The organism is Candidatus Hydrogenedentota bacterium, assembly GCA_016791475.1.
Lineage (GTDB): Bacteria > Hydrogenedentota > Hydrogenedentia > Hydrogenedentales > JAEUWI01 > JAEUWI01.
Map to the genome: position 1 here is coordinate 1 of JAEUWI010000019.1, position 57,671 is coordinate 57,671.

42 protein-coding genes and 1 tRNA gene (1 of these 43 running past the window's edge) are annotated in these 57,671 nt (G+C 61.5%); 27 read left to right on the top strand and 16 right to left on the bottom strand.

The features are described from left to right. Positions 1-179: 179 nt before the first annotated feature. Both JNK74_11865 and JNK74_11870 read left to right on the top strand, forming a co-directional pair. Positions 180-740, top strand: coding sequence for a hypothetical protein (locus JNK74_11865; protein MBL7646874.1), 561 nt, complete (start codon positions 180-182; stop codon positions 738-740). A 186-nt stretch (positions 741-926) separates the two neighbouring features. Continuing rightward, positions 927-1,943, top strand: coding sequence for a hypothetical protein (locus JNK74_11870; protein ID MBL7646875.1), 1,017 nt, complete (start codon positions 927-929; stop codon positions 1,941-1,943). A gap of 154 nt (positions 1,944-2,097) precedes the next feature. On the opposite strand, the gene JNK74_11875 is transcribed toward JNK74_11870, so the two are convergent. From JNK74_11875 to JNK74_11915, 9 genes are all read right to left on the bottom strand, one after another. Continuing rightward, a complete protein-coding gene (locus JNK74_11875; protein MBL7646876.1) occupies positions 2,098-2,403 on the bottom strand; it encodes a hypothetical protein in 306 nt (101 codons plus the stop codon). 121 nt (positions 2,404-2,524) lie between these two features. Beyond that, positions 2,525-4,381, bottom strand: a complete 1,857-nt coding sequence (locus JNK74_11880; protein ID MBL7646877.1) for a PQQ-binding-like beta-propeller repeat protein — start codon at positions 4,379-4,381, stop codon at positions 2,525-2,527. Between the two features lie 209 nt (positions 4,382-4,590). Continuing rightward, positions 4,591-4,674 (bottom strand) — tRNA-Ser (locus tag JNK74_11885). 118 nt (positions 4,675-4,792) lie between these two features. Next, positions 4,793-13,585, bottom strand: coding sequence for a tetratricopeptide repeat protein (locus JNK74_11890; protein MBL7646878.1), 8,793 nt, complete (start codon positions 13,583-13,585; stop codon positions 4,793-4,795). 260 nt (positions 13,586-13,845) lie between these two features. Further along, the gene (locus tag JNK74_11895) at positions 13,846-16,425 is read right to left on the bottom strand and encodes a VWA domain-containing protein (GenBank protein MBL7646879.1); all 2,580 of its coding nucleotides are present in this window, start codon (positions 16,423-16,425) and stop codon (positions 13,846-13,848) included. 3 nt (positions 16,426-16,428) lie between these two features. Further along, positions 16,429-18,321 carry a BatA and WFA domain-containing protein gene (locus JNK74_11900; protein MBL7646880.1) on the bottom strand — a complete coding sequence of 631 codons (1,893 nt, stop codon included), beginning with the start codon at positions 18,319-18,321 and terminating at the stop codon, positions 16,429-16,431. Next, the gene (locus tag JNK74_11905; protein MBL7646881.1) at positions 18,318-19,238 is read right to left on the bottom strand and encodes a DUF58 domain-containing protein; all 921 of its coding nucleotides are present in this window, start codon (positions 19,236-19,238) and stop codon (positions 18,318-18,320) included. Before JNK74_11905 ends, JNK74_11900 begins: the two co-directional genes overlap by 4 nt. A 184-nt stretch (positions 19,239-19,422) precedes the next feature. Continuing rightward, a complete protein-coding gene (locus JNK74_11910; protein MBL7646882.1) occupies positions 19,423-20,424 on the bottom strand; it encodes a MoxR family ATPase in 1,002 nt (333 codons plus the stop codon). A gap of 251 nt (positions 20,425-20,675) precedes the next feature. Beyond that, the gene (locus JNK74_11915) at positions 20,676-22,148 is read right to left on the bottom strand and encodes a hypothetical protein (GenBank protein ID MBL7646883.1); all 1,473 of its coding nucleotides are present in this window, start codon (positions 22,146-22,148) and stop codon (positions 20,676-20,678) included. A gap of 402 nt (positions 22,149-22,550) precedes the next feature. Between JNK74_11915 and JNK74_11920 the strand changes: the two genes are divergently transcribed. The 16 genes from JNK74_11920 (at position 22,551) to JNK74_11995 (ending at position 39,505) form a co-directional block, all read left to right on the top strand. After that, on the top strand, positions 22,551-23,045 hold the full coding sequence (locus JNK74_11920; GenBank protein ID MBL7646884.1) for a hypothetical protein: 495 nt from the start codon (positions 22,551-22,553) through the stop codon (positions 23,043-23,045). Positions 23,046-23,079: 34 nt separating this feature from the next. After that, complete coding sequence (gene mtgA, locus JNK74_11925; protein ID MBL7646885.1) at positions 23,080-24,015, top strand: monofunctional biosynthetic peptidoglycan transglycosylase; 936 nt, start codon at positions 23,080-23,082, stop codon at positions 24,013-24,015. Further along, positions 24,012-25,973 (top strand): hypothetical protein, encoded by a 1,962-nt coding sequence (locus JNK74_11930; protein MBL7646886.1) that lies wholly within the window; start codon positions 24,012-24,014, stop codon positions 25,971-25,973. The genes mtgA and JNK74_11930 overlap by 4 nt, the downstream gene beginning before the upstream one ends. A 136-nt stretch (positions 25,974-26,109) precedes the next feature. Beyond that, positions 26,110-26,868 (top strand): Gfo/Idh/MocA family oxidoreductase, encoded by a 759-nt coding sequence (locus JNK74_11935; protein MBL7646887.1) that lies wholly within the window; start codon positions 26,110-26,112, stop codon positions 26,866-26,868. After that, on the top strand, positions 26,820-27,383 hold the full coding sequence (locus JNK74_11940) for a hypothetical protein (protein MBL7646888.1): 564 nt from the start codon (positions 26,820-26,822) through the stop codon (positions 27,381-27,383). The genes JNK74_11935 and JNK74_11940 overlap by 49 nt, the downstream gene beginning before the upstream one ends. A gap of 304 nt (positions 27,384-27,687) precedes the next feature. Further along, on the top strand, positions 27,688-28,533 hold the full coding sequence (gene rpsB, locus JNK74_11945) for a 30S ribosomal protein S2 (protein ID MBL7646889.1): 846 nt from the start codon (positions 27,688-27,690) through the stop codon (positions 28,531-28,533). A 45-nt stretch (positions 28,534-28,578) separates the two neighbouring features. After that, positions 28,579-29,238, top strand: a complete 660-nt coding sequence (gene tsf, locus JNK74_11950) for a translation elongation factor Ts (GenBank protein MBL7646890.1) — start codon at positions 28,579-28,581, stop codon at positions 29,236-29,238. Positions 29,239-29,247: 9 nt separating this feature from the next. Further along, complete coding sequence (locus tag JNK74_11955) at positions 29,248-29,970, top strand: UMP kinase (protein ID MBL7646891.1); 723 nt, start codon at positions 29,248-29,250, stop codon at positions 29,968-29,970. Positions 29,971-29,972: 2 nt separating this feature from the next. Further along, a complete protein-coding gene (gene frr / locus JNK74_11960; protein MBL7646892.1) occupies positions 29,973-30,530 on the top strand; it encodes a ribosome recycling factor in 558 nt (185 codons plus the stop codon). Positions 30,531-30,681: 151 nt separating this feature from the next. Next, on the top strand, positions 30,682-31,419 hold the full coding sequence (locus JNK74_11965; GenBank protein MBL7646893.1) for an isoprenyl transferase: 738 nt from the start codon (positions 30,682-30,684) through the stop codon (positions 31,417-31,419). After that, on the top strand, positions 31,419-32,243 hold the full coding sequence (locus JNK74_11970; protein ID MBL7646894.1) for a phosphatidate cytidylyltransferase: 825 nt from the start codon (positions 31,419-31,421) through the stop codon (positions 32,241-32,243). Before JNK74_11965 ends, JNK74_11970 begins: the two co-directional genes overlap by 1 nt. Before the next feature lie 22 nt (positions 32,244-32,265). Next, positions 32,266-33,381: a peptide chain release factor 2 gene (gene prfB, locus JNK74_11975; protein MBL7646895.1), complete on the top strand. Its 1,116-nt coding sequence runs from the start codon at positions 32,266-32,268 to the stop codon at positions 33,379-33,381. 362 nt (positions 33,382-33,743) lie between these two features. Further along, complete coding sequence (lysS, locus tag JNK74_11980) at positions 33,744-35,288, top strand: lysine--tRNA ligase (GenBank protein MBL7646896.1); 1,545 nt, start codon at positions 33,744-33,746, stop codon at positions 35,286-35,288. Positions 35,289-35,442: 154 nt separating this feature from the next. After that, positions 35,443-36,702, top strand: a complete 1,260-nt coding sequence (locus JNK74_11985) for a lipoprotein-releasing ABC transporter permease subunit (GenBank protein ID MBL7646897.1) — start codon at positions 35,443-35,445, stop codon at positions 36,700-36,702. Then, positions 36,695-37,378 (top strand): ABC transporter ATP-binding protein, encoded by a 684-nt coding sequence (locus tag JNK74_11990; protein MBL7646898.1) that lies wholly within the window; start codon positions 36,695-36,697, stop codon positions 37,376-37,378. The genes JNK74_11985 and JNK74_11990 overlap by 8 nt, the downstream gene beginning before the upstream one ends. A 378-nt stretch (positions 37,379-37,756) precedes the next feature. Continuing rightward, positions 37,757-39,505 (top strand): gamma-glutamyltransferase family protein, encoded by a 1,749-nt coding sequence (locus tag JNK74_11995; GenBank protein ID MBL7646899.1) that lies wholly within the window; start codon positions 37,757-37,759, stop codon positions 39,503-39,505. Between the two features lie 10 nt (positions 39,506-39,515). On the opposite strand, the gene JNK74_12000 is transcribed toward JNK74_11995, so the two are convergent. From JNK74_12000 to ubiE, 4 genes are all read right to left on the bottom strand, one after another. Next, the gene (locus JNK74_12000) at positions 39,516-40,349 is read right to left on the bottom strand and encodes a DUF2334 domain-containing protein (protein MBL7646900.1); all 834 of its coding nucleotides are present in this window, start codon (positions 40,347-40,349) and stop codon (positions 39,516-39,518) included. Next, positions 40,346-41,542, bottom strand: a complete 1,197-nt coding sequence (locus JNK74_12005; GenBank protein ID MBL7646901.1) for a glycosyltransferase family 4 protein — start codon at positions 41,540-41,542, stop codon at positions 40,346-40,348. The genes JNK74_12000 and JNK74_12005 overlap by 4 nt, the downstream gene beginning before the upstream one ends. A 317-nt stretch (positions 41,543-41,859) precedes the next feature. Then, entirely contained in the window at positions 41,860-42,555 is a 696-nt protein-coding gene (locus JNK74_12010) for a methyltransferase domain-containing protein (GenBank protein MBL7646902.1), read from the bottom strand. A 142-nt stretch (positions 42,556-42,697) separates the two neighbouring features. After that, positions 42,698-43,429: a bifunctional demethylmenaquinone methyltransferase/2-methoxy-6-polyprenyl-1,4-benzoquinol methylase UbiE gene (gene ubiE, locus JNK74_12015; protein ID MBL7646903.1), complete on the bottom strand. Its 732-nt coding sequence runs from the start codon at positions 43,427-43,429 to the stop codon at positions 42,698-42,700. A gap of 341 nt (positions 43,430-43,770) precedes the next feature. On the opposite strand from ubiE, the gene fliQ reads away from it, so the two are divergent. Genes fliQ through JNK74_12045 form a run of 6 tightly spaced genes read left to right on the top strand, consistent with a single transcriptional unit; the run spans position 43,771 to position 50,269 of the window. Further along, positions 43,771-44,043 (top strand): flagellar biosynthesis protein FliQ, encoded by a 273-nt coding sequence (fliQ, locus tag JNK74_12020; protein MBL7646904.1) that lies wholly within the window; start codon positions 43,771-43,773, stop codon positions 44,041-44,043. A 59-nt stretch (positions 44,044-44,102) separates the two neighbouring features. After that, positions 44,103-44,870: a flagellar biosynthetic protein FliR gene (gene fliR / locus JNK74_12025; protein MBL7646905.1), complete on the top strand. Its 768-nt coding sequence runs from the start codon at positions 44,103-44,105 to the stop codon at positions 44,868-44,870. Between the two features lie 9 nt (positions 44,871-44,879). Further along, a complete protein-coding gene (gene flhB / locus JNK74_12030) occupies positions 44,880-45,992 on the top strand; it encodes a flagellar biosynthesis protein FlhB (protein MBL7646906.1) in 1,113 nt (370 codons plus the stop codon). A 30-nt stretch (positions 45,993-46,022) separates the two neighbouring features. Further along, a complete protein-coding gene (gene flhA / locus JNK74_12035; GenBank protein ID MBL7646907.1) occupies positions 46,023-48,071 on the top strand; it encodes a flagellar biosynthesis protein FlhA in 2,049 nt (682 codons plus the stop codon). Between the two features lies 1 nt (position 48,072). Further along, complete coding sequence (gene flhF / locus JNK74_12040) at positions 48,073-49,413, top strand: flagellar biosynthesis protein FlhF (protein MBL7646908.1); 1,341 nt, start codon at positions 48,073-48,075, stop codon at positions 49,411-49,413. Further along, complete coding sequence (locus JNK74_12045; protein ID MBL7646909.1) at positions 49,406-50,269, top strand: MinD/ParA family protein; 864 nt, start codon at positions 49,406-49,408, stop codon at positions 50,267-50,269. Before flhF ends, JNK74_12045 begins: the two co-directional genes overlap by 8 nt. 35 nt (positions 50,270-50,304) lie before the next feature. On the opposite strand, the gene JNK74_12050 is transcribed toward JNK74_12045, so the two are convergent. From JNK74_12050 to JNK74_12060, 3 genes are all read right to left on the bottom strand, one after another. Continuing rightward, entirely contained in the window at positions 50,305-51,231 is a 927-nt protein-coding gene (locus JNK74_12050) for an alpha/beta hydrolase (GenBank protein ID MBL7646910.1), read from the bottom strand. Between the two features lie 137 nt (positions 51,232-51,368). After that, positions 51,369-53,315, bottom strand: a complete 1,947-nt coding sequence (locus JNK74_12055; protein ID MBL7646911.1) for a family 20 glycosylhydrolase — start codon at positions 53,313-53,315, stop codon at positions 51,369-51,371. Positions 53,316-53,405: 90 nt separating this feature from the next. Then, positions 53,406-54,851, bottom strand: a complete 1,446-nt coding sequence (locus tag JNK74_12060; GenBank protein MBL7646912.1) for a sulfatase — start codon at positions 54,849-54,851, stop codon at positions 53,406-53,408. A 200-nt stretch (positions 54,852-55,051) separates the two neighbouring features. Here JNK74_12060 and JNK74_12065 point away from each other — a divergent pair, with 200 nt between their 5' ends. The 3 genes from JNK74_12065 to JNK74_12075 all read left to right on the top strand — a co-directional run. Continuing rightward, positions 55,052-56,140, top strand: coding sequence for an esterase family protein (locus tag JNK74_12065; GenBank protein ID MBL7646913.1), 1,089 nt, complete (start codon positions 55,052-55,054; stop codon positions 56,138-56,140). Positions 56,141-56,305: 165 nt separating this feature from the next. Further along, the gene (locus JNK74_12070) at positions 56,306-57,001 is read left to right on the top strand and encodes a class I SAM-dependent methyltransferase (GenBank protein MBL7646914.1); all 696 of its coding nucleotides are present in this window, start codon (positions 56,306-56,308) and stop codon (positions 56,999-57,001) included. A 448-nt stretch (positions 57,002-57,449) separates the two neighbouring features. Beyond that, positions 57,450-57,671: the 5' portion of a hypothetical protein gene (locus tag JNK74_12075; GenBank protein ID MBL7646915.1), read on the top strand. The gene runs 156 nt beyond the window's last position; the window shows 222 of its 378 coding nt (coding positions 1-222); the start codon lies at positions 57,450-57,452; its stop codon lies off the right edge, out of view.

The window sequence follows — 57,671 nt, forward strand, 5'->3', positions numbered from 1 at the left end:
TCCTACATTCGGCAAGCCATGACCACAGTGACAAACAGGGAAACGAGACCCTGTTGCACTTAGTTTATGAATCCAAGGGCGTCATCCTTCCTTGACTTCGCTACGGGTGCTTTGTTCCAATTACCGGACTGGGCATGTTTTGATTTGTTCCCTTTTTCACCGAATTCTGGAGGTCTCGAGTGTCAGCTCCTTCACCCGCGCGCGATTTCTGGCGCTGGCCCGCGTTGCTGCTTTGGTGCCTCTTCTTCTTCCTGGGACTCTGGCCGGAGTTGACCTATAACCTGCTGCGAGAGGCCGGGTATGTCTTCAGCCAGAATGCGGTCATCAATTCCTTTCACTTTATTTCCTGGTGCCTGACAGGATTTCTCGCCCATTTTGTCTACCACCGATGTGTGGAGGCGGGGCTGCCGCCGCTGGAAGCGATTGGCAAAGCCTTTCAGATTGGTTTGCTGGCCTTCGTGGCGTTTATCAACCTGCCGATCGAGGAAATTGTCCACATCCGAGACGCCATCGACCGGGCGCTCGTGCTGGGGGCGATCGGCCTCAAAGTATTGGTGTGGTTTTACTTATACGTACTTATTGCCCGGTACTACTGGGCCCGAAATCCCTTGATCATTTCCGATTCCATGCCCTGGCTCGCGTTGCGTCCGGCGGAATCGCCCCGTGCAACGCCGAAGGCGGCCAGCGCCTCGGTTCCGGAAAGCGAGCAAGGGACACCGGTAGAGAATTCGGTGGAATGACGCCGTATATGCCCCGGACTTCGGATCGGGTGTCAACGGATGGCGCTGGACTTCGTTAAGTCAGGAGAGCCTTGGGACACTCAGACGGCCTGGGGCCTTCCCTCGGCGAGCATGGCGACCTGTGAAGGGTTGCAACCTCATGGAGAGCTGGATCTGAACCGACCGACCGCAAAAAGTGATCGCGCGATGATGCCGCGCCGCGCCCGTCTCATGCTGGCCGCTTCCGCCCTGGTCCTTTCCTCGCTACCCTCCCCGGCGGGGACCCTGAGCATCGGACGGCCCGTCGTCCAGAATAACCAGTATACGTTTCCCGTGAACCTCCAGGGCAATGCCGAAGGGGTCGCCGCGCTGGATTTCCGCCTGGCTTATGACCCGGCCGTATTCAGCCCGGTCTCCGCGCAGATCGGCGCCTCCGGAGCGACCGCCCAGAAGCAGGTGAGTTCCAATGTCGCCGAGCCGGGCGAATTCATCGTGGTGATGATGGGCTTTAACCAGAACGTTGTGGAACCGGGCACGGTGGTGCAGGTTGTGCTGGAGAAGATCGGCGAACCGGCCAACGGCCAGTCCGAGTTGCAGATTAACGAGCCCACCATGGCGACCTATGAGGGTGTGGAGATCGATTCAAACGGTCAGGCCCGCGTGGTGAAGTTTGGCGAGGAGAACCAGGCCGAGGAAGTGGCGGAGGAGTCCCCCGCCGAGGAGCCAAACAACGACGCGGAGCGACCGGAAAGTCCGACGGAAGCGGAGGCGGATCCCGGCGCGCGACCGGCGGGTAGCTTCAAGTTCATCGTAGCCGAGCCCACCGAGAACAAAGATAAGGCCGCGACCAGCAAAGCAGCCGCCGGTAGCTCTGCGGGAGGCCTCGCGGTGGCGTCGGAGTCGCCCACGGGAAGCCGTGGCGGTGAATCCACGGCGACGACGGAACTTCCGCCGGGCAACGGGCCGAAACCGTCCACGGAGACGGGAGAAGAATCCATGGTGCTGGCGGGGAAGACTGCTTCCCTGAGCAGCCGCCGCAGCGCCGCGGAGGACGAAGCATCGGCGGCATTGATTCCTTCCACCGATGGGGTTCCGGCGCCCGCGGCCACCCCGCTGGAAGAGGAAAGTGGAAACCGAGGTGTACTATTTGTTACACTGCTCGCGGCGGTCATCGCACTGCCGGTCGCAGCATTCCTGGGGTTGAAGGCGCTGCGCAAGGATTAAACTCACTCGTTGGTGAAGACGATCTCTGCCGCGTCTGGCCCTGCCAGGCGCGGCACCTCACCGGAGATGTCGGATGCCCCCTCCGGCATCTCCTCTGAACTTGTAAGCCCCGCACGCGGTCACGCGTGCGGGGCTTTTATTTACGATGAGGTCTTCAAACGATGGGGCCGGAAAATTTTCCGTCGGCCACGCCATCTTCCCAGTCGATCATGCTGGACATGGACTCGATATCTTCGCGGGAAAACACACCCTTTTCCATCAAGAGCCGGAGTGTGGCGACCAGGTAGAGCTTGAGTTCCGCGTTTTCCGCGACAACCTGTTCCAGTCGCTCTTCGCTTGCGATGCGTTTCTTATCGGACCAGCGGGCGGCCTTCTTCAAGCGTTCGATTTCCTGCTCGCTGTCTTCGATATCCAGACGGTTACCGATGTCACCCAACAGAATTGTTCTGATCCAGCCCATGGCGTTCTCCTTGACCGTTCCAGTTTCGCCGGGCAGACGCGACCTTACCTGGCCGCGCGCCGGGCAATGACGATACCGCGGGCGGGCCTGATTTATTCACGAATCTGGATGGCCGGGCCCCTCAGTGGGCACCCTCTTTGGGTTTTTCTTCCGCAGGGGGCGCGGGTGGCAGTTCGTAGCACACGGCCTCGCGATCGTTGCGCACGAAGAGCTTGTTACGGGAGACCACGGGATGATTCCAAGTCTTGCTGTCAAGGGCTTTCAGTCGACCCTTTACTTCGATGGAGGAGGGGTAGGCGGCAACGAGTTGCACTTCGCCCTCTTCCGTCAGGAGGAGCAGCATATCCAGGGCATTGAGCAGAAGAATCTGGCCACCCAGGCGATCTCCGGTCCAGCGCATGAAGCCGTTTGCGGCATCGACGCACGCAAAGCGGTTACCGTCGAAGCCGTAGAGATAGCCATCATGAAAGACGTAGTCATTGAAATAGGGACGGAACTTCTCGCTGGTCCAGAGGATTTTGGGTACGAAGGTCTCCCCTTCCTTAACGACTTTGAGGAGCCGCGCCCCCTTGCCCTGGCCGGTGCCGGCTATCAGGGTGTAAAAATCGACCACATAGGGCTGGGCGACGCGGGGGTTGCTCTTGATATCCCATACGTCTTCCCAGAGCACCTGGCCGGTGGCGGGCTCAAAGGCCTCGATACCGTAGTTGCTGATCTGGAGAATCTGAGGGGCAATGGCCACTTCGGCAAAGTGGGGCGAACTGTAGCCGTTGGTGCCTTTGCCCGCGGCCCAGGCGAGTTCGCCGTTCTCGGTCTTGTAGGCGAGGAGGCTCTTGCCATCGCCCGCGCCCGCATAGGCGTAGACCAGCCCCCCCACGACGAGGGGCGAGCTGGAGAAGCCCCACTGGGGCACGCCCATGGACGCGTCTTCTCTCAAATCGCGCTTCCACACGGTCGCGCCGGTGGCCGCGTCGATACATTGAAGGATTCCCGTGGCGCCCTGGGTATAGAGCTTGCCCTTGTCGTAGGCCGGTGTGGCCCGGGGGCCGGAGCCCATGACGTCATCGAAGCGCTCGGGAACAACATTGCTCCACACCTCGGCGCCGGTGGCCACTTCGTAACACACGACCGCCTCTTCCGTGCCCCGCTGCTCCTGGGTAAACAGGTAGTCGCCAATCACGGTGAAGGAGGACCAGCCAAGGCCGACGGGGCGCCGCCACAACTCACGGGGCGGATTCGCGGCCCAGTCTACGCCGAAGCGGGCGACCATGTTGCGATTGTCGCGGCGGGCGCCTCTGAAGGCGGGCCAATCCTCGGGCTCGGGATTCAAGGCGACGGCGGCGGTCTTTCCAGTGACCGCCGTGGTGGCGCTCAACTCCGGCGGCCCGGCCCAGCGCCAGGCGATGAGGGGCGCCATGTTGCCATCGACGCCCGCGACTCGGGTGAAGCAGAAGAAAATCGAGCACAGGGCCATGGCCATTAACAGGAGACGGCGGCGCTCGGACCAGGCGAAGCGAACCGTGGCCACGAGCGTCAGCACGAGCAGCGTGGTCATGGAGGGAAGCACATAGACCAGCAGGAAGGGTGCAAAGGGACGGCTGACAAGGACGGGCAGCAAGGTCGCCGCACCAACGATTGCGAGACCCGTGAGGCGCTGACGCCAGGGTACCGACATGGACAGGCCCCACCACGCCGCGAGCGCCAGGGTACCCAGGATGGGAATGATACCGATACCCACATAGGTTCGGAAGGGCGTGGTGCTCGTATTGGCAACGTAGAGCGTGAAAAGCAGTTGGATGAGAATCACCGCGAAGGGAATGGTGATATTCAGCCGCGGCTCGACCGCCTCGACGGGTTCGACGGGTTCGGACAGTGCGGCGGACGCTTCCTCGGCGGGGATCGCCTCAGGCGGCGGGGCCGGGTCCGTGGTCGCGGACTCTTCGGGGCTCATTTCCTTTTCTGATGGTTCATCAGCCATTTCGCATATATCTCCGAAGGGTTGGTGTCCCGACAGCATAGCAGATGGGAAATATTTGGGAATAGTGAATCGTGAATGGGAAACGAAGCACGAAAGCTTCCCAAATGATGGTGTCCTCAATTCACTATTCTCAATTCACCATTCTAAATTCCTTAAACAAAACGCCCCGCTGCCAAAGGGGGTAGCAACGGGGCGATTTGCAAAGCTCATGGCGGAGGAGACAGGACTCGAACCTGCAAGCCCGAAGGCGGCGGTTTTCAAGACCGCTGCATTACCAATTATGCTACTCCTCCGCTGAAACAGGATTCGCTGGGCGGTATTGTACGCGATGCGGGGCGGCTGGGTAAAATTGCGGTTTGGGGGAAGCTGACCGATCAGACCGATCGGTCTGATCGGTCTGAGTCGCGCGCTTCACCCCGCCGCCGCAATGGCAGGAGCCTCCGCCGCCGGTGCTTCCGCCGGTGCGGCGGGAATCGCGAGAGGCGGGCGCGGCTCCAGGGCGCCGAGGCAGAAGAGCCAGCGTTTGTTGGCGTTGGTGCTCTTGATGATGACGTGGTTGACACCCGGCTTGAGATCGACCCGGAAACGTTCGAGGCCGGGGCGGACCGCGCTTCGGGAATTGGCCTGCTGGACGAGGACGCCGTTGACCCAGACTTGCGCGTTGCCGATATTGGAGGCGAAGCCGAGGTCGGTGGGCCCGCCCTCCGGGGATTCGATGGCCTTGTAGGCCATGGCGCCGGATTCCTCGAACTGATCGTCCTCCGGGAAGAGCACGGGCCCGAGATTTACAAGACCGAGGGACTGCTTTGGCTCGATAGTGACCCAGCCTGTGAGGTCCAGCGGCGCTCCTTCGGGCGTGAGGGCGGCCTTGGTGTTTTCTTCTTTGAAGTAGGCCTCCGAACGGTCCACCTTCACGCGGGGGGAGACTTGCCAACCCTCATAGAGGCGGCTCCATTGCAGCGCCTCGCCCTTTTGCAGGGGCGTGAGCGGCGCGGCGGTGGCCCAGGCCGCCAGGTCGATGGGCGCACCGGCGGCCTCGGCCAGTTGGGCGACTTCGCCCATCCAATCCGACACGAGCAAGTTGCCGGGCCGCGCGGCGATGGCTTCGTCCACGGCGGCTTGCATCGCGGGGATGTGATCCGCCGCCACCGTCTTCCCGATGGATTCCATGAGCCCTTCGCGGTCCCCGTAGGCCGGGCTGATGGCACGGTAGCGCGCAAAGGCTTCCACGGGACGTCCCGCTTCGGCGTCGATCACGCAGATCTCGGCCAGTGCGCGATCACGATTGCTCGTGCCAAAGCCACCATCGGCGATTCGGTTGAGCATGACAATCTCGGCGTCTTTGTTGCCCGCGTCCTGGCAGAGTTTGGCGAAGTGACGCCATTGCCACTCTTCGAGCGTGGCGGTTTCGGCGAAGGCGAGCAGCACCGATAAATCCGCGGCATCACCCCCGTGGTAGGCCGCGAGCTTCTCGAAGAAAGTCACGTTGTCGCCTTCGGGCATGCGCTCGCGCAGGGCGGTCATGGCGAGGGTGAGGGCTTCGGGTCCGCCGGATTTCGCGATGAAGGCCATGAGCGCGGGATTGCCGCGCATCAAGGAGGGGTTCTGCTGGAGGAGGGCATGTACCTGGGCGGCGGCATCGTCGAGTGCGTCGGCCTCGGCCAGGGCCTGTAGAATGGTGATCCGCTGATGGTCCTCCAACGATTCGAGGGTGAGAGCGCGCTGCCATAAGGCGCTCGCGGTCGCCTTGTCTTCCATGCCTTGGAAGAAGGCGGCGAGGTCCATGAGGTCGCCGACATCGGTCAGGGGCAGGGCCAACACGTTGTCGCGCAAGGCATCGCTACGCTGCGCCACGGGCACGCTGCGGTAACCCGCCGCGATGGCGCGGATCAACATGGGATCGTCGAGCGGCGGTGCTTCCAGGAGGGGAAGGAGTTGGCCCTCGGCGGCCAGGATGGAACCGTAGCCGGCGGCCACCTGCCCCGCCATGGTGGGCGGTACGGCGGTGAGGGCACGATCAAAGAGCGCGCGCGCGCCGGCGGTGTCGCCGTCCTTCAGCAGGATACGGCCGAGCTGTCCGTAGGCGCCCAGTTCGGCGGGGAAAGCCTGGATTCGTGCTTCGAGTATTTCGCGCGCAACGGGGCGGAAGAGCTCCCGATCCGCCTGTGCGTAGATCTCGCGGAAGGCGCGCTGGTTCTTGTTTTCGCGCCAGAGTGCGAGGGCTTTTTCCGTGTCGCCGGTTTCGAGATAGGCGTTCATGAGCGCTACGCCGTTGCCATTGCGAAATTCGGCGTGGCGCATGCCTTTTTCCATGTAGGGAATCGCTTCCGCAAACTTCGACGCGCCGATGAGCGCCATGCCGATCTGGCCCGCGATCTCGGGAGACTTGTTCCACGCGGCCAGGGCCTCGATGGTGCCGAGGGCTTCGGCATCGCGATCGGCGGCGAGATAGGTGCGCGCGATGTTCGTGGTGTCCGTCGCCTCTATGCTCAGCTCGTGGGCACCGGGCAGCGCGGCGCGGATCGCGAGGGCGTCGTCGTAACGCTTCATGCTTTCGAGCACCCCCGCCTTCCGGGTGAGGTGATCGCGGCGTCCGGGCTGAAGCGCCAGCAGGACATCGGTCACTTCCAGGGCGGAGAGGCGATCACCCATCTGCGTGTAGGTATCCGAGAGCGGCGCGAACAGGGCGACGAAGGGTGGTGTTTCCGCCAGGGCGCGATCACGAATGGCATCGGCGAAGGCGCGGCCATGGCCCACTCTCTGGAAGCCGCCCACGAACTCGCGAAGTTGGTATTCGCGATCCCAGCGATCACCGTGGCGGACGAATTTCCAGAGGAGCGCCACGACGTCCTCTACGGTTCCGTATTGCAGCACGGCATTGCGGATTCCGTCGTTGTGAAAAATCTGGTTGCTCACGAAACCCGAGTCCACCTGGGACTTCGCGAACAGGTAGGCCTCTTCCAGGTAGCCCGCTTCGGTGAGGAAACTGAGACAGGCGTTGAAACGCTTGTCGTCGGGGGCCGCCTCGAAGGCCGCTTTGAGACGTTCCGCGCAGGCGCGCGCCTTGCCGAGCGTCGCCTCGTGCCGGGCGAGTCGATCATCCATCTGTTCAACTTCTTTCGCGTCCAACGTCGCGGCGCACTGATCGCGGAGGGCCCGGGCGCGATTGACGTGGCCCTGGGCCAGATAGAATTCGAAGGCCACGAGGGCGTTGTCGCTGTTCATTTTGGCGGCGAGTAGATCGTCGAAGAGTTTGAAGGCTTCCGGCTCGCGGTTGTTCAAAACGAGGGTATTGGCGAAGCGCCGACGCGTGGCGGCATCGTGTTCGTTGAGGGCGAGGAGCTTCTCGCACCAGGGCAGGGCCTCGGCGGGCTTGTTGTTGCGCTCGTGGAGGTCGATGATGCTGTTGAGCAGGAACTTGTTCTCCGGCTCCCGTTCGAGGAGGGGCGTCAGCATCTGGAGGGCCTGGGCGTAGGAGGTTTTTTCATCGCGGACGATGTTGTCCACGAGGCCTTCGGCGGGTCCTTTGATTTCCTGGGCCAGCATTTCCTGGACGAGTTCCTCCAGACCGTTACCCTCCATGTACATGTTCATCGCGATGCCGTCCATCTCGCGGGTCTTCTTGCGGTTTTTCAGGTAGAAGTCTTCCGCTTCTTCGTAGAGGCCGAATTCGTAGAGGCCGCGCATTACGTTTTCGAGTCCCCACTGACCCTGCTGATCCGCGTATTTCCGATAGGCCTCCATGGCCCTGGTCCGGTCGCCCGCGGAGAGATACACTTGAGCAAGGCGCTGCTGATCCCAGAAATTGGTCATCATGCCGTCTTTCTCGAGTTGCTCGACGACGGTGAGGGCGTTGTCCTGATACTCGCCCATGTTGATGAGGATGTTGACGGCATTGCCGTCCTGTCGGGCCTTCATCACTTCGAGCAGCAGGGGCTGGGCATCAACGAAGCGGTGCTCGGCCATGGCGATGTGGGCATCGACCGACTTGGCGATGAGATCGTCGGGCTTGTCGATACGGGTCAGCTCGTTCTTGGCTTTGAGTTCGTCGAGTCGCCCCGCAGCCTTGTATTGGCCCACCATCTGGGCGAGGGTGTGCTGATCGATGTAGCCCTGGGTACGCATGACGGGCGAGTCGAACCACTTGGCGAAGACTTCGAGGGCCTCGTCATCCCGGCCCATTTCGCGAAGGATACCGGCGAGCTCGGTGCGGTAATAGCTCTGGCCGGGTTGCATGTCGATGATTTTCAGATAGAGCTCGCGCGCCTTATCGAATTCGCCGTCATTGCGAAACTGCCAGGCGAGATTCTGGAGCTGGTCGGGCGTGCGGGCCTGCTTGACCATGTCCTCTTCGATCTTCGCGAGGTCTTCACCCTTGCCCATGCGTTGGTAGAGGTTGCGAATCTGCCAGCCCATGCCGCTGTAGAGGCCGGGGCGGCTCTTGATGAAGGATTCGTACTGGGCGATGGCCTCCTGATATTTGCCCGCCTGTTCGTAAAGCTGGGCCAGGGCCGTGGCTGCCTTCACGAAGTGGGGCCGCTTCTCGATGAGGCTTTTGTAAAGCTCGATGGCCTTGTCCTGATCTTCGTCGAGGGAATACAGCGACGCCAAGTGCTCGTGGGCCGAAACGGAGGCGGGCTGCTGCTCCAGCCGGGTCTTGAACTCGGCGATGAGCTCGTCCTTTTTGCCCGCGGACTTGGCGTATTGAAACCAGGCGCGCAGGTTGTCGTCGATGGACATGCCGGAGGACTGGTAGTAGCCGCCGTAGTAGTAAAAGTTCGAGTTCCGCCCCGAGCCGCCCCGCACCTTTCCCTCCCAGGCCTCTCGGGCAAGTTCCATCGCTTTTTCGTAGTCGTTGTCCTCGGCATAGAGGGCGGCGAGCATGGAGAGGGCTTGCGCATTGCGCTGGAGTCCGGCGAGTTGCTCTTCGAGGAGCGCCTTCGCCAGTTGCGGCTTTTCTTCCTGCTTGAGCTGCTGAATCATGGCCACGAGATCGTTGGGCGGCGTGCCCCGGCGGGCGAGTTCGCGAATGCGATCGGCGGCTTCTTCGTGACGGCCCGCCGCCATAAGGGTGGTCGTTTCCGCACGAAGAATATCACGGAGTTGGCCGGGGTAGAGGTCGCGCAGTTGGGCATAATTCTCCAGCATTGCGTCGAACTTGTCTTCCTGCTCATCGATATAGATGCACAGGTTGTAGGCCGTGGCATCATCCACTTTTCCCGCGACAAAGGGAGCGAGTACTTCGCGGGCTTTGGCGTAGTCCGTTCCCGCGACGTACTGCGTCGCGAGCAACTGGCCGAAGATCCACGCGCGCTGACGGGCCGCGGCACCCTCGCCCGTGGTAAACTTCGCGGCCTCGTCGTGGAGGCGCTGCATGAAGGCCGCCTCTTCTTCGCCGTCGAGCAGCTTGGTCATCTGCTCGATCGCACTCGAGCGCGCGTAATCGATGCTGGTGGTGATACCCAGGTTGCGCAATTGATAGTAGGCGCCGCCGCCGTAGTACACGTTTTGATTATTCGCGCCGATGCGGGGCGCATAAATACTGACGCGACGACCCCGGGGAATCTGGTAGGCGTAAGGATCCTGATCGTCGTCGTCGAAGAGAATCTCCTCGAAGATCTTTCGCGCCTGTTCGGTATCGGCGGTTTCCGTGTAAGCGTAGGCCAGGCTCTGGCGGATGTTCTTCCTGAACTTGGGATCGAGGTCGCCCAGTTTGGCTTGCATGGCGGCGATGACGTCTTTCTCGGCATACTGTGCGGCCAAGTTCACGGCCATGCTGAGGACGCTCTGGTCGTCGCGGTTGCCGTCGATGAGGCTGGTGAGGAGGGTGCGCGCTTCGTCTTTCTTTTCCGCGCGAAAATAGAGATAGACGCGGGCGAGGTCGCTGCTTTTCTTACGCGTGGGTTGGAGAACGTCGATCTGAGCGAGCTTCTCCAGGGCCTTGTCGGTCTGCTGGGTGTAGGAATACTGGACCGCGAGTTTGTCGAGTATATCGACATTTTCGGGTTGGAGGGCGGACAGGGCTTCCGTGGCGGCGTGGGCCTCTTCCTGCTTGTTACAGTTCTCATAGACCAGGATTAGATCCTCGTGGGCCTGCTGAGAATTGGGGTTTTCCTCCACGCGCTTTTTATACGTCGCGATGAACTCGTCAATGCCGATGCTGTTTTCGGCCATGCCGGCCATGGTGGAAATGACCTGGGGCCGGACGCCTTCAAAGGAGCCGCCGCGAAGTGAGTTCCCATAGTAGTAGCGCTGGCCCGGCTGGTAGTGGGGTGAGAACATGTCCACGCGCTCGTAGCCCATGCGCGCGCGCTGTATCTGCTCCACTTTCTTTTCGCGCTCTTCCTCTTTCTTCGCTTTCTCCTTGTCGGCCTCGCTCGGACCGAGATCGAGAAGAAGTTGGAGTTGTTCGTAGGCCTTGCCCATCTCCTCCTGGCCCGCCAACTCCTGGGCATATTCGAAGCGAAGGGAAAAGTTGTGGGGGTCTTTTTCCAAGGCCGCTTCGGTCGCGGCGGCGGCCTCTTCGCTGAATCCCGCCTGTCGCAGGGCCTTGGCCAGGGTGATGTAGGCCTTGGGATTGTCTTTATCTTCATCGACAATGCGTTGCCACGTGCTGCGCGCTTTGTCGAGGTCGCCCAACTGGGCATAGACCTGGCCCAGTCGCTCGTACTCGAAGGCGGTCGCCTTGCCGGAGAGGGCGATGAGCTCCTCAAAGTAGCGGACGACTTTCTCGAAGTCCTGGGCTTCGTAGCTCGCGCGCACGAGGGACTTCAGGGCCTCGCCCTTGTCATCCACGGCGTTGTAGCCACCTTCGAGGATCTCCAGCGAGCGGGCGCTGTCCCCCGCCTGGACGTGGATCGCGCCCAGCTCCTGATAGGCCGCGAGGCGCTTGGGCGTGCTGCGGACACGGCTTTGAAATTCGGCGAGGAGACTTTCCAGCTTACCCTCGCGGAGGTGAATCTGAGCGAGTGCATTGACCGCCTGAAGGCGCGTCTCGTCTTCCTTCGCCGTGTCCAGCATTTTGCGGAAGGCATCCTGCGCCTCGCCAAGACGATCCTGGCTCTGGAGGGCCTGGCCGTACTGGCGATAGTAGTCGGGCTCGTCGGGCGAAAGGCGCAGGGCACCACGATAGGCTGAAAGCCCATCGTCGTACTGCTGATAATTCATGTAGACCTGACCCAGGTTCAGGTAGGCCTCCGCGTCGGCGGGCGACAGCTCCACGACTTTCTTTGCGGTCTCAATGGCCTCGTCTTTGAAGTCGGCCTTAAGATAGATATCGAGCAGCTCGCGATAGTAACCACCGGCGCGGTTGGCATCCATGGCGATGAGCTTGTGGTAGAGTTCGATGGCTTCCTCGATGCGGCTGCCGCGGGTGTAGGCGTCGGCGAGGGCCTTGACGTAGTTTGCATCTTCCGGCTTGAGCTCCACGCAGCGCTCATAGAGCCCGAGGGCGGAGGTGTTGTCCCCGGAGCGTCCATACATGCGCGCGAGGCGCATGAGCAAGTTGGTATCTTCCGGATTCGCGCGGACGGCGTCCTCCCACTCCTGCTTTTTCTCGGCCAGGATGCCCAGCTTACCGTAGGCGTCGAGCAGGCCGCCCTCGCCGCGATCCTGGAAGTATTCGTTCTCCGTCTGGTTGGCCATTTGCTCGAAGAGCGGCAGGGCCGCGTCGAACTTTTCCTGCTCCATAAGGTTCTTCGCGAGGGCCTGGGCGTACTCCAGGTTGGCGGGATCTTGCGTGTGGGCCTGAGCAAGGAGGGCCTCAGCCTCGGGGATGTATTTGAAGGTTTCGAGAATCGAGGCGACTTCGGCGCGCTCCGCGGCCGGACTGTCTTCCTTGAGCACGGAGGTCCACAGGGCTTTCGCGGCGTCCCCCTCCCCACCGGCGTGTTTCAACGCCGCCAGCTTGAAGGTCCACTCGCGATTGGGCTCCATGGCGAGGGCGGCTTCATACTCCGCGATGGCCTCCGGCGCGAACTCGTACATCTCCATCCACTCCGCCAACTGGGCGTGCTGACTGGCGGTGGGGGTAGCGTCGATGACACGTCGCCACGCGGCCTTGGCCTGATCGGGCTGATTGCGACGGAGATAGACCTCGCCGAGGCGGCGCAGGTAGTCGGGCTCGGTGGGATACTGTGCGATCAGTGTTTCGTAGGTCGCGGTCACATCATCGGGCCGCTCCATGCGCTCGTAGAGCGTGATGAGGTGCTCGTGGGTGGCGATGCGGGACGGATCGCGCTCGAGGATCTTTTTGTGCTCCGCTTCGGCCTCGGCGAATTTCGTCATGCGGGTGTAGGTCTCGGCGAGGAGATCGCGGAACTCGGTGTCGGCGGGATTGGCTTCGAGCTTTTCGTTGAGGTAGGTCGCGAGGCCCTGGAGATCACCGAGATCCTGATAGACGCCGACGAGGCGCATTTTTAAATCTTCAAAGAGCCAGTTGCCGGGCGAAACGAGATCGAGGGCCTGCTCGAAGGCGGCAATCGCCTCGGGGTAGGCCTCCATGGCGATGCGGGCGCGGCCAATGGCGCGAAGGGCGCGGCACCTTTGATAGGGGTCGTTCGCCGAGGCCTCGGAAAGTTGGCTATAGGCGGCAATGGACTCTTCCCACATGCGGTTGTCTTCGTAAATCTCCGCGAGTTCGGTCTGGGCGAAGGTGTCGCCGGGGTTGTCCTCGGCGAGGCGCTTCCACGCGGTGATGGCTTCGTCTCGCTTGCCCTGGCGCATGTAGAGGTTGCCGAGGATGCGGACAACACTGGAGCGCGCCTCGGGATCGATGGGCTGCTCCAGTGCGGTGGTGAGAAGGGCGGCGGCCTTGCCGTCCTGGCCATTCTCGTAGTAGAGGCGGCCCATGAGCAGATCGAGCTGGGGATCCTGCACGCCGAGTTCTTTGGCCTTCTCCAGGGAGACGATGGCCTCGTCGGTCTTGAACTGGCGCTCCTGAATGCGGCCAAGGAGAACCCAGTTTTCTTTCGTGGGCTCGCCCTCGGCGGGCTTCAGCTTCGCGACCCAGGCCTCCACGCCTTCGGCTTCGAGGTAGCTCGCATAAACGCGATCAAAGGCGCTGTCCTGCATGGGGGTGCGGATGAGGACCTGCTCGTAGCGCTCGCGGATCTGTTGCGCGCGCTCGGGGGAAACGGGTTCTTCCTGTGCCGCGACGGGGAAGACGGCCAGCGCCAGTGCGATGAAAAGTGCCCGAATTTTCATGATCGATCCCTTTGTGTAAGCTCTCTCTACATTTCGCATGCGGCCCATGGCTGTCGTAGGGGGCCGAATGGGTCTTATGGGTCTTATGGGTCTTATGGGTCTTATGGGTCGTATGGGTCGTATGGGTCGTATGGGTCGTATGGGTTCGATGAACGGCATCCTTCACCCTTCACCCTTCACCCTTCACCCTTCACCCTTCATCCTTCATCCTTCATCCTTCATCCTTCATCATTCATCCTTCATCCTTCATCCTTCATCCTTCACCCGTACCGCTGATCGCCGCCGAGCAGGCGCACGCCCGCCAAGTCGAATCTCCGGACCGCCACATCGGCCACGAAGAGGAATAATGCCGCTATCAATAACCATGGCCAAATCTGGGTGCGCACACGCACCGCTTCTTCCGGACCCACGGCCATGATTTCATCGAGGGTGGGATTCAGCTTGCCGCCGGTCGCCGCCGCCATCTCGGTCAGGAATTCGGTGTTGGTGGCCAGATGGCGGTATTCGGGCTTGTAGGAGATCGTGAGGCCGCGGGTGAAATCGGAGTACGTCTCTTCGCCGGATTCTTGACGAATCTTGAAGAGGTAGCTGCCTGTTTCGTTTGTGTTTACTTCGGCCTCGTATCGGCCCGGCGCGGTCTGCTTCAGCGGAACAGACTCCATTTCCAGGGAAGGGCGCACCAGTTGCACGGCGGTGTTGAGGCCATTGACGAAATTGCCGTCTTCGTCCACGGAGTCGATGATGATGTGACCCGCGCTGCCTTTGAAGGCAATCTGGGTTTCGTTGCCCTGGTTCTGCGTCACGCGCATGGTGTCGCGGACGACCTGGGCCCAGAATACGTTGTAGCCCGGCCAGCCGAGCCAGTCACCCGCCCAACGGCTCTTGGCATCGGACATGAAGGCGACGGTCTTGCCGAGACCAAAGCGCCAGGTGGCCAGGAGGGGATCGCCGCGCTCGGTGATGAGGGGCACCTCGGCGGTGGCCTTGGCGGAGCACACGACATAGCCGAAGAGGAAGGGCGTGCTGTTCCAGTCGATGCCCTGGATCACCGGGTGGGTGCGCAGCACCTGGGGCAGGAAGGGCTCTTCCACGAGAGAGGACTTCGACGCGGACATGGTTTCTTTGGTGAAGATCTGAGGGATGTCGTAGGGGTCGGCGGTGAAGTAATAGCGGCCCCGGCCCCAGCGGGCAATGTCCTGCAGCAGTGCCGTATCGGCGCCCTCGCCCACGGCGACGGTGGAGACGGTGACGAGATCGCCCACCATGCGATCCACGATGCCGGCGTAATCGCCTTCCTGGGACTGGCCGTCGGTGAGGAGAATCGCATGCTTGAAGGTGGCGGAGACGCCCGCGAGGGCGGTGGCGGCTTCCTCCATGGCCGGGGCGATATTGGTGCCGCCGCCGGCTTCGATGCTTTCGATGGTTTGCAGCACGCCCCCCTGGTTGCCCGCGCTCTGGAGATCTACGACCCATTGGGGCTCACCGTCGAAAGCAACGACGCCCACGTAGTCGCGGCTGCCGAGGAGTTCCACGGCGGCAACGGCGGCCTCCTTCGCGAGCTGCATTTTTTCGCCGCCCATGCTGCCCGACTTGTCGATGACGAGCATCATGGCGAGGCTGGGCGTGTCTTTCTTCTTCTCGGAGCGCATCCGCACGGGCAGGGCGCTCTCGATGGAGGTGCGGTAATAGCCGCCGAGGCCGAAGGATTCCTCGCCGCCGAGCATGATGAAGCCGCCACCGAGATCTTCGATGTAGCTGCGGAGGAGGGACATCTGCTGGACGGTCACGTCGGTGGCGGGCACGTCGGAGAAGATGACGGCATCGAAGGCGGCAATCTCTTCGAGTGTGCCGGGCATGCCCTTGCTCTCGCGAAAGTCCACGCGGATGTTTTCCGCTTCCAGCGCGCGGGCGAGGTGTCGGCCTTCGCGTTCTTCGCCTTCGAGCAGGAGCACGCGGGGCTCGCCGGAGACGAAGACCATGCCGGACGAGACGTTGTTGTCGACGAAGAAGTCGTCGGGCGTGGTGACGCGGAGTTCATACTTCACGAGGCCGTCGGGGGGATTGGATTCATCGAAGGAGAGGGCGTTGGGGCCCTTCTTCAGGTCGATCTCCTTCTCCCCCACTTTGAACCCATCGCGATAGAGGGTGAACTGGCCTTTGGTGTCCTGGGTGGCGTGGGCCGTGGCCGTAATGCCGAAGGACTGGCCGCGCTTTACTTCCGCGGGCACCTGGAGATCCTCCAGCAGCACCTCGGGCTTTTCCTCGCGGGTGTAGGCCATCGTGTGGACTTTCACGCCGTGGGCCGCGAGTCGCCGCGCCGCGCTGAGAGCGTCGCCGTCGGTCTCGTTGCCGTCGCTGAAAACAATAACTTTGTTCACCTTTTCGTGGGGCATGATCTCCCGTGCGAGATTGAGCGCGTCGGCGAGGCGGGTCTCCTCCCCCGCTTCGGGCACGGCGATGGTGTCGGGAAACTCGGGATGCATCACCACGGGCTGGACCAGCTCGGGTGTGGACGCCACAGTAACCAAGCCCGCCATGGAGGGGTTGCTCACGCGGGTTTCGAGCTGATCGAGGAAAGTCTTAAGCTGGGTGGGCGCGTCCTTCGGCACGGAGTCGGACAAATCGGCCACGACGAGGACGGCGGGATCGTCGGTGGTGCGGAGCCAGAGGGCGTCGGAGAGCGCCAGGACAACGAGGAGCACCACGATGCCGCGCACGAAGGCGGAAAGGAGCCGCTGACCGAGGGGGCTGTCCGTGAGCGAAAAGCGCAGCACGGCGAAGAGCAGGGGCAGCGCCACGAGCAAGACGAGAAACAGCGGGCTTTCAAACTCAAATTGCATATGCTACTCCACCCAGCGCCGGTGAAAGAGACCCCACTCCAGGAAGAGTAGGGCGAGTGCCGCGATGGCCACCATGCGCCACGGCGCGGCGCCGATGCGGAAGCCATCGGTAATTTCCTGCAGGGGCTTCTCGCTCTTGACGGGCAGCCCTTCAGACACGGCGATGTTGGCCTCGCGGCGATTGTTCAGATTCGCGGCGAAGAGGGGTACGACCTCGCCCGAATCGGTGATGGCGCTGTAGACGCCCGCGCGATCCACGGGGACGGACTCGAGCGCGGTGGGTGTTGCTTCCTCGGTGGTTTCAGGTGTCTCCGCTTCCGGTTCCACCGTTTCACCGGGCGCGAGCACCCTGGTGATCTTCGATTCGCCCGCGTATTGCGCGATGGCTTCGGGACCGAGGACGGTGCCCATTTCCGGGGCCCGCCAGGCATCCTGATCGTTGCCGCCGGTCATGTAGCGGATGGTGTTCGACACCAGAATCGGGAAAGCCACGCGGAGGGGGAGATCGGAGGACGTGGTGTTAAAGCCGACGACCATGGTCATGGCGGGCTTGGATTCGTCCAACAGCACGAGGGGATTCTCGAAGGACTGGATCAGCGGGGTGAAGGTCTCGGGTGCGGTGAGACGCTGGCCCGCTTCGATGGATATATTGGAAAGCTGGAGGTGACGATTGACGGGGTGCTCCTGGTCCCACTCGGTGATGAGGGGCTCGCCGATCTCGCCGCTCGCCGTGATGCCGAGACTTTCGGGCCACTTGCCCACATAGATGGCGTGGCGCTCGGGGAGCGTCTCGGGCACAAATCCGTCGAAGATGATGACCCTGGCTTCGAGCGTGGCGGCCTTCTCGGCGTATTGCGCGGGCGTCATGCTTTCGAGCGCGATGGCGTCGTCGGTCATGAGGGCGCTCTCGAAAAAGTAATTGCCCTCCGTCACGAGTGCGACGGGCACCACCACCGCCGGGGGCAGCACCGCGTAGGCCGTGTTGTCGAGTTGGAAGGCGTCGTCCCAATCGGCCACGAGCTTCACCGTGCCGCCGGTGGCGCTGAACTGGCGCAACGAATGATTGAGGATGCCCCGCGCGGGAACGGTGATCTCGTCGGCGTCCACGAGGTTGTCGCCCACGTGGATTTCGAAGGGCAGGGTGACTTCGGCGTCGCTTTCGTTGGCGACGGTGAACATGATCTCGAAATCGCGGGGCAGCGCGGGCAGGGGGCGCACCTGGAAGGCGGTGATGCCCACGTTTTCCTTGGCCTCGCCCACAGGGAGGTAGGCGAAGCGCATTTTCTCGTCGCCCTCAAAAGGCACGGTGTCAAAGGCGCCGTCGCCGATGACGTAGACCCACGTTTCGCGCTCGTCGGGCGGGAGTTGTTTCAGCAGCGCGAAGGCGTCGGCGAAATTGGTGCCGCCGTGGCCCGCCGCGATACCGTCGAGGGCTTCGTGTAGGGTCCGCCTACTGGAGGTGAAGGGCATGTCCGTTTCCGGGTGTGCGCCAACGGAGACGAGCATGGCGGTGTCGCCCGAGGCCATGCCGGTGATTACCTCGCGGGCTTTGAGCTGCGCCAGGGCGAAGCGGGTCTGACCGGATTCGTCGGTGAGCATGCTGGCGGAAGAATCGAGGAAGATCACGATGCGCCGCGCGCCCAGGGTGTCTTTCGCGAGGATGGGTTGCGCGAGGGCGAGTATGAGCAGGAGTAGCACGAGCAATTGAAGGAGCAGCGAAAGAATCTTGCGCAGCTTCGTGATGGAGGCCACGCTATGCTCGTCGCGAAGGATCTCGTCCCAGAACATGAGGGTGGAGACAATAACGCGACGGCGTTTCTGCTTCAGGAGATAGAGCAGAATGACGGGAATGAAGAGCAGGAAGCCGAGAAAGGCCAGGGGAGTGAGGAAGCTCATTGCAGCAATTTCCCCCGGCGCAGCATGTGCACGATGGTGTCCTGGAAGGGCGTGCTGGTGACGCAGCGCGCGTAGCCTATGGCGCGGGAGCGGCAGAACTGCTCCATCTTCGCGCCGTGGCCTTCGAAGACCTGCCGGTACTTTTTCAGCAATCCTTCGGTTAGCGTGACGTCGCGGGTGCGTCCCGACTCACCGTCGATGAGGCGCAAGTCGCCGAGCAACTCGGGGGCGGCTTCCTGCGGTGAGACGAGGTGGATCACGTAGGGATCGAACTTCTGGTAACGGAGGGCGTTGAGTCCGGGAATCACGCCCTCGCGGTCGTAAAGATCGGAAATCAGTATCGCCATGCCACGTTTCTGGCTGCCGCTGCTGAAGCGCTGTAGGGCGGCGCGCAAATCGGTGACGCCGCCGCTCTCCCGACTTTCGAGGAAGGAGAGGAGGCGGAAGACCTTGCCTTTGCCCCGCAGGCGCAGGGACTCCGCGGCGGTCGTGGGGACGTTGTCCACGAAAGGCACGATGTGGACGCGGTCCATGCTGGCGAGGCCGAGGTAGCCGATAGCGGCCGCGAGGCGGCGGGCATAGATGAACTTGTCGGGGTTGCCGAAGGCCATGCTGGCGGAACAATCAATCAAGATGTAGATTTGGAGGTCTTCCTCTTCCTCGAAAAGCTTGAGGAAGAGGTGGTCGGTGCGAAAGTAGACGCTCCAGTCGATGAAGCGGAAGTCGTCGCCCGGGGAATAGGGCCGGTGGTCGGCGAACTCCACGCTGACGCCTTTTTGCCGGCTGCGCCGCTCGGCCTTCATCTGCCCGCTGAGGATCTTGCGCGCGATGATGTTGAGATAGGCCAGCGTCTCGATGAAGTTGTCATCGAAGAGGGGCTCGGCGGTTTTGGCCGTCTGGGTTGCGGTAGCGGTCATTGCAATCCTTCGGTGACTTGGCGAGGTCATACAAGCTCAAAGGTCATCGCTTTTAGCTTGCAGGGACTTCAGGGACGACAGAGACGGCAGGTAACGGCAACCTGTTGTCCCTGACGTCGCTAATGTCCCTGCAATTTTCATGGTGTGCCCGATCTCTATCAAGCGCCGCGATGGCGACACCCAATCACGAAACGTTTACCGTCACCTTTTCGATAATTTCGTCCACGATGGCATCGGTGCTGATCTCTTCCGCCTCGCCTTCGAAGTTCAACAGGATGCGATGGCGCAGGGCGGGCTTGGCGACGGCGCGGATGTCATCCTCCGCGACGTTGAAGCGCCGATCAAGCAGCGCGCGCACTTTGCCGCCGAGGACCATGGCCTGGAGGCCGCGGGGGCTGGCGCCGTACTTGCCGTATTGCTTCACCATGGGTGTGGCGCGGTCCGACTCGGGATGGGTGGCGATGAGGAGATTGGCGGCGTAGCGCTCGACATGCTCGGCGATGGGCATGTCGCGCACGGTGCCCATGAGCTGCACGACGGTCTCATCCTTCAAGGTCACGTCGGCGGATGGCATGGCGCGGACGGTGGTGCGGCGCGATACTTCCACAAGGTCGTCGACCGAGGGAAATTTCACCAGGAGTTTGAAGAAGAAACGGTCGAGCTGGGCTTCGGGCAGCGGATAGGTGCCCTCCATTTCCAGCGGGTTCTGCGTGGCGATCACGAAGAAGGGACGCTCCAGTTTTCGGGTCTCGCCGGCGGTGGTGACGGAGCGCTCCTGCATGGCTTCGAGGAGCGCGGACTGGGTCTTGGGCGTGGCGCGATTGATTTCGTCGGCCAGCAGAATCTGGGTAAAGATGGGGCCGTGCTGGAAGGTGAAGTGCTTGCGCCCCGCGTCGTCTTCCATCACAATGCGCGTGCCGATGATGTCCGTGGGCATGAGATCGGGCGTGAACTGGATGCGGGAAAACTTGCAGGAGAGTGTATCCGCGAGGGTGTGGACCAGGAGGGTCTTGCCGATGCCGGGCACGCCTTCCAGGAGGATGTGGCCCCCGGCGAAGAGGCCGATGAGGATCTCTTCGACGATTTCCTTCTGCCCCACGACGACCTTCGCAATCTCTTCGCGCACTTGATTGAAGGCGACAAGAAACTGGGCGACGTCCTGCTCGAATTGACTGTTCACGGCCATGCTGATCCCACTCCCAGCGCCCTTGGGCGCGGTTTGACTCGGTCTTCCTCTCAAATTCTTTCAGCGTCCTTTGGCACTATGGAAACTTTCTGAAAGAATGTGGCACATTTTTCCAAATTCTATTGTTATCGTCCTGCTTGCTTCACTATCCGCACGAAGCCAGAGGGATGCACTTCACCTGCTTGCACGTACGGATAGCCCCCTACTTGCTTATGGCATGGACGGCGAATGGTGATCATTCGCCGGACGATTTATTCCTCGGGCCGGATGGCCTGGAAGTAACGTTTCACGTGGAAGCGGTGGCTCAGGGGGATGGCCTCCTGGTCCAGGGCCTGCTCGGCCACGGCGGCGTACTCGTTGTACATTTCTTTCGCCTCGACGGTGCTGGCGGAGGTTTGACCTTCGGTCATTTCCACCTCGCTCTCGACCGGGCCCTCGCCCGCCATGCCCTGCACGTTGAGCATTTCGCGATAGCTGTCTTCGAGGCCTTTACCTTCACCCTCCGCTTTTACCGAGCCCAGCCCGGCGTTGTTGGACGGTTTATCGCTCTTCGAGGTGCTCTCGCCTTTGCCGATCTTGGCCAGCAGGGATTCTTTGTTGCCCATATTGCCCTTGCAGGTGCCCAGGCAGTTGGAGAGTTTCTTCATCTGGCGCAGACTGTTGCACTGGCCCATTTTGCCCTTCAAAGACTTGAAGGAACTCTTGATGCCTTCCTTGTCGTCCGTCTTCACAGATTGGGAGGCGTTGTCGAAGTCCGCGCCGAGGGTGCCCTTCTCTCCTTTGCCCAGCTTCGCCGCGGCCGCACCCATGTTGAGGGCAAGCTGCTCTTTCTCCTCGGGGCTCAGTTCATCCTTCTGGAGCTTGGCGTCGAGCTTGTCCAGTTCCTTCGCCGCTTCGTCCAGCTTGTCTTCCTTGATGGACTGGGCCACCTGCTGGGCGGCGGTGCTGGCCATGAGGTGGGGCACCACCTGGTTCAACTGGGCGTTCATTTCCTCCACGCCCATCGCCTCCATCTTCTCCTGCAATTCCTTGTCCATGCGCGCGAGGGCGATCATCACATCGCGCTCGTTCATATCACCCTGTTCGAAGCGCTCCTGCACTTCTTTCAGCTTCTCCACGAGTTCCTTGAGGTCTTCTTCCTTCGCCAGCTTCTCCACCTCGTTTTTCAGGGACTCGACTTCGGCCAGTTGAAGCATCTTGATGGTATCGATGGCGGCATCCGCCGTGGGGGTCTGGTAGACCGACGGCACAAAAAAGCTGGCGACGAAAATGCCGAAGGCCACGAAGGCCCATCGGGGCAGGCGGGAATGCTGGAGGGTAATCAGAGAACCGAGATCAACGTCGTGAGCGGTGCGGAGGGCATCGCGCACCTGAAGGGTCTGCTCCTGGGTGAGGGATTCCTGGCCGAGGAATTCCCAGGCGCTGCTGATGCGATCTTTGAGCCCGGCCCGCTCGTCCATCTCAAAGGCGTGATGCAGGCGGGTGCCACTGCGCAAGAGCGCGTAGCCCGCCGGGATCACCATGAGGGGAATGAGCACAGAAAGGGCTATGGAAAGGCTGTAGGCCCCCTCAAACCACGCCTGGTCCACGGCCACCGCGAGGGCTCCAATGGGTAGAAGTGCCAGAGCGAGCCGACAGAGCACATAGCCCCACATTTCCAGAAGCAACCACAACTGCAACTGTTTGAGAAATCGGCCCAGTACGGATTGCCACGTGCGATTCATGGTTTAAAGCCCCTTTGGTGTTTTTTGCTCACTGTCGTAGTGCGTATCAGTCTAAACGGGCTGCACACATCTGTCAAGCACTCTTTTCCGAGTGTAATCCGACAACCGCGCACAAGGTTTCACGCCGGGACACGACCGCCGACCGGCCCGGCCCGCCCTTCGAGAACGTCGGTAGCCACGAAAAGGTTTACCTGTATAACGGTTACAGGGCCGGAGTATTCGACCTTGAATTGGGAAATATGTCCGCCGTAACCTTCCGACACTACCGCTGGTACCCAGCTCGCCTCTTGGTACAGTGCGTAGGCGAATGATGCCTGGTTCTGCTACACTCCAGGACGTTCCATCGGACTCAACAGACCGATTGGGCGGATCGGATTATTGATATTGAGGCTTGATTGAAACGTGCATACCCTTCGCCCCATGCTCCTCTTGTGCTGCGTGCTGGCGCTGCTCTCCCTTGCCGGCTGCGCCAAGAGCGCAAAACACCGGGAGCGCATGTCGCTCTCTTCCGGCTACACGCCCACCCTGGCGGATGTCGCCAAGGCCTACAACGAAGCGTGCGTCGGGGGAGGTCGAGAATCCAACAATTGCGCCCATTATCTGGCCGATGCGTTTATCCGGGCGGGCTACACCGACTTGAAGACCTCGAAGCTCATCACCGAGCGCTGCAAGTGCGGCGCGGGCCGGGCGGTGCGGTCGCAGGACCTGCTGAAGTGGTTTCAGGAGAAATCCCTGCGCTTCCATCAGGGTCGCCCCGAAGCGAACACGGGATTCTGGGCGGCCTACCAGGAGAAGCCCGGCGACCGACATGTGACCCTGATCGACACGGCCACGGGCAAGTTCTACGGCACGGCGGACTGCAAGGACTGGCCGGTGCAGTGGTATTACCAGTGGTGAGCGTGAATCGGGTGCCAGGCGCGCGACCCGCCATATGACCGACATCCCCGAGGGCGAGAGCGCGCCTCCCCGCAAGCGGCGCGTGAAAAAGGTGGATGGCGACGAGGCCGCGCCCCGAAAGAAGGCCGCGCCGCGCAGGCCCCGCGCCAGGGTTCCGGTGCCCATCCTTCCGGAGGAGGATCCGGACAAGACCATCGAGCTCCCGCGACTTCCCGAGGAGGAAGAGACGGGTGCGGCATCGAAGCCTTCCCTGCGGCGGCGGCTGGCCCGGCTTGGCCTGAAGTACGGTTCCCGGGCACTCCTCCTCTTTGTGCTGCTTTCCGCCTTATGGATTCTAACCTATCGTTTCATCAATCCGCCGGTCACCCCGCTGATGATCCTGCGCCACTTTCAAGACGAGGAGGATTTGCGCAAGCGCTGGCGGGACGGCGACGCGATTGCCCCGGAATTCCTCCTGGCGGTGGTGGCGGCGGAAGACCAGATGTTCTTCCAGCACAACGGTTTCGACTGGAAGCAGATTGGAACGGCGATCGACGAGCGCCTCAAGGGGGGACGCCTGCGCGGGGGTAGCACCATCAGCCAGCAGGTGGCGAAGAACGTTTTTCTGTGGCCGGGCCGCTCCTGGGTCCGCAAGGGTCTGGAGGCCTGGTTTACCGTAGGAATTGAACTCTGCTGGTCGAAGGAGCGTATTCTCGAGGTCTATGTGAACGTGGCCGAAATGGGCCGGGGCATCTATGGGGTGGAGGCGGCGGCCCAGCATTACTTTCAGAAACCGGCGGCGGACCTGACCCGCGCCGAGTGTGCCCTTCTGGCGACCGTACTGCCGGATCCGCGGGACCGCTCTCCCCGCGCGCCCACAGGCGCCATGCGGGATCGCCAGGACTGGATTCTCGGGCAGATGCGCAATCTCGGCGGGGTGGCGTTTCTGGAGCAGGCGCGCGAATCCGGCATGCCGGAACAGGCGCCATGAGGGACCCGGGGTGTTCGAACGAGGCGCTTGCCACGCCGGTGCTTCGTGGCTGGCTGCGGGGGGCGGGCGTGGTGCTCTTGTGCGTGACCGGGGGACTGGCTCTGGTGGGCATGCCGCTGGAAACCACGACGCCCGCGCTGGACCCATCCTGGGTGGAAGCCTACCTCCATTTCACCAAGACCGGGGCACAGGCGGGCGTGGACTACGTGTTTACCTATGGCCCGCTGGCCCACTTCATCGCGCCGGTCTACGATCCGGATCTCTATGCGCTTGATATCGCGGTGGCGGTGATGATGGCGATCATGCTCATCGTCCCCTTTGCCTGGGCGGCGATACGTCGGCAAAATCTGGTGACCACGCTCTGCCTGCTCTGGCTGGTCTTCATCCTGGTTCCCCGCTCGATGGGCAACGAAGTGGGCACCTGCGTCGCCATCATCACGATAACGATCCTGCTGCTGGAGGATTCTCGAAAGTCTTCCGCGGTCTACGCCCTCCTCGGAGCGTCCTTCGCCTTCTTATCCTTGTTGAAGTTTTCCATGACGGTCATGTGCTGCGCGAGTATGGGCGCGCTCATCCTTCAATGGTTCCTACCGGAAAACAGGTCCGGGCGGCCGGTGTGGATCGGGGCGCTTCTGGGCGCCTACGGCATTGCCTTTCTCTTCTTTTGGATTCTCGCAGGCCAGGAGATGCGCAATATCCCCGCCTACCTGATTGCTTCGGTCGAAGTCTCGCGCGCCTACGTGATGGGCATGCACACCCCGATGGATTCGCGGCATTTTGCCTTCGGCGTTGCGCTCGGGCTCCTCTTGACAGCACAGATCGCTTTTCTCGCCATCCGGGGAAAAGACGCCCTCCCCAATAGACGCGCGGTGCTGCTCTTCGCAGGCCTGGCCTTGCTGCTGGCCTGGAAAATGGGGGTCGCGCGGGCACAGCCCCCAAAATTCTATGTACCCGCCGCGGCCGTTTCCGTCTTGCTGTGCTCAACGCTCCCCAGTACGCCGCTGCGCCGGGGCTTGCGGCTATCGGCGCCGCTGATGGCCCTCACGCTGGCCACTCTGGGCATTCTCTCCATCTACGAGCGCACCCTCCGCGAACACATCGAATGGTCGTTTTTCGGCGCCTGCAAAACCGTCTATGGCCTGGCGACGCCGGGGGCACGGCGCGAGGACTACGACCGAATCCGGGACAGCTACCGCAAGGCCTTTGCCCAGCCGAAGCTTCAGGCACTTGTGGGCCGCGACACGGTGGACATAATCCCGCCGATTCAATCCTTCGTGTTTTTCAACGATCTGAACTATCATCCGCGTCCGGTTTTCCAGGGATATCAGGCTTGCAGCCCGCGGCTGGCCCGGCTGAACGGAGACTTTTACGATTCCGCCGAGGCGCCGACCTATGTGTTGCGCCTGCCGGTGCTGAGCGCCATCGACGGGCGCTTCCCCATGTCGGAGGATGCCGAGGTCTTGAAAGCGCTCTATCGCAACTACCGCCCAATCCTCCGGGACCGGGACGTTCTGGTGCTCAAGCGGGTGCCCGACGCCCAGCCCGGCGACTCGGATGGGGAGGTTGCACGCCAGACGGGTCTTGGCCGTATCGGCGCGTGGATCCCGCTGGAGAACCCCGGGCCAAACTGGCAGTTGCTGTCGCTCTTCCTGAAACCGAGCGTGGCGGGGCGGCTCCGGACGCTGGTCTATCAGCCCCCCATGCCCCTGATCGAGATACGGCACAATGATGGCGCCGTGGAGACGTGGCGTATCAACATCGGATCCATGGAGAGCGGATTCATCATCAACCCCGTGTTCGAGCCGATCACCGCCGTGGAGGAATGGCCGGGCGCCTCCGCGTCCCGCCGGGTGGAAGCCATTCGCGTGACCGTGGCCGGGAAACGGGACTGGGTGCTCCAGCCCGACTTCGAATATAGCGTGGTGACGGTGCCTCCGCTGGCGCGTCCGGTGGATTGACTGGACCGATCGGACGGATCGGAGCGATCCGTTCGGCGCCGGGGCGAGGGGTGGTCCGCTGTCAACGGAACCAGGCTTTGGTGTACCATTTTCTTTTCAGGCGCAGGTTACCGCGGGCATTATCAGGAGCAAAACCATGAATATCAGCCGACGAGGCTTTCTGGCCCTTTCCGGAGCGGCCGCTTTCACCATCCTCCCTTCGTCCGCACGGGGCGCCAACGAGAAGATTCGTTGCGCGGTGGCGGGCGTGAACAACCGGGGCAAGGCCCACATCCAGGGCATCCTCGGCGCGCCGAATGCGGAGCTGGTGGCGCTGTGCGACGTGGACGCGACAGCGCTGGAAGCACAGGCCAGGGAAGCGGACCAGAAGACCGGAAAGAGCCTCAAGCGCTTTCGCGACCTCCGCGAGGTACTTGCCGACCCGGAAATTGACGCGATCACGCTGGCGCTGCCGAATCACTGGCACGTCCTCGGCGCGATATGGGGATTGCAGGCGGGCAAGCACGTGTATGTGGAAAAGCCCATGTGCCACACCTATTGGGAAGGTCTCCAGCTTGTGGCGGCGGAGAAGCAGTACGGCAAAGTGCTCATGCACGGCACGCAGCGGCGTTCCGAGCCGCTTTGGCAGCGGATGGTACACGGGCCAACGCGGGAACGATCGGCGACATCTATCTGGCGCGATGCGTCTGCTTTAACCGCCGTGACGCTATTCCCCCGCAGGCGGATGCCGCGCCGCCGGAGACGCTGGACTGGAACCTGTGGCAGGGGCCGGCCGAAGAGCGCGCCTACAACGCGAACTACGTGCACTACAACTGGCACTGGTATTGGCGCTACGGCAATGGCGAGGTGGGGAACAATCTGGTCCATTTCACGGACATCGCCAATTGGACGCTGAACAAGGGCCTGCCGGTGAAGGTCCACAGCGAAGGTGGTCGCTACGGCTATACCGACGCGGCCGAAACCCCGAACACCCAGGTGGCCACGGCGACCTTTGCCGACGGGACCATGCTGGTCAACGAAGTTCGTGGCCGATTCAGCCCGCCGGAACAAGGCACCCAGGTGGGTCTTTTCCTCTACGGCTCTGAAGGCTGGATGGCCGAGGGCAAGTTTTTCGACACGAAGGGCCAGGAAATCCCCGATCCGGAGCCATTCGACCGCGTCAACCCCACGGATGTCCATATCAACAACTTCATCGAGGCCATTCACGCCAATGACAGGGCCCGGATTACCTCCACGGCGCAGCAGGGCCTGGAAGCGGCGGCGATCTGCCATCTGGGCGATATTTCCTACCGCCTGGGCCGCACGGTGCACTTTGACCCGACCAATCACTTGATCAAGAGCGACGCCGAGGCCAACGGGATGCTGACCAAGGCCTACCGGTCGGGATTTGAGGTGCCGAAGATCAATTGACAATGGACAATGGACAATTGGCAACGAAGAAAGACCGACAGGGCGGATAGGACTGATTAGGTTGCTGATCGGTCGGATTGGCGCCCCCCTCTTCGTTGTCCATTGTCCATTGTCCATTGTCCATTGTCAATTGTCCATTGTCCATTGCAGTAAAACTTGCCGGGCGGGGCCGCTGCGTGCTATCCTTCCGCGATTTTAACTTCACAGAGCCCCCCAGATTCGCACAACGATCCGGGTGTCTGGACGACTTCGATCCAGGCCGCGAGGGGTGCTCAAGGAACCAACCCGGTCGGAGAAATTGAAAATGGCAGTTGTTTCCATGCGCGAGCTCCTTGAAGCTGGCATCCACTTTGGCCACCAGACGCGCCGCTGGCACCCCAAGATGAAACCCTACATCTTCGGCCAGCGCAATGGCATCTACATTATCGACCTCCAGCTCACGCTGCGCCAGGTCTACAAGGCCTATGGTCTGGTCCGCGAAACCGTTGCCAACGGCGGCAACGTGCTTTTCGTCGGCACGAAGAAGCAGGCGCAGGAGCCGGTAGCGCAGCAGGCCGAACGTTGCGGCATGTACTACGTCAACAACCGCTGGCTCGGCGGCACGCTCACGAACTTCCAGACGGTTAAGGGCTCCATCCAGGAGCTGAACAACCTCCAGGAGCTTGAAAAGAGCGACAAGATCGAACGTTACAGCAAGAAAGAGCGCGTGATGTTCAAGAAGCGCGCCGTCAAGCTGGAGAAGAACCTTTCCGGCATCCAGCGCATGCCCAACCTGCCCAGCGTCGTGTTCATTGCCGACGCGAAGCGCGAAAACATCGCGGTGCGCGAAGCCAAGCGCCTGGGCATCCCGAGCATCGGCATCGTGGACACGAACTGCGATCCGGACGTGGTAGATCTTCCCATCCCCGGCAACGACGACGCGATCCGTTCCATCAGCCTGTTCTGCCAGATCATCGCCGACGCGGTCATCGAAGGCCGCATGCGCGCCGAGAAACTGCGCGCGGAAGATGCCGAGAAGCGTGCGGCCCGCTCCAAGAGCAGCATGGACGACGCGGAAGAGCAGGGTGAAGAGGCGGTGGAAGAGATCGTTGTGGACGCGGCCGACGAGGAAGCTTTCGCCGACGCGCCCGCCGATGACGACAACGAATAATTTTCCGCAGACAGACTTTATTACGATCAGGAGTATTCAGACACTATGGCTACTACCGCCGCAGATGTAAAGGCCCTCCGGGAATCCACCGGCGCGGGCATGATGGATTGCAAGAAGGCGCTCGACGAGAGCAATGGCGATATGGACAAGGCGGTCATCTGGCTGCGCGAACGGGGCATTGCCAAGGCCGCGAAGCGCAGCGACAAGGTGGCTTCCGAGGGTGCGGTTCACTCCTACATCCACATGGGTGGCAAGGTGGGCGTGCTGGCCGAAGTCAACTGCGAGACCGATTTCGTCGCGCGCGGCGATGAGTTTCAGGAACTCTGCCGCAATATCTGCCTTCAGATCTGCTCCACCGCCCCGCTGGCGGTGCGCCGCGAAGAACTGAATCAAGACGTGGTCGCGGCTGAGATGGACCTTTACGTGAAGCAGGCCGCCGAAACAGGCAAACCGGAGAACATTTGCAAGCAGATTGCCGAAGGCAAGCTGAAGAAGTGGTTCTCGGAAGTGTGCCTGGTGGACCAGCAGTTCGTGAAGGACGGCGACAAGACGATCGACCAGCTCTGCACGGAGTTGAGCGGTAAAGTCGGCGAAAAGATCACCATCCGCCGCTTTGTTCGCTACCAGCTTGGCGAAGGCATCGAGAAGCAGGTGAGCAATTTCGCTGAAGAAGTTGCCGCCGAACTTGCGAAAGCGCAAGGGTAAGGATTTCCATTGACAGCGCCCATCTACAAACGCATCCTGCTGAAACTCAGCGGCGAAGCTCTCGAAGGCAACACCGGCAAGGGAGGCATTGACTTTCCGACGCTGGGCAGCTTCTGCGATGAAGTCAAAGAAGTGGTGGATCTCGGTGTGGAGGTGGGCCTTGTGGTGGGCGGCGGGAATATTTTCCGCGGGGTTCAGGGCGTGGAAACGGGTCTGGACCAGCCCACGGGTGATTACATGGGTATGCTGGCCACGGTGATAAACGCCCTGGCCATCCAAGCCTCGCTTGAGCAGCGCAATGTGCGCACCCGCGTGATGACGGCCATCGAGATGCGCCCCATCGCCGAGCCCTACATTCGCCGGCGCGCCACGCGCCATCTGGAGAAGGGCCGTGTCGTTATATTTGGCGCGGGTACGGGCAATCCGTTTTTTACAACGGACACCGCGGCGGCGCTCCGGGCGAACGAGATTGGTGCGGAACTGGTCATGAAGGCCACCAAGGTGGACGGCATCTATGACTCGGACCCCATGAAAAACCCCAACGCGAAAAAGTATGACCTGCTGGATTACACCACGGTACTGACGGACAAGCTTCGCGTCATGGATGCGACGGCCATATCGCTGTGCCGGGAAAACAAGCTTCCGATTCTGGTGTTTGATTTGACCAGGAAAGGCAATATCCTCAAGGTATTGCAGGGCGAATCGATTGGAACGTTGGTAAAGGGAGACTGATCATGTCACACCCGATTCTTGCCGAAGCGACCGAAAAGATGGACAAGAGCGTCACGGCGTTCCAGGCGGAAATTGCAAGTATCCGCACCGGTCGTGCCAACGCAAGTATCCTCGACCCGGTGGAAGTGGAAGCCTATGGCTCCCGCATGAAGATCAACCAGCTCGGCACGATCACGGTACCGGACTCTCACCTGATCGTAATCGATCTGTGGGACAAGAGCCAGATGTCGGCGGTGGAGCGCGCAATCATGTCCTCGAGCCTGGACCTGATGCCCTCCAATGACGGCCAGGTAATTCGGATTCCCATTCCCCAGTTGAACGAGCAGCGACGGCGCGATCTGGTGAAGCTGGCAGGCAAGTATGTGGAAGAGGCCAAGGTGGCCTGCCGCAGCATCCGCCGGCACGCGATTGATACGCTGAAAAAGATGCAGAAGGACGGCGAAGTCCCGGAAGACGACGCCCACCGTCTCACCGAGGCCGTGCAGAAGCTGACGGATATGCACACGGACAAGATTGACGCGATTTACAAGGCCAAAGAGGCCGATATCATGGAAGTCTAGCCGTGGGCCCCATTGCATACTATTGAACGCCCAGTTTTGCCGCGGACGCGCCATGAATCGCGTAGGTCCGCGGCATTTTTATTTCTGATCGATTAATCGATCTCCCAAGGCCCTTATTGCCCCGAAACCGGGGCCGGAAACTCGAGTGCACATGCCCGGCACACAACTCGACACGCGAATCGACATGGAGCGCCTGCCCCGCCACATTGCCATCATCATGGATGGCAACGGTCGCTGGGCGCGGGAGCACGGCCTGGCCCATGTCGAGGGACATGAAGCGGGTTCCAAGAGCGTGCGCAAGGTCATCGAGGCCTGCCGCAAACTGGGTATCGATGCCCTGAGTCTCTACGCCTTTTCAACGGAGAACTGGCGACGCTCGAAGTTTGAAGTGAGCGCCCTCTTCCGCCTGCTGAGCAAGTATATCCGGCAGGAAATTGACGAGATGCATGCGAACAATATCCGCATTTGTTTCATGGGCCGGGAAGAGGGGTTACCGAACCGCGCGCTGGCCGACATGGCCAGTTGCGTGGAGCGCACAAAGGACAATACGGCGCTGACCGTCAATATTGCATTGAACTACGGCGGGCGCGCTGAAATCGTCGACGCCACGCGGCGGATCGCGCTGGCCGTGCAATCGGGCGAGTTGCGGGCGGAAGACATCGACGAAGCGCTCTTCGCGAAGTATCTCTACCAGCCGGACCTGGCCGAGATCGACCTGCTTATCCGCACGAGCGGCGAACTGCGCGTAAGTAATTTCATGCTCTGGCAGCTTTCCTATTCGGAGATCGTGGTACCGGGCACGCTCTGGCCCGATTTTGACGAACAGTGTCTTTGCGACGCCATCGTGGCCTATCAACAGCGGAGCCGCCGCTTCGGGGGACGCCCTTGATGCGTTCCAACCAGGGCGCCACCCTTACCCGGCTGCTGACGGCACTGGTGATGCTGCCGTCCGTACTCGCCATTGTCTGGCTGCCCATGCTGGAGCCGGTCTATATTGCCCTGATCGCTCTCCTCGCGGGCATCGGCCTGACCGAATTCTTCGCCATGGTTCGGGCCAAGAATATTTCGACCTGGCCGGCGGCGGCCACGGCCTTTGGCGTGCTCATGGTGGTGGTGGCCGATCGTTCGCCGGAGCTGATGAACACGGCGCTGGTGGTTGGCGTCATAGTGCTGGCCTGGGGCCAGGTGTTTCGCGGCCAGGTGGACATGGCGGCCCTGTCGGTGACGCTCTGGGGCCTTTTCTACGCCGGATGGATGCCGGCTCACTTTGTGCTCCTGCACAACGAGGAGGCGGGGCCGGGACTGGTCACTTTGCTGATCGTGCTGATTGCCCTGTCTGATACGGGGGCCTACTTCGTCGGCAAGTCCATGGGGCGGCATAAACTGTCACCGAAGATCAGCCCGAATAAGACCTGGGAAGGCGCGATTGCCGGGGTTGTGTCGGCCGTGCTGGGCATGGCGATCGCCTGGTATATCGACGCGAACTATCCCGCCGCGCCACTGCCGGGCTGGCCCCTGTGGGCCTATGCCCTCACGGGGGCGCTGCTGGCCATTGCGGGCCAGATCGGCGATCTCATCGAATCCATGATGAAGCGAGACGCCGGGGTGAAAGATTCTGGAAAACTGCTGCCGGGGCACGGCGGCATTCTCGACCGCTGCGATGGCTTCCTCTTCGCCGGTCCCATGTTATATTACTTGCTTGCCTGGCTGTGACCGGGTTGAGGTTGAGAGAGCGATGTACGAAGATCAATTGAGCACGGTTCAGGCGGATATCAAGAAGCTCGCGGAGTTGCGTGCCTGCCTGAATGTGGACGACACGAGCATCAAGATCGAGTCGCTGGAGGCCCGCATGTCGGAGCCCGGCTTCTGGAACAATGCGGAAAGCGCCCAGGCCGTGGTACAGGAACTGAAAGCGCTCAAGGCGATCGTGACGGCGCCCCTGGAAATCGAAAAGGAACTCGAAGAGCTCGAAGTCTTTATCGAGATGGCCCGTGAGGAGAATGACGAAGGCCATGGCGAGGAAATCGACGCCCAGCTCGAAGTGGTGGCGCGGAAGCTCGACCGTCTGGAGTTGAACAGCCTCTTCATGGATCCGCGCGATTCCAAGACGGTGATCCTGAGCGTTCACCCCGGCGCGGGCGGCACGGAATCCTGCGACTGGGCCGACATGCTCCTGCGCATGATGTTGCGTTTCTGCGAGCGCAACGAGTTCAACGTGGAGTTCCTGGAATACCAGGAAGCGGAGGAGGCGGGCCTGAAGAGTGCAACACTGCGCATCACTGGGACGAATCCTTACGGCACCCTGAAGTCGGAGGCGGGCGTCCATCGCCTGGTGCGCATATCGCCCTTTGATTCACAGGCGCGACGCCACACGTCCTTTTCGGCGATCGAGGTGCTGACGGAAATCGACGACGACATCCAGATCGACCTGCGCGAAGAAGACATCAAGATGGACGTGTATCGGTCCAGCGGCGCGGGCGGTCAGAAAGTAAACAAGACCAGTTCGGCGGTGCGCCTCACCCACATCCCCTCGGGTATCGTGGTGGCGTGCCAGATCGAGCGCTCCCAGCACCGGAACCGCGACGTGGCCATGCAGATGCTGCGCTCGAAGTTGTATGACATTGAGCAGAAGAAGCTGGAGGCGGAATTGGATTCGCAGCGCGAGGGCCATCAGGATGTGGCCTGGGGCAGCCAGATCCGGAGCTACGTGCTGCACCCGTATCAGATGATCAAGGATCACCGGACCGGTTGCGAGACGGGCAACGTGACCAAGGTGCTCGATGGCGGTCTGGAGCCCTTTATCACCGCGTATCTGAAGTGGAACCTGGAAAAGAAGCACCGGAATAACTGAGAAACGGGAGAACGGACATTCCTGTCCGTTTCTTCGCGCAATTTCGTTGCGCGCTACGCGGGCAGGAAAGCCCGTGCTTCCGCATTTTGATAATTTGCTGGCAGACGCCCTTTGGCAAGGCCGCGCGCTGGCCGCAAGGAGAAGAAACCATGGACCAGAACAATCCCCTCTTCCAGAAGCTGGAAAAGCTCTTCACAAAGGTAAAGGAGACCATCGAATCGGCGGACGACTCCAAGATCTCGCCGGACGACCGCAAGCTGGTTCACCTGATTGAGAGCAAGATGGTGGACGAGGCCCTGAAGATCGCGGAGAATTCCAACATTCCCGGTTTGAAGAAGACGGTGAAGGTCCTCTCCCAGACGATGGCGAAGGCCCTGGACATTGAAGCGAAGCCCGCGGGCGCAGCCCACACCGAGGAACTCTCCGGCGCGGCGGCGGACCTGCGCCAACACCGCGTGAACAAGATGGAGCGTATTCGCGCGCGGGGCGACGAGCCCTTCAAGTACGCCTTCGATCGCTCCCACAACATTGAAGAAGCCCGCGCGGCCTTTGAAGCGGTGGAGCCCTCCGGCACGGAAGAAAACCCGGCGGAAGTTCCCGCGCGGCTTGCCGGTCGCGTGGTGGCCTTCCGCAGTCAGGGCAAGAGCGCTTTCGCGGACATCCGCGACGAGTTCGGCCGTGTGCAAGTCTTTTTCGGGCTTCAGCAGGTGGGTGAAGAAGCCTTCGCCGCACTGGACGACTTGGACCTGGGCGATTTCATCGGTGTAACCGGCCCTGTAAAGCGCACGCGTCGCGGCGAGATTACCCTCTTCGCGACGAGCTTTGAGATCCTGACCAAGTCCCTGCGCCCGGCGGCGGAAAAGTACCATGGCCTGAAGGATGTGGAAACGCGGTATCGCCAACGTTACCTCGACATGGTGGCGAATCCCGAAGTGCTCGTGACCTTCAAGAAGCGCATCCAGGTGGTGTCAGTCATGCGTTCCTGGCTGGAAGCCCGAGGCTACCTTGAAGTGGAAACGCCCATGCTCCACCCCATCGTGGGCGGCGCGACGGCGCGGCCTTTCATCACGCATCACAACACCTACGACCGGGATCTGTTCCTGCGCGTGGCGCCGGAGCTCTATTTGAAGCGCCTGATCGTGGGCGGTTTCGACAAGGTTTTTGAGATCAACCGCTGCTTCCGCAACGAGGGCGTGGACACGCGCCACAATCCCGAGTTTACAACGATGGAACTCTACGAGGCCTATCAGGATTACTTAGGATTAATGGAAGAAACGGAAGAGATGCTCACCGACATCATCGAGAAGGTGGTGGGTTCGAGCACCTTCGAGTACCAGGGCCACACGATCAGCGTGGCGCGGCCGTGGAAGCGCATGACGCTTCACGATGCGATCCGCCAGTATGCGGGCATCGATCTTGAAGCGACGCGCGACCGGGACGAGGCCGCGCGCCTGGCGAAGTCGGCCGGCGTGGACGTGGACCCCACCATGGGCTACGGCAAGATCGTGGACGAGGTGATGTCGCTGAAGGTTCAGCCGAACCTGGTGCAGCCGACCTTCCTTTATGATTATCCGATCGAGTTGTCACCCCTGGCGAAGAAGAAGCGGGACAACGAGGCGCTCACGGAGCGTTTCCAACCCTTTATCGCGTGCCTGGAAGTGGGCAATGCGTTTTCCGAGTTGAATGACCCCATCGACCAGCGCGAGCGCTTTGAGGCCCAGGCGGCCCTGCGCGAAGCGGGCGACGAAGAGGCCCAGTATCTCGATGAAGATTTCATCACCTCGCTGGAGGTGGGCATGCCCCCCACGGCCGGCCTGGGCATCGGCATCGACCGCCTCGCGATGATTGTGACGAACTCGGCGTCGATCCGGGAAGTGATTTTGTTTCCGCAGTTGCGGACGGTTTGAGGGCGAGGGACATAAAGGACTAAAGCGACATAAGGGACATGCAAGTTTTGTGAAGCGCCCTAATTGTCGATCGGGTCTTGTACGTCCTTTTTGTCCCTTAAGTCCTGAACCCAGCGAGATTGACCCCAGCGTGTCACCAGGAGGTGCCTGATCCGTGCCGTTTGAACTTTTTGTGGCCCTGCGCTATCTGCGGGGCAAGCGGAAGAACCGCTTCGTCTCGCTGATCACGGTGATCTCCGTGGCGGGCGTCTGCGTCGGGGTCATGGCCCTCATCGTCGTGATGAGCGTGATGACCGGCTTCGACAATGCCCTGCGCGCAACCATCATCGGCAACCGCTCCCATGTAGATTTCCGCATCAAGAACAATCTTTCGATTCTTGATTACGAGGAGGGCATCCGCCAGCTCAAAGCCGCCAGCCCGGACATCGTTGCGGCGGCCCCGGTGGTGGTGACGGAGTCGCTGCTCCAGCGCGGCGGGGCGACGACGGGCGGCATAATCCTGGGGGTGAATCCCGAGTTGGAAAGCGAAGTCACCGATCTGGCGACGAACCTGACCAGCGCGGAAGGTCGCCACTTCGGAAAGGGCACGCTTCCCGGCGACAAGGAAATCGTGCTGGGCTATCGGCTGGCTGCCCGTATCGGGGCCAACGTCGGCGACGACATTATTGTCTACACCGCGAAGGCCAAGAGCAGTCCCTTTGGCCCCCGGGGCGGCTCCAACATCTCCCTGACGATCTGTGGCATTTCCGAGGCCCGGATGTCCGACATCGACATGGTCTACGGCTACGTGAACATGGAAACCGCCCGGAAATTGAGTGGGCGCGAGGGCGCGGACAGCATCCGCTGCAAGCTGAAGGATCCCTACCTGGCGGAGAAGGTGAAGCAGGAGATCGAGGGCACCGAAGGCCTGCCCTACTACGGCGAAACGTGGTATGAGAGCCAGCAGGAGTTTTTCGGTGCGCTGGAGCAGGAGAAGGTGGCCATGTTCATCATCCTGGCCTTCATTATCCTCGTGGCGGCCTTTAACATCACCAGTACCTTGATCATGATCGTGCTGGAGAAGCAGCGCGACATAGGCATTCTGCGCACCCTCGGCGTGAGCGGCGGATCCATCATCTGGCTCTTTATCGTGGAGGGTCTGCTCATCGGGCTGAGCGGCACCTTCGCGGGGGTGATCCTGGGTACGGTATTCGCCTATTACATCAACCCCATCGCGGAGGCCATCGCGTGGGTGCTCGGCATCGATCTCTTCAACGCGACGATCTACTACTACGACCGGATTCCCAGCGACGTGGTGCCCTACGATGTGGCGTGGATTACCATCAGCGCCGTTATCCTGACCTTCGTTTCCACCCTGTATCCCGCCTGGAGCGCTTCGCGCCTTACCCCCGTGGATGCCCTGCGCCATGAATAGTATCCTGAGCTGCCAGAACATACAGAAGAGCTACGACGACGGCAATCGCAAGCTGGAGATTCTGCGGGGCGTGGACCTCGAAGTGCGCGAAGGCGAGATCCTGGCCATCAGCGGCCCCTCGGGCGTGGGCAAGAGCACCCTGCTCCATATCATGGGCACCCTCGACAAGCCCACCAGTGGCGACGTGCTCTATCAGGGCCGCGCACTGTCGGGATTGGGCCGCAAAGAGATCAACCGCATTCGCAATGAAGAGATCGGATTCGTTTTCCAGTTCTACCACCTCCTGCCGGAATTCACGGCGCTGGAAAACGTGATGATGCCCGCCATCTGCAAGGGGGCGTCGCGCAAGACGGCCGCCACCCGCGCGGAAGAACTCCTTCACACCGTGGGCCTTGCCGAGCGCATGACCCACAAGCCCGGCCAGCTCAGCGGCGGCGAACAGCAGCGCGTGGCCATTGCCCGCGCGCTGTACAACAAGCCCAGCGTCGTCCTCAGCGACGAGCCCACAGGCAACCTCGACGAAAACACGGGCGGCAGCATCATCGATCTGATCTGGAAGCTCAACGAAGAGCACGGCGTGACCCTCGTCATCGTAACCCACGACGACAGCCTCGCGGCGAGGGCCCACCGCTGGATCCACATGCACGGCGGCCTGGCGGAGTTGAAGAAGTCTTAAGGACAGCGTCGAATGGCGCTAAGCCGAGGGCATGCTCCACGCAGTTTCGAGGTCACCCTGGGGTGCCACCTCAATCGAGCAATGCTCGTTTGGGTGCCAAGAGGGAGGAGAGCTACACCCTGTAAAGAGGCCCGCTTCCGGCTCGAGAACCCGAAGGGGGTGGTGCGGAATATTTACGCACGTCAACCAAGCCCGCTCAAGTAACTCTGGAATTTCAATTTCCACCGCTCAACGCACCCAAACGAGCGTTGCTCGATTGCGGTGGCACCCGTCGTCCGATTTGGAGTGAGGCGTGCCCGCTTTACACCTCCCGGTCCTTCTGCTAGAGTGGCACCATGCTACGGGCGGCCGTGAGGCGGCCCAATCGGGAGATGGACCATGAAACGCAGAACCTTTTTGCGGGCCACGGGCACACTGGCGGCGGCGAGCCTTGCCGGTTGCCAGACGGTACCGGAACCCACTGGGGTGGCGATCTCAACGGAGACGAAAGCCATGCGAATTGATCCCGCCAAAGTCGACAACCGTAATCAGAACCGCTCCACGATGACCTGCATGCACGGCATGGCCTGTACGAGTCAGCCCCTGGCATCGCTCGCGGGGGTGGACGTGTTGCGCGCGGGCGGGAACGCCATCGACGCCGCCATAGCAGCAAACGCGCTGCTGAGCCTGGTGGAGCCGATGAACTGCGGGCCGGGCGGAGACCTTTTTGCCATCGTGTGGATCGAGAAGGAGCAGAAGCTGTTCGGACTAAACGCGAGCGGACGGGCTCCCTATGGATGGAATCTGGCCGAAGCCCGAAAACATAATCTTTCCACGATCCCGGGCGCTTCGCCCTTTGCGTGGAGTGTGCCGGGCTGCGTCAGCGGATGGAAGGCCCTGGGAGAACGCTTTGGACGGCAGAAGGCATCGGACTGGTTCGAGCCGGTCGTGCGCTATGCCCGTGAAGGCTTCCCAGTCTCCCCCATCATCGCGTCGGACTGGGGCACGATGGACCCCGCGAAATTTCCCACGCTCGCGGCGACCTTTGCGCCGGGCGGTGCGAGTCCGCGCTTCGGTGATGTGTTCACCAATCCTGATCTGGCCGCCTTCTACGAGATCCTGATCCGAGATGGGCTGGACGCCTTCTATCACGGCGAACCAGCGGAGCGAATCGTCAAGTTTTCCCGCGAGAACGGCGGTTATTTTGATTTGAAAGACTTCACCGACCACACTGCCGATTGGGTGGAACCGGCAAGCACAAATTATCGCGGCTATGACGTGTGGGAGATTCCGCCGAACGGCCAGGGCATTTGCGTGCTCCAGATGCTGAACATGCTGGAGCAATTCGATATTGGGAGTCTAACTCCAAATTCGCCGGAGCAACTCCACCTCTTTGTTGAAGCCAAAAAACTGGCCTATGAAGATCGGGCGGTGTACTACGCGGATCCGACCTTTGCCGATGTGCCCATGGATTGGTTGATCTCGAAGGACTATGGTGCGCAGCGCGCGAAGCTCATCGATCCGAAGCGCGCTTCGCAGGCGCCCGCCCCCGGCGAGTTCGATAAGTCCGACACCATCTACATGACGACGTCGGACGCGGAGGGCAACATGGTATCGCTGATCCAGAGCACCTATGGCGGTTGGGGTTCTCGGCTGGTGCCGGATCGGCTTGGCTTTCCAATTCAGAATCGGGGCAGCGCCTTCGCCGTGGACGAAAAGCACCGCAACCGACTGGAGCCGCACAAGCGACCTTTCCATACGATCATTCCGGCATTTGTTACGCAAGGCGGCCGGCCCGTCTTTTCCTTTGGCGTGATGGGCGGCGCGTTTCAACCGCAGGGCCACACGCAGGTTCTGATGAACCTCATCGACTTCGGTATGTCGCCCCAGCAGGCGGGTGAACAGCCGCGCGTGGAGCATGGCGGAAGTTCGGACCCCAATGGGAGCCGGCGCGTGGATGGGGGGCAGGTTCGCTTCGAACACCACATTCCCGATGCGACGAAAGTAGCGCTGGCCGGGATGGGTCATCAGGTGCACGAGAGCCCCGGCGCCTTTGGCGGCTACCAGGGCATCTGGCGCGAAGAGGGACCGCGCCGTTACTTTGGCGGAACAGATCCGCGCAAAGATGGGTGCGCAATCGGCTATTGAGTCCGTCTGATCAATTCAAAACCTGGTGGATGTCGCGGAAATTAAGGAAGGCGCACTGGCCCGAGTCGGCCAAAGCGTTAACCGTATCCTTGAACTTCGCGTGCAGGCCGCGATTGAGTCGTCCGTCATCGTAGAATTCCCAGTGATGAAGGACGAGCACCGTGACGGGGTGATCCTCCATGTAGGCGTGGAAGCGTTGGAGTTCCACCTCGGTGTTCTTGAACTTCGAGAAGATGACGCCGGGATGTTCGATACATGACGCCCCGCCCGATCGGAGCACGTTCCTCCCACGCACCTTCATCCAGGCGTAGGCCGGGAGGACGGTGGCCGGGAGCCGCGTGCGGTCCAGCCAGCCCAGAGAGAAGATCTGAAACTTTCTCAGGATCTCGTGGAAGGAGGCACGGGAGTACTTGTCCTGAGGCGCGACGAAGGTCGTGGGGGTTGCGCCAAAGGCTTCCTGGAGGATCGCGGAACCCGCGCGCAACTTTTCCGCCGCGCTTGACCTGTCGGGCAATTCAAACTCATAGCGACCGGGTGCGCCGCCGTGGCAAAAGCCGTGCTGGAGAATTTCCACGGCAGGCGCTCCCCGCAGGTAGCGCGTAAGTGCGGGATTATCCAGGACGGAAAAGCACTCTTCCCTCCCCTGATATTCCCGGGGTATAAAGGGCTCAAACGTGCCGGGACCGAAATCGCGGGAATTCGTTCGGGCGTTGGCGTCTACCTTGGGAATGACCGAGAAGTTTACCGGCAGGCCCGCGTCGAGTGCGAATCCATATATTTCATCAACGCGCTCCGGCTGAGAAAAGTAACACAGGTCATCATCCCGGATCAGCACGTGCTTCATGGCGTCACGTCCCTGTAAAAGGCCAGCAGTTGATCCGTGATCACATCCCAACTGTAGTTCTCAACGGCCTGGGCGCCGTTCTCCACCAGCTTCTTCTGAAGAGCCTCATCGCTAAGGAGCATACGCATCTTGTCCGTGAGGTCGTCTGGCTGTTCAAGATCGAAAAACAATCCATTTTCGCGATCTTCGACGAAGGACTTTATCCCGCCGACGGGGGCGCAGATAACGGGCTTACCGGCGGCCCAGGCTTCCAGAATGACGATGCCAAAGGTTTCGTAACGGCTGGTGTGGACAAACACATCGGCTGCCGCATAGCAGTCAGACAGCTCCGGATCGTCAAAGTCGAGATTCTGGATCAGCACCACGGAATCCGCGATCTTGTGCTCGGCGATGGCCTCCAGGATTTCTCGGAAATACTTGTCATCGTAGACCACGCCCACCATCACGAGGGTCATTTTCTGGCCCTCGCGCCGGAGCTTCGCGAAGCTGTTCACCAACAGCAATTGATTCTTCTGGCTGTAGAAGCTGGCGACGGAGAGAATGATCCTGGAATCCGCCGGAATGCCGTGCTTGCGTAAGAAATGCTCCCGCGAACCGGAGCGAAACTTGTTCAGGTCGACACCGTTGGGGAAGTAGGCAATCCTCTTGTTGGGATACTTTTCCTGCATTCGATTCTGCTCCCCGGCCCCCAGGCAAATGATACCGCTCGCATCGTCAAGCACCCGATTCTTCCGCAGGAGCATGTCAATCGGCTTGCCCCAGTTGAAGCTCCCTTTCAGCGGCTTGACGATCTGGTCCACCAGTTCCTTCGGGATATCGATCGCGCCCCCGTGGATGGATACCACGTAGGGGATGCCCTTCAGTCGCGCCACGAGCCGAACCAGCGCACCAACGCGACCGGCGGTGTGGAGGTGGATAACCATGGCGTTGTTGCAGATCAGCAACTTGACGAACATGGCGAACGAGTACAGGTCGCCACCGCGCTTGTCGAGCAGTTTTCGGTTTTCCCGGGAAAGACCGAATCGGGTGTAGGTATATCCGAAGCGGTGGGTGGCGATTCCGCACACCTCTTCGGAACGCCGGTCCGAAAGGGCAAGTGACGTATAAATCTCCGGGTCGTAGCCGCGCTCTTTCTGCTTCCTGGAAATTTCGACGATGACCGTCTCGGTTCCACCCCACTCTTCCTTTACCATGCGGCGAGGCACATGGATGATCTTCGCACTCAACTGCCGTCTCCCTGCGGGGAACCCCCGATTGTTCCCGCCACGAAACGCACGCAATCTAATGCAGGATCTGGATTTGCACGTGCCCAGATCAGGGCATGGCCCCGTGACAGGTTGGCTCTCTCCACTGCACTATAGCACGAGGGTCGCCAAATGGGAAAGGACTATTTTACGGAGCGACGGATTCGGGGAATTATGGACACGCGCAAGACAATGTGAGAAATTCAAGAAGAGATCGAGAACCCCGGACCACGTCGCACCGGGGCCAGACGCGCGTTCGCGCCCGCTCAGGCCGGTTTAACCGCAAGCAGCAGGTAATACTCAATGAGCCACGCGGCGTAGGCGTCGTCCCCCAGCGGCCCGATGCGAAGCCGTCCCGCGCGGGCATAGCCCGCCTCATCCCGGGGAAAGTCGCCGGGCGCGTCGGCCACCAGGCTTGCCAGCTTGCACTGGGCAACACCGGCGCGGTTCATCAGCCAGCGCAACTCGTGGGCCGTATAGAAGCGAAGATTGTCCCGGGACCAAACGCCGCGCTCGCCATAGTCCCAGCGCCCCTCGGCCAGTGCGCAGACAATCTTGTGGTACTGCATGTTGGGCACGGCGGCGAGAAAGAGTCCGCCCGGGGCGAGCAACTTCAGGAGCGGCGGAAGAAACGCTTCGGGGTTGCGCAGCCGCTCAAGGGCATCGCCGCAGATCATGCAGTCGAAGCGTTGTCGCGGCAATTGGACGAAATCGAGGGGACCCTGAACTACCTCGTCGTATCCTTCGTGGGGTCCCGGCGTGCCCGCGGTGGCGTCAACGAGCCCGATCACTTCGCGGGCGCCGCGCGACTTGATGCGATGTCCCCGCTGTCCCCACGTGCCCGTGCAGTCGAGAATACGGGCGGCCGAAGGGGGCACAAAGTCGAGTATATATTCGAGCGACAGGTTGCGCGCGCGCTCCGGATGGTGGCAGATCGTGTCGGGGGCTTCGATTGGGCTCATGGGTGATTCCTTCCGCCGGCATGATAGCAGAGGCGCGGGCTCGCGCTCATTGTTCCAAAGGCGGGCGATGGCGGGCCATATTCCGGCGCACTGCGGACCCTACCCGCTTGCCAGCGCCTCCAACCTCATCTTCAGCAGACGGTCAGCGGTCGGCTGGCCGCTCCCCCTCATAGAGACTCGCAATCCCAAAGGTCAGCGGTGTTGCCGACACTCCCTCAAAGCCCGCATCGCGCATGAGCTTGCAGAAATCTTCGCCATAGGGAAAAGTCTCCACCGTCTCGTTGAGGTAGCGGTAGGCGTGGGAATCACCCGAGATGAGTGCGCCGATGCGGGGCAGGATGTTGCGGAAGTAGAAGAGGTACAGGGCCCGAAAAGGACGGTTGGCCGGCAGGGAAAACTCCAGGATCAGCGCGCGTCCGCCCGGCTTCAGGATCCGCCGCATTTCCCCGAGGGCCGCGGGCACGTCGATCACGTTGCGGATGCCAAAGGATATGGTGACCGCGTCAAACTGTTCCGAGTCGAGCCCCAGACAGGTAGCATCGCCGCGTACAAGGCGGAACTTTTCAAACAAGCCCAGCTTGATCAGCTTGAGCCGGCCATACTTCAGCATGCCGCCCGACATATCCAGACCTACGCCCGATTTCACCTGAGCGCAGGCGCCGTGCATGGAAATCAGCACATCGGCCGTCCCGGTGGCGAGATCCAGCACATGGAGGCCGGGCCGGGCCGGAATTCGACGGTTCAGACGCTTCCGCCAGCTCACGTCGGTCCCCATGGAAAGGAGGCGGTTGAGCAGATCATAGCGGTGGGCGATCCGGTCAAACATCTTGAAGGCTTGCATGCGCGATGGCGGGGTGGGGGTACTCTGGGGCACGGAAGGATCCTGTTCGTGGATGGCACGTGAAGCGCCTGCATGGAAAGGTGGATCGTATGCCATGGCAGGCCGGGAAACCAAGTTTCAAGCGGGAAAACCACAACCCTGCGCGATTCTTTGGTTCCTGAAGAGATTATTCAGTCCGAACCGCATTCCGAGTCGCCCCGGAGCAGCAACACTACATATTGAGCCGATTCCATCCGGACTTCCGCCCAACAACCCACAAGGCATTGAAATTTAATGCGTTACACAATCTCTTTCTCTTGACAGGCCCTACATGTTGTGGTATGGTAACGCAGTCAAAAAGCAGAAGCCCCCGTTTCACCTCGCGAGTGTATGTCGTGACCGTTGATGATATTGTAGACATCGGGCGAAGCGCCATGATTGTGACGCTGCTGGCCTCCGCGCCCATGCTTCTTTCCGGCATGGTCGTGGGCTTGCTCATCAGCATTTTTCAGTCGGTGACGCAGATCCAGGAAATCACCCTCACCTTCGTGCCGAAGATTGTGGTGGTCCTGGTAGCCTTTGTCATTTTCCTTCCGTGGATGTCCGATGTCATTCTGGTCTTCGTGCGCGACTTGTATGGCAGCTTCGATACACTGGTGTTACCGTAGCCGCCCGGTGCCTGGCACCCGGGGTGTGTGCGGCAGGACGATCAAGAAAGCATGGCGCGATGGCTGAGATAGAAATCTTTAAACTCTTTCTACTCGTCATGGTGCGTTTTTCCGGGCTGCTGGTATCGGCGCCTGTGCTCGGTTCGAGCAACTTCCCCCTGCAGGCCAAGATCGGCCTGGCCTTTTTCGGGGCCATGCTTGTCACCCCCACATTGCCCATGCTCGCGGAAGATCTGCCCGACGCCGTCCTGGGTTATGCCGGTCTGGCGATTGGCGAATTCTTTATCGGCGTGATGGTCGGCTTCGTGGTGGGCCTCGTATTCGCCGCCGTGCAGGTGGGCGGCCAGATTATGGACTTGCAGACGGGCTTCGGCATGATGAACGTCTTCAACCCTGCGCTGGAAACCCAGTTCCCCATCTTCGGCTTTTTCCTATTCATCCTGGCCGTGCTGTACATGCTGGTGGCCAATCTGCACCATGTCATGATCCTGGCCTTCGTCCACACCTTCGATGTCATCCCCATCGGAGGCTTCATGGCCGAGCCCGCCCTCCTGTGGGAGGTGAGCCGGTGGGGCGACGACATGTTCATTGACGGCCTGATCATCGCCGCCCCCGTGGCGGCCGCCATGATGCTCGCCTATGTCACCATGGGCCTCATCGGCCGGGTCATTCCCCAGATCCAGCTTTTTGTCGTGGGCTTTCCCATCACCATCGCCACGGGCCTCATGGTGGTGGCCCTGAGCATCGGGCTCTACGTCCAACTGCTGGACGGCGTCTTTGACCGCACTTTCATCCGGGTGGACACGCTCATCCGGGGCATGGGCTGAGACTGACGCATGGCGGAAGATACCGGCGGAGAAAAGTCGTTACCGGCGAGCGGACAAAAAATCCAGCGCGCGCGGGAAGAAGGCAATGTCGCGCGGAGCCAGGATCTCAGCGCGGGCATCGCCCTGGCCGTGGCCCTGGTGGCCCTGGTATTTTTTGGACAGATGAGTTTCGACACCATGCTGGACGCTTCGCGTTACTATCTGGGCCACGCCCATGAGCTCACGCTGGACCAGACCACGCCCCTGCAATTGACCGTGGGCGCCCTGCGCTTTGTGGCCCTGGCCACGCTGCCCGTCGCCCTGGTGCTGCTGGCCGCAGGCATGCTGATCAATGTCGCCCAGGTTGGCTTTCTGATGACTTCGAAGCCGCTGGTTCCGAAATTCTCCCGCATCGACCCGATCAGCGGCATGCAGCGCTTCTTTTCGCTGCGCTCCGCCATCGAGCTGATAAAGTCCGTCCTCAAGCTGGTGCTCGTACTCGTCGTGGTCTGGTTCGCCATCCGCAACCGGGTCGAAGAGTTTGTCGTCCTCCAAGCGATGACGCCCATGGCCATTCTCTACGCCGTCTGCGATCTGGTCTACGCCGTGTGGTGGCGCATCGCCCTGGTGATGGTGCTGCTGGGCCTGGCGGACTACGGCTATCAGCGCTGGCAGCACCTGCAGGACCTGCGCATGACGCAGCAGGAGGCGCGTCAGGAAACGAAGGAAATGGAGGGCGACCCCCAGATCAAGCGGCGCGTGCGCCAGCTCCAGCGCCAGATCGCCATGCAGCGCATGATGAAGGATGTGCCCAGCGCCGACGTGATCATCACGAACCCCGTACGCTTCGCCGTGGCGTTGCGCTACGACATGGGCAACATGGACACCCCCGTCGTCGTCGCCAAGGGTGCGCGCAAGATGGCCGAGCGCATCCGCGATCTCGCCACGGAGCACAATGTCCCCATCGTGCAGAAACCGGAACTGGCCCGGGCGCTATACAAGAGCATCGAAGTGGGCCAGGGCATCCCGGAGAATCTCTTCCGTGCCGTGGCCGAGGTGCTCTCCTACGTTTACCGTATTGATCGGCGGCGGGACAAGATCCGCGAGCGCGAGGCGGCGTGGGCCGGCGGGGAGGGCCGCTAAGCCATGGCAGCACCCTTCCAGCGGCGCGCGATGGCCGCCTTCGGACAGAACCAGGACCTCTACCTCGCGGCGGGCGTTATCTCGATCCTGCTGATCGTGTTCATCCCTTTGCCCACGGTCCTGATCGACGTCCTGCTCACCATCAACATTTCCGTGTCGGTCGTGGTGCTCCTAAGCACCATCTACATCCAGCGCCCGACCGAATTCTCCGTCTTTCCGGCGCTGCTGCTCATGCTGACCCTGTTCCGGCTGAGCCTGAACATCGCCACGACGCGCCTGATTCTGGCCCAGGGCGACGGCGGCAATGTGGTCGCCGCCTTTGGCAGTTTCGTAACTTCCGGCAATGTCTTCGTCGGTATTGTCATGTTCTCCATCCTGGTCATCGTCCAGTTTGTGGTGATCACCAAGGGCGCCACGCGCATCTCTGAAGTAGCCGCGCGCTTTACCCTCGACGCCATGCCCGGCAAGCAGATGGGCGTGGACTCGGACCTGAACGCCGGCCTTCTCACCGAGCAGGAAGCGCGCAAGCGCCGTCGCGATATTGAGCGCGAAGCCGATTTCTACGGCGCCATGGACGGCGCCACGAAGTTCGTGCGCGGCGATGCCGTCGCCGGCCTCATCATCACGATCATCAACATCGTGGCGGGCTTCGGCGTGGGCATCTACATGATGGACCTTGATGCCCGACAGTCCTTTTTTCTGTTTACCACGCTGACCATCGGCGACGGTCTCGTCTCTCAGGTGCCCTCGCTTATCATCTCGATTGCCGCCGGCCTCGTCGTGACGCGGACGGTGTCCGATGAGAACCTGGGCAAGGACCTCAGCACCCAGTTGACCCAGCAGCCCCGGGCGCTGGCCGCGACCGCCGGCCTGCTGGTGCTGGCCGGTCTGGTGCCCGGCCTGCCAACCCTGCCCTTTGTCGCCGTGGGTATATTCCTCGGCATCCTGGCCTATTTCTCCGGCCAGATGGTGACCCAGCGCCAGGCCGAATCCGAAGCCGAGGCCACGCGCAAGGCCATCGCCTCGGAGGAACGCCCCCCCGCGCGAACGGAAGACCTCCTCACGGTGGACTCCCTCAAGATCGAGCTGGGCTACGGGCTTATCACCATGGCCGATCCGGGACAGGGCGGCGATCTGCTCACCCGCATCCAGGTGATCCGCCAGCAGATTGCGACCAAGATGGGCTTTATCGTGCCCGTGATTCGCATTGTGGACAACATGCGGCTGCGCCCCAACGAGTACCAGGTGAAACTGCGCGAGTCGGTTATCGCCTCCTACGAGCTCATGCCCGATCACTTTCTGGCGATGAACCCCGGCCTGGTGGAAGAGGAGATCGAGGGCTACCCGACCCAGGAGCCGGCCTTTGGACTTCAGGCGGTGTGGGTGCCCTCCCGCGATCGGGACAAGGCCGAGCGCCTGGGCTACACCATCGTGGAACCTACGGCGGTTGTGGCGACCCACCTCACCGAGCTTATCATGGGTCATGCCGACGAACTGTTGACCCGCGAAGACGCCCAGGTGCTGGTCAACCACCTCAAGGAATCCGCCCCAACGGTGGTGGAAGAGCTCATGCCCAAGCTGCTGAGCATGGGCGAACTCCAGAAGGTGCTCCACAACCTCCTGCGCGAGCGCGTCTCCATTCGCAACCTGGAAATGGTGCTGGAAGTGCTCTGCGACTATGCCCCGCGCACCAAGGACACCGAAGTACTCACGGAATACGTACGCCACGCGCTGGCCCGGGAGATCTGCGGGGCCTACAGCGACGAAGAGAACGTCCTGCGCGTGGTGACCCTGGCGCCGGAACTGGAGCAGGAGATTCTCAGTGCGGTGAACAATGCCCAGACGGGGGACTATATCCCCGTGCCGCCCGATCGCTCCGACGCCATCAGCACCCGCTGCGCCGCCGCCCTCCAGCCCCTCGTGGTCAGCGGGCAGGATCCCGTCGTATTGACCTCGGCCCCGGTGCGGCGCTATTTTAAGCGCATCGTGGAGCGGCATATCCCCAAGGTCGTCGTGCTGTCTTATAACGAGATAGACCCGGCGGTCGGCCTGGAGAGTGTCGGCCAGGTGAGCGCATGACATGAGCCAGCAATTTCACAAGATACGCGCCCGAACCCTCGACGAGGCCTGGCGCCAGGTCCGCCGCCAATACGGCCCCGAGGCCCTTGTGATCAACACGAGCGACGTCTACGAAGGCGGCTTTTTCGGTCTCTTCGGCCGGAAAATGGTCGAGTTGACCGCCTGTGTTCCCGTGAATTCCCTTGCCGCCCAGGTACGCACGCCCGGTGCGCCGGGCTCCGCCGCGCTGCGCAAGTACGGCGAAGCCAGCAAAACCACCGCTGCGCCCGCCAACGCGCCCGGGGAAACGGTGGAGTATTTCGAGCGCCTTGTCCGCGATGCCCAGCAGCGCATGAACGCCGCGCCAGGCCCACGGAGCGAAGCGCCAGCCGCGCCACCCCGAGCGGAGGCGCTGGCCGCACCGCGCGTCCAGGCCGCCCCTTCCCCCGTGTTGCCTTTTCCCAAGCAGGAAAGCGCCACGACTTCCCCGGCGGTGCAGCGCGAGCTCCAGGAAATCCGGGAAATGATGGAGGTGCTCTACGCCGAGAGTCCCGGCGCGGGGCTGCCCTCGGAATTCGCCCCCCACTACCGCACCCTGATTGAGCGGGGCGTTTCCCGCAAGGTAGCCGCTGTGCTCATCGGCGCGGTAACGAAGAACTCGGATTTGGCCATCATGCGCGATCAGCGCGTCTTTGCCGAGCGCCTCCACATGGAGATCCGGAAGATCCTCCACGGCACCGGCGGTCTGGCGGTCCAGGCGGGTGAGTGCCGCGTCGTCGCCCTCTGCGGCGCCACGGGCGTGGGCAAGACCACCAATCTGGCCAAGCTCGCCGCCCACTTTGCCGTGCGCGAGCGCTCCCGCGTCGCCCTTATTACGGCCGACACGTACCGCGTGGCTGCGGCGGAACAATTGAAGGTCTACGCCAACATCATCGGCCTGCCCATGCGGGTTGTCCACAACGAGCGCGACATGGACGCGGCGCTGAAGGAATTCGGCGACTATGATCTGGTGCTGATCGATACCGCCGGAGGGAGCCAGTTCAACCTTGAGCAGATTAACGAGCTCAAGAACTGCCTCCGCGCCGCCCGCCCCCACGAGACCATGCTGGTCATGAGCGCGAGCACGCCCCTCGACGACATGCGTAATATTGTGGCCAATTTCAAATGCTGCACCCCCACTTCGGTGCTGTTTACCAAGATCGACGAAACACGCCAGTACGGCGCGATGCTGAGTGTCCTGGCCGAATCCGGCCTGCCGATGAGCTATCTGAGCACCGGGCAGAACGTGCCCGACGACATCTGCCTCGCCTCGCCCGCCGTCATGGCGAACCTGATTCTGGAAGGTAGTATTAAACGTGGCTGATCAAGCACAACGACTCAGAACCATGATGGGCAACAAGGCCAATGTGGCCCGGGTTATCGCCATCACCAGCGGCAAGGGCGGCGTGGGCAAATCCAATACCAGCGTCAACCTTGCCATTGCCCTGGCGGCCCAGGGCAAACGGGTGATCCTCATGGACGCCGATCTGGGCCTGGCCAATGTGGAGGTGCTCCTCGGGCTCAGTTCGCTCCATAATCTCGAGCATGTCATCGAGGGCGAGAAAACCATGGCCGAAATCCTCGTGCGCGGCCCCGGCGGCATTTCCGTCGTGCCCGGCTCCTCCGGACTCGCCAAGATCGCCGACCTCACCCACGCCGGCCGCCAGAACCTTCTGGGCGGTTTGCAGGATCTTCAGGCCCAGAGCGACTTCATCATTCTCGATACCATGGCCGGTATCGGTCGCAATGCCGTGGCCTTTTCCCTGGCCGCCGACGAAGTGATCCTCATCACCACGCCGGAGCACCCCGCCATTGTGGATGCCTATGCCATGCTCAAGACCCTCTATGCGAACCAGCCCGATACCGTGGTGCGCCTGGTGGTCAATATGGTACCCAACCCGGCCCTCGCGCAGGCGGTTTACACCAAGATGTCCGGCGTGGCCCAGCGCTACCTGGGGAAGAACATCTCCTTCCTCGGCTACCTCGCCCGGGATTCCCACGTGTCCCAGGCCGTTATGCAGAGCAAGCCCTTCATGATCGCTTACCCCCACGCGCCAGTCTCGCAGTGCATGAACCAGATCGCAAGCCGCTTGCTCCAGCAACAGACCCCGAAGGAAGGTCAGAAAGACGGATTCTTCCGCCGCTTCGCCCAGACCTTTGGCCTCGCGGGAAATGGCTGATCAGTAAACACAGGATTTCGGCTGACGGCAGCCCCCTATTCCTCCGGTGATTCGACCGTCACGGATGAAAGTCCGAATTGCCGATCCAGCCAACAGGCCATCTTCTCGATTTCTTCCCGCACGGTGGGCCAGGAGTGGTCGCCGCCGGGCTTGATGATGAGTTCGGCTGCGCCTCCCTGGGCCTGTACCGCCTCGACGAACTTGATGGATTGTTGCGTGGGCACAAGGGAATCGGCGTCGCCGTGGATAAGCAGAAAAGGCGGCAGGCCGGGTTTGATCTGGTGCAGCGGCGAGATCGCTTTGGCCGACGCCTCGATTTGCTCGTCCGATTTACCCGTCAGACCATCGCGGAATACGAGTTGCCCCTGCATCAGATCGAGCCCGTATTTCTTGCCGTTCCAGTCGAGGAAGTCGGTTGGCGGACAGAAAACGCCCACAGCGGCCACCTCCGTGCCGAGGCGCAGCAAGGGATCCACCGCGGCGGGATCGCCCGGTTCGGAACAAGTGGCCGCGAGGAGCGAAAGATGTCCCCCCGCCGAGGCGCCAACCATGCCCAGGCGTCCAGCGTCGATACCATACTCTGCGGCGTGGGCCTTCACGTAGCGGATGCCGGTCTTCACGTGGGCCAGCATCTGATCCGCAGTAAAGAGGGACAGGGAGCCGGGGCGCACGGCGAAGACCGTGTAACCGTGGGCACAGAGGACATCAAAGAAGCCAAACTTCTTGTGGGCATCCATCATCCCCCGATCCGATTTCCAGGCGCCACTGGTGACACAGATGATACCGAGACGCTTTGCCGGGCCGGCGCCGGGCTGGGGCGTGAAGACATCAAGCAGAAGCCCCACACCATCGGGTTCCGCGTAGACCACGTTCAGGGTCTGGGTGTACGGCACTTCTTCGCTCGGCACGGAAGCCGCTGCGAGAATCAAAGCCGCCAAGAGGATTGAACAGGTATACTTCACGGTGCTGTCGTCCGTAGGCTAACGATGAGGCAATAGTTCGTGGACAACGAATTGTCTCCCTTTGCGAGTGGACGAACCACTTGGTTTGTACGAGAAGCCAACGGAGGAAAGCGGTATCGGCATTCTCTGCCGGCTTATCATTTCAGAAGCGCCAGTAGTCTCTCGAAGCGACCGGCGCTATCTTTGAGTCCGCCCGAGCGGTTGCGGGCAAGCCACAACTGGCGGAACTCGGGAATAAGCGGCTCCAGTTCGGCGGCGAGTTGGAGACGCTGTTCGGGCGGCAGCGCGGAGGTGGCTACACCGCCCGCACGGATACGCGCAGCGCCCAGGCGGCAGGCGAATTTCGCCAGGGCCGCGTTCATTTGGAATTCGGCCTTGATCAGCCCGGCATCGGGACCTTTCATATCCGCGCCCTCGATACGGGCTATCGCATTGTCGATAAAGGCGATGGTCTTGTCGAGATCCTCGGCCTTGAGTCGCTCAAAGCCATCCGTATTCAGCGGCTTCTCCACGCGGTGCTGGAGCAACATGTAAAACACGGTGTTGTTGCCAAACTCCATGCCGGTCTGCTTGTATGCGTTTCCGAGATCACAGGCCGCCTTCCCCATCACGCCGGCCGCATCGAAGAACGCATAGCGATCGGCCATCGCGGCAGGATCGAGGTCCTCGTTCGATGTGAAGCACCAGCTTAGCGCCGCGCCGTACAGAAAGGGGACATAGGACACCGGCTGGAACTGCCAGTGACCGCCATCACCCCAGTCGGTCATCAGGAAACCTTCGCCGCCATGGGCGATCCCATTTTCCGCGGCATTACGGATATTGCCGAGTGCGTTCTCCGTGCGGCCCAGGAGCGTGTTCCAGGAGGACGTGCCGGGAACCACGTAGAAGCGGACGCCGTTGTCGTGAAAACGCTTTGTATGCTCGGCATAGGGGTGATTGGCCTCGTAGCCCCATTCCATGGCGACCAGGTCTTTGGGCAGTTCAGGGATCAACTCGGGGTGATTATTGATGATATCGGCCCAGAATTGCATGGACTTGCCGTTCTCCTGCACGACGTCGCGGATGCGCAACAGAAATTCGAGATACACCCGACCGACGCCACGCTGCTCGACGGCCTCTTTGCTGCGGCCCTTGCCGAGGCTCCACGTCTCGTCGCAGCCCACGTTAAAATACGGGCTGGAAAAGTTGGGCAGCATGAACGTGTACATGGAACGCAACAAAGCGATCGACCGGGGATCCACGGGACAAAGATCCGAGCCGTTCGGGGTCTCGGCCAGGTCCGCGTACTCCGGGCGGGAAAGCCATCGGTTCATGTGGCCGAAGGAGTTCTGGTTGGGCACGAGCTGGACATAGCGTTCGCGGCAGTAGCGGTCCAGATCGCGAACTTGCGCCGGTGTCATCGGCGAAGCGTCTTCCCACACCGCGTGGTGGCCCTTGTACGCAAATGTATGTTCGGTGTAAAGCTGAAGTTGGTTGTACTTCCACGAGGCGAAGAGGTCGACGAGTTCATACAACGTCTTCATTTCCGGGACCTTGTCCCGGGCCACATCGAGCATCACGCCACGGTTGGGAAAATCGGGATGGTCGGCGATGCGGCACAGCGGGATTTCACCGCGCTCCCGCGATAGCGTCGCCAACTGCCGGAGCGTCTGCGCGGCGTAGAACAACCCGGCTTCGTCATGGGCCGTCACCGCCAGCTCGGCCCCTGCCCTTCCAGCGGCGATGACAATCTCATAGCCCTGGGCGCCGGGCACACGGGCGGGGTCGATGGCTATCCTGTGTCGCCGCGACTGAAGCGTCCTTCCCTTCGCCCGGGGAAAGGCATGGATGGCGTCCGCCAACGCCCCGCCCAACACCGGGGGAAATGCGTCCAACTCCAGATCACCGGCCGGGTCGAGGCCCGCGGCGGATCCACCCACCTCCATCGTGCGCGGGACCGGCAACAACGGCCAGCCATCATGCGCCGGCGCGATGTGTGCCGAGGTCGGTGGTAAGTGGGCCGTTCCGGGGGCCGTTGCGCATCCGGCGGCGGCAATCATAATTCCTGTAAGCCCTGCGTTCATCCCCCGTCGAAATAGTGACATGCGGACTTCCTTCCCTGAACGGCTGTGTTTGTGTTCCTGTTCAATTTCATAGTGGTCATGGGATGCCCCCGAGCGGTGGCCCCGACGCGCTCACTCCTGTCCCTGCTCCTTGACGTCCGCTCTCGCGATAGGTTGGACATTTTCCTTCGGCATCCAGCGGCCCAATTCGTCCTTCAACGCCGCGTACTGCGCGTCACCCGCAAGGTTGGTCCATTCCATTTCATCGTTGTCGTGATCGTAAAGCTCTTCCGTGCCATCGCTGTAGCGGATATAACGCCATTTGGCCGTGCGCACCGCGTGGTTGTTGTAGCCGAAGGTCGTCAACGCGGGCCGCTCCCGTGTTGCGGACGGATCGCGCAACTGGGGCACGAGGCTGAGCCCGTCGATACCTTCCCGCGCGGGCAGGCCGCAGAGCTCCGTCAGCGTGGGGTAGATATCGATAAGGCCCACGGGCACGTCACATCGCTGCCCCGGCGTGATGCCGGCGCCCGCAAAGACGAGAAGATTCCGCGTGGCCTCTTCCCACAGGGTGAACTTGCGCCAGTGCTCCTTCTCACCCAGGTGCCAGCCATGATCAGACCAAAGCACGATAAGGGTGTTATCCCGGTGCGGGCTCGCCGCCACGGCATCGAGTAATTGGCCTATGCAGGCATCCGTAAAGGCAATGCTCGCCATGTAGGCCTGCACCGCCTCCTTCCACTTGCCGGTTTCCAGCACGCGCTTGTGATCGCCATTGGGCTTGGCCGCCGCACGACCCAGCGGGGGCACGTCATCCAGATCGCCCGCTTTCACCCGGGGCAACTCGATCTCATCAAGGGGATACATATCGAAATACTTCTGCGGGACGTACCACGGGAGATGGGGCTTGAAAAGGCCACACGCCAGGAAAAAGGGTTTATCCTGCGGCGCCGCCAACTGTTTGCCAACCCACTCGACCACCTGCCCATCGCCCATGTCCGAATCCGCCACATCGAGCGGACCCCAGTCGAAGTGGGTCACCGCCGCCGCGCCCGCCTTCCAGGGTATCTGGGGAGGCTCCGGATCCTTCGGAGAATTCCTTTCCTGCGACGGCCAAAACGCGTCCCATGAAGCGGCGTGCGGATAACGCCCGTGGTAGATCTTCCCGCTGCCCATGGCCGTGTAGCCGTTGGCCATGAAGTGCTGCGGCAGCGTCACCGCCTGCTGCAACATGGGGCTCGTGCGCCAATCCTGGTTGTTTTCATAGACGCCGGATCGCGAAGGCAGAATACCCGTCATCAGCGCCGTCCGCGAGGGATTGCACAGGGGCGAGGCACAGTAGGCCCGCGTAAAGGCCGTGCCCTGGGCCGCAAGACGATCCAGATTCGGCGTCTTCACCTGGGGGTTGCCCCCAAGGAAGCCCGGCCAGTCGTTCAGATCATCAATGGCGATGAACAGCACATTCAAAGGACGTTTTGCTTCGGCGGTCTCAGCGCTGTGTGCCACCGTAGAAACGAGGATCCATGCGACGACGGTCGCCATGCGGCATGCACGAGTCAAACGCGAATTCCTGGTCATGGGGCGATATCTCCTCAAGTTATAGGTCACCAGGAACAGCGTAGCACAGATAGGCGAGATGGACCAGCCTCATGTGCGGGCAATCTGGAGGAATGACATGTGACACACGAGTTCATTCACTATTCTCCATTCCCCCGCCCTTGTGCTACAGTGATCAAATCCCCCATGCAAGGCATTTCGAAGACGGCAAGGAGCCCCCAATGCAAATGACACGCGCCATCATCACGCTTTCGTTGAGCCTGACCGCCACCATGGCCCTCGCCGCGCCGCCGCGACCCGAGCCGCCCGTGCGCGCGCCTTCCATCCCCGCAACGGAATTGCCCGACGGCGCGGTGCCGCCCTCCGACGCGAACGGCAACTTCATCATCGGACCGACCCATGCTCCAGCGCCGGAAATGATCGTGCAGGAGGGCATCCCGGAAGGCACGATTCACGAACTCACCATGCGCTCGGAGGACAGCGAGATCTACCCCGGCATCGCGCGGGAGAAGGACACCTTCGGCACGCCCGATCCCGAGAACAAGGCGAAGCTCATTGTCACCACAAGCCACCCGGCGCCTTATGTGCGCAAGGTCGCCGTCTATGTTCCCGCAGGCTATACCCCCGGGACCGAAGCTCCCTTCATCGTGGGCGCCGACGGCCCCGACACGATGCTCTTCACCGCCCTGGACAACCTCATCGCCCAGAAGCGCGTGCCCGCGATGGTCGCCATCTCCATCGGCAACGGCAGCGGCGACGCCCAGGGCAGCCAGCGCGGATTGGAGTACGACACCATGTCGGGCCTCTACGCCGAGTTCGTGGAAACCGAAGTGCTTCCCCTCGTCGAGCGCGAATGCAACGTGAAGCTCACCAAAGACCCCGAAGGCCGCGCCACCATGGGCTGCAGCTCCGGCGGCTCCTGCGCCATGATCATGGCCTGGTACCGTCCCGACCTCTACCGCCGCGTCCTCACCTTCTCCGGCACCTACGTGAACCAGCAATGGCCCTGGAACCCCGAAACGCCCATGGGCGCCTGGGGCTTCCACCAGACCCTCATCCCCCAGAGCGAAAAGAAGCCCCTCCGCATCTGGATGCACGTCGGCGACAAGGACCTCCTCAACCCCAACGTCCAGCGCGACGACATGCACGACTGGGTCGAAGCCAACAACCGCATGGCCCAGGCACTGGCCGCAAAGGGCTACGACTACCAGTACGTCTTCGCGAAGAACGCGAAGCACTGCGAGGGGATCGTGAAGCAGCAATTGCTGCCTACCGCGCTGGAGTATGTGTGGAAGGGGTATGGAGACTGACGCACCGCGAGAAGTATAAAGAGGCCCGCGCAATTGGCGAACCCGACGGGTGCCACCCGCACGCGGGCCGCCTCTGGCGGCCAACAGCTTGCGGGTGATGGGACTTCATGCCGGAGCGGACACTCGAACCGGCACGTAACACAGACAAACAATAGGAAAAGCACCATGTCCGACAAACCATTCAGACCCGCCTTCGACGAAGAGCACGCCGCGGCCTACGACGAGCGCTTCGCCCGACTTGCCCCCTTTAAAGACGCCCTTCATCTTGCCATGCGCGGCCTGCTCGCCGAGCTCCCGGTGAACGCCCGCATCCTCTCCGTTGGCGCGGGCACCGGGGCGGAGTTGCTCTACCTCGCCAACGCCTTCCCCGGCTGGACCTTCACCCTCGTCGAGCCCGCCCCCGCCATGCTCAACCGCTGCCGCGAAAAGGCCGCCGTGGCCGGGATCAACGCCCGCTGCACCTTTCACGAGGGCTACCTCGACGCCCTCCCCCACGCCGAACCCTTCGACGCCGCCACCTCCATCCTCGTGTCCCAGTTTGTGCTCATCCGCCAGAAGCGCGTCAACTACTTTCAGGACATCGCCGCACGCCTCAAGCCCGAAGGACACCTCGTCACCGCCGACCTCGCCGGCGAACCCGGAACAACGAACTTCGAGGCCTGGATCGCACTCCAGAAATACAACGGTTCCAGTGACGAACAAGCCGATCAATACCGAACGGCCCTGAAAGAGCACGTCGCCGTCGCCCCACCGAAAGAAGTGGCCGACATCATCACCGAAGGCGGCTTCGACACGCCGACGCTGGTATGTCAGACGCTGTTGATACATATGTGGCATTCGCGCAAAGGCCTTGGAACTTGACCTTTCGTCATACGAGTGAACTGGCGCCCCTGAACTAACGTCACGATGCCTTGCTGTAAGAACGATGCGCAAGGCTGAGAGCGCGGGCGTCTCGCCTGCATCATGTGCCGCAGGCACATGAAAGTACGACGAGGCTCCGCTTACGGTTGGCGGCGCGACGTGCATCACTGGTGCGTAATGCAGGCCGGACGCCTGCGCTCCCAGCCTTGCGCGTCCTCTTGAATGAAAATCGTGGTGTCGCGAGCTTGTGAACACGGCAATGAGCCAACCAATCCTGGAGTATCAACTGTCGATTACGTACGAGCTCATCATCTACTGGAGTGAAGCCGATCTGACCGGCGCGTTGTCGCAAGAAGTTCCACGTCGCACTTGCCATTGACATACAAAAACCATCAAAGTACCCATAGCTTTCGCCCCGGCACAGAAACTCAGAGGAGCCAGCGTTCTTATGAAAAGCCCAAACAAGTCAAAGGCGCTCGTATTCGCAGGCTTGCTGGCCGTGTTTACACTTGTGACGTTTCTTATCACCAATTCAGGCGTGGATGACGGACCCGACCATGGCGCTCGTGTGTTCCAAACCACCCTGGGCACGATCACGGGGCCGCTCACCGGGGCGATTTCCAGGGGATTTCAGGATTGCTGTCTGAGCTTCTCGCTTTCCGTCATGATG

Excerpts from the sequence above, each read along its gene's own strand:
- flhB (MBL7646906.1), top strand. The coding sequence starts at position 44,880 with ATGGCGGAAGATACCGGCGGAGAAAAGTCGTTACCGGCGAGCGGACAA.
- JNK74_12010 (MBL7646902.1), bottom strand. The coding sequence starts at position 42,555 with ATGAGCCCAATCGAAGCCCCCGACACGATCTGCCACCATCCGGAGCGC.
- JNK74_11905 (MBL7646881.1), bottom strand. The coding sequence starts at position 19,238 with ATGACCGCTACCGCAACCCAGACGGCCAAAACCGCCGAGCCCCTCTTC.
- JNK74_12060 (MBL7646912.1), bottom strand. The coding sequence starts at position 54,851 with ATGACCAGGAATTCGCGTTTGACTCGTGCATGCCGCATGGCGACCGTC.
- JNK74_11880 (MBL7646877.1), bottom strand. The coding sequence starts at position 4,381 with ATGGCTGATGAACCATCAGAAAAGGAAATGAGCCCCGAAGAGTCCGCG.
- JNK74_12055 (MBL7646911.1), bottom strand. The coding sequence starts at position 53,315 with ATGTCACTATTTCGACGGGGGATGAACGCAGGGCTTACAGGAATTATG.
- rpsB (MBL7646889.1), top strand. The coding sequence starts at position 27,688 with ATGGCAGTTGTTTCCATGCGCGAGCTCCTTGAAGCTGGCATCCACTTT.
- flhF (MBL7646908.1), top strand. The coding sequence starts at position 48,073 with ATGAGCCAGCAATTTCACAAGATACGCGCCCGAACCCTCGACGAGGCC.
- flhA (MBL7646907.1), top strand. The coding sequence starts at position 46,023 with ATGGCCGCCTTCGGACAGAACCAGGACCTCTACCTCGCGGCGGGCGTT.
- fliR (MBL7646905.1), top strand. The coding sequence starts at position 44,103 with ATGGCTGAGATAGAAATCTTTAAACTCTTTCTACTCGTCATGGTGCGT.
- JNK74_12005 (MBL7646901.1), bottom strand. The coding sequence starts at position 41,542 with ATGGTAAAGGAAGAGTGGGGTGGAACCGAGACGGTCATCGTCGAAATT.
- JNK74_12000 (MBL7646900.1), bottom strand. The coding sequence starts at position 40,349 with ATGAAGCACGTGCTGATCCGGGATGATGACCTGTGTTACTTTTCTCAG.
- JNK74_11895 (MBL7646879.1), bottom strand. The coding sequence starts at position 16,425 with ATGCAATTTGAGTTTGAAAGCCCGCTGTTTCTCGTCTTGCTCGTGGCG.
- JNK74_11935 (MBL7646887.1), top strand. The coding sequence starts at position 26,110 with ATGAATATCAGCCGACGAGGCTTTCTGGCCCTTTCCGGAGCGGCCGCT.
- JNK74_11900 (MBL7646880.1), bottom strand. The coding sequence starts at position 18,321 with ATGAGCTTCCTCACTCCCCTGGCCTTTCTCGGCTTCCTGCTCTTCATT.
- JNK74_11870 (MBL7646875.1), top strand. The coding sequence starts at position 927 with ATGATGCCGCGCCGCGCCCGTCTCATGCTGGCCGCTTCCGCCCTGGTC.
- JNK74_11990 (MBL7646898.1), top strand. The coding sequence starts at position 36,695 with ATGAATAGTATCCTGAGCTGCCAGAACATACAGAAGAGCTACGACGAC.
- JNK74_12065 (MBL7646913.1), top strand. The coding sequence starts at position 55,052 with ATGCAAATGACACGCGCCATCATCACGCTTTCGTTGAGCCTGACCGCC.
- JNK74_12070 (MBL7646914.1), top strand. The coding sequence starts at position 56,306 with ATGTCCGACAAACCATTCAGACCCGCCTTCGACGAAGAGCACGCCGCG.
- tsf (MBL7646890.1), top strand. The coding sequence starts at position 28,579 with ATGGCTACTACCGCCGCAGATGTAAAGGCCCTCCGGGAATCCACCGGC.
- JNK74_11915 (MBL7646883.1), bottom strand. The coding sequence starts at position 22,148 with ATGAATCGCACGTGGCAATCCGTACTGGGCCGATTTCTCAAACAGTTG.
- mtgA (MBL7646885.1), top strand. The coding sequence starts at position 23,080 with ATGACCGACATCCCCGAGGGCGAGAGCGCGCCTCCCCGCAAGCGGCGC.
- JNK74_11930 (MBL7646886.1), top strand. The coding sequence starts at position 24,012 with ATGAGGGACCCGGGGTGTTCGAACGAGGCGCTTGCCACGCCGGTGCTT.
- prfB (MBL7646895.1), top strand. The coding sequence starts at position 32,266 with ATGTACGAAGATCAATTGAGCACGGTTCAGGCGGATATCAAGAAGCTC.
- JNK74_11970 (MBL7646894.1), top strand. The coding sequence starts at position 31,419 with ATGCGTTCCAACCAGGGCGCCACCCTTACCCGGCTGCTGACGGCACTG.
- JNK74_11890 (MBL7646878.1), bottom strand. The coding sequence starts at position 13,585 with ATGAAAATTCGGGCACTTTTCATCGCACTGGCGCTGGCCGTCTTCCCC.
- JNK74_11875 (MBL7646876.1), bottom strand. The coding sequence starts at position 2,403 with ATGGGCTGGATCAGAACAATTCTGTTGGGTGACATCGGTAACCGTCTG.
- JNK74_11910 (MBL7646882.1), bottom strand. The coding sequence starts at position 20,424 with ATGGCCGTGAACAGTCAATTCGAGCAGGACGTCGCCCAGTTTCTTGTC.
- JNK74_11995 (MBL7646899.1), top strand. The coding sequence starts at position 37,757 with ATGAAACGCAGAACCTTTTTGCGGGCCACGGGCACACTGGCGGCGGCG.
- lysS (MBL7646896.1), top strand. The coding sequence starts at position 33,744 with ATGGCGAAGGCCCTGGACATTGAAGCGAAGCCCGCGGGCGCAGCCCAC.
- frr (MBL7646892.1), top strand. The coding sequence starts at position 29,973 with ATGTCACACCCGATTCTTGCCGAAGCGACCGAAAAGATGGACAAGAGC.
- JNK74_11965 (MBL7646893.1), top strand. The coding sequence starts at position 30,682 with ATGCCCGGCACACAACTCGACACGCGAATCGACATGGAGCGCCTGCCC.